General features: G+C 66.4%; 53 protein-coding genes and 3 tRNA genes (1 of these 56 only partly in view). 36 read left to right on the forward strand and 20 right to left on the reverse strand.

Annotated elements, in window-relative coordinates; genetic code table 11:
* Positions 1–18, forward strand: the final stretch of a protein-coding gene (locus IFT82_RS11870) for an NAD kinase (protein WP_192126947.1). Its footprint begins 774 nt before the window's first position; only the last 18 of its 792 coding nucleotides appear in the window; its start codon lies beyond the left edge, outside the window; it ends in the stop codon at positions 16–18.
* Positions 19–44: 26 nt separating this feature from the next.
* On the opposite strand, the gene IFT82_RS11875 is transcribed toward IFT82_RS11870, so the two are convergent.
* Entirely contained in the window at positions 45–206 is a 162-nt protein-coding gene (locus IFT82_RS11875) for a hypothetical protein (RefSeq protein ID WP_192126949.1), read from the reverse strand.
* Positions 207–408: 202 nt separating this feature from the next.
* Between IFT82_RS11875 and IFT82_RS11880 the strand changes: the two genes are divergently transcribed.
* Positions 409–648, forward strand: coding sequence for a hypothetical protein (locus IFT82_RS11880; protein WP_192126951.1), 240 nt, complete (start codon positions 409–411; stop codon positions 646–648).
* An 89-nt stretch (positions 649–737) separates the two neighbouring features.
* Here the strand turns inward: IFT82_RS11880 and IFT82_RS11885 are convergent.
* A tRNA-Asn gene (locus IFT82_RS11885) sits at positions 738–812 on the reverse strand.
* Between the two features lie 94 nt (positions 813–906).
* Between IFT82_RS11885 and IFT82_RS11890 the strand changes: the two genes are divergently transcribed.
* Complete coding sequence (locus tag IFT82_RS11890; protein ID WP_192126953.1) at positions 907–1323, forward strand: secondary thiamine-phosphate synthase enzyme YjbQ; 417 nt, start codon at positions 907–909, stop codon at positions 1321–1323.
* Between the two features lie 109 nt (positions 1324–1432).
* Positions 1433–2050, forward strand: coding sequence for a CC0125/CC1285 family lipoprotein (locus IFT82_RS11895; protein ID WP_192126955.1), 618 nt, complete (start codon positions 1433–1435; stop codon positions 2048–2050).
* A 59-nt stretch (positions 2051–2109) separates the two neighbouring features.
* On the opposite strand, the gene IFT82_RS11900 is transcribed toward IFT82_RS11895, so the two are convergent.
* From IFT82_RS11900 to IFT82_RS11910, 3 genes are all read right to left on the reverse strand, one after another.
* The gene (locus IFT82_RS11900) at positions 2110–3396 is read right to left on the reverse strand and encodes an MFS transporter (protein ID WP_192126958.1); all 1287 of its coding nucleotides are present in this window, start codon (positions 3394–3396) and stop codon (positions 2110–2112) included.
* Positions 3397–3454: 58 nt separating this feature from the next.
* Entirely contained in the window at positions 3455–3883 is a 429-nt protein-coding gene (locus IFT82_RS11905) for a GFA family protein (RefSeq protein WP_199860464.1), read from the reverse strand.
* A 72-nt stretch (positions 3884–3955) separates the two neighbouring features.
* Positions 3956–4282 carry a UrcA family protein gene (locus IFT82_RS11910; RefSeq protein WP_192126960.1) on the reverse strand — a complete coding sequence of 109 codons (327 nt, stop codon included), beginning with the start codon at positions 4280–4282 and terminating at the stop codon, positions 3956–3958.
* Between the two features lie 226 nt (positions 4283–4508).
* Here IFT82_RS11910 and IFT82_RS11915 point away from each other — a divergent pair, with 226 nt between their 5' ends.
* Positions 4509–6773, forward strand: coding sequence for an ATP-dependent helicase (locus tag IFT82_RS11915; RefSeq protein WP_192127063.1), 2265 nt, complete (start codon positions 4509–4511; stop codon positions 6771–6773).
* A gap of 66 nt (positions 6774–6839) precedes the next feature.
* Here the strand turns inward: IFT82_RS11915 and IFT82_RS20930 are convergent, their stop codons facing one another.
* A complete protein-coding gene (locus IFT82_RS20930) occupies positions 6840–7826 on the reverse strand; it encodes a PEPxxWA-CTERM sorting domain-containing protein (RefSeq protein ID WP_244646709.1) in 987 nt (328 codons plus the stop codon).
* A gap of 162 nt (positions 7827–7988) precedes the next feature.
* Between IFT82_RS20930 and IFT82_RS11925 the strand changes: the two genes are divergently transcribed.
* The 6 genes from IFT82_RS11925 to IFT82_RS11950 all read left to right on the forward strand — a co-directional run bounded on the left by IFT82_RS11925 (position 7989) and on the right by IFT82_RS11950 (position 15123).
* Positions 7989–9038 (forward strand): helix-turn-helix transcriptional regulator, encoded by a 1050-nt coding sequence (locus IFT82_RS11925; protein WP_192126962.1) that lies wholly within the window; start codon positions 7989–7991, stop codon positions 9036–9038.
* A gap of 92 nt (positions 9039–9130) precedes the next feature.
* On the forward strand, positions 9131–9667 hold the full coding sequence (locus tag IFT82_RS11930) for a glycine zipper 2TM domain-containing protein (RefSeq protein ID WP_192126964.1): 537 nt from the start codon (positions 9131–9133) through the stop codon (positions 9665–9667).
* Between the two features lie 152 nt (positions 9668–9819).
* Positions 9820–11853, forward strand: a complete 2034-nt coding sequence (locus IFT82_RS11935) for a 3-hydroxyacyl-CoA dehydrogenase NAD-binding domain-containing protein (protein ID WP_192126966.1) — start codon at positions 9820–9822, stop codon at positions 11851–11853.
* The gene (locus tag IFT82_RS11940) at positions 11850–13052 is read left to right on the forward strand and encodes an acyl-CoA dehydrogenase family protein (protein ID WP_192126968.1); all 1203 of its coding nucleotides are present in this window, start codon (positions 11850–11852) and stop codon (positions 13050–13052) included. The genes IFT82_RS11935 and IFT82_RS11940 overlap by 4 nt, the downstream gene beginning before the upstream one ends.
* Before the next feature lie 33 nt (positions 13053–13085).
* On the forward strand, positions 13086–14213 hold the full coding sequence (locus IFT82_RS11945) for an acyl-CoA dehydrogenase family protein (RefSeq protein ID WP_192126971.1): 1128 nt from the start codon (positions 13086–13088) through the stop codon (positions 14211–14213).
* A gap of 34 nt (positions 14214–14247) precedes the next feature.
* Positions 14248–15123, forward strand: coding sequence for an acyl-CoA thioesterase (locus IFT82_RS11950; RefSeq protein ID WP_192126973.1), 876 nt, complete (start codon positions 14248–14250; stop codon positions 15121–15123).
* Between the two features lie 24 nt (positions 15124–15147).
* On the opposite strand, the gene IFT82_RS11955 is transcribed toward IFT82_RS11950, so the two are convergent.
* From IFT82_RS11955 to IFT82_RS11965, 3 genes are read right to left on the reverse strand one after another with little or no spacing between them, the layout of a single operon-like run.
* On the reverse strand, positions 15148–15936 hold the full coding sequence (locus IFT82_RS11955; RefSeq protein ID WP_192126975.1) for an SDR family NAD(P)-dependent oxidoreductase: 789 nt from the start codon (positions 15934–15936) through the stop codon (positions 15148–15150).
* Positions 15933–16982, reverse strand: a complete 1050-nt coding sequence (locus tag IFT82_RS11960; protein ID WP_192126978.1) for a phosphotransferase family protein — start codon at positions 16980–16982, stop codon at positions 15933–15935. Before IFT82_RS11960 ends, IFT82_RS11955 begins: the two co-directional genes overlap by 4 nt.
* A complete protein-coding gene (locus IFT82_RS11965; RefSeq protein ID WP_192126980.1) occupies positions 16979–18229 on the reverse strand; it encodes an acyl-CoA dehydrogenase family protein in 1251 nt (416 codons plus the stop codon). Before IFT82_RS11965 ends, IFT82_RS11960 begins: the two co-directional genes overlap by 4 nt.
* A 145-nt stretch (positions 18230–18374) precedes the next feature.
* On the opposite strand from IFT82_RS11965, the gene IFT82_RS11970 reads away from it, so the two are divergent.
* The 6 genes from IFT82_RS11970 (at position 18375) to IFT82_RS11995 (ending at position 23501) form a co-directional block, all read left to right on the forward strand.
* Positions 18375–19607: a TetR/AcrR family transcriptional regulator gene (locus IFT82_RS11970; protein WP_192126982.1), complete on the forward strand. Its 1233-nt coding sequence runs from the start codon at positions 18375–18377 to the stop codon at positions 19605–19607.
* Between the two features lie 194 nt (positions 19608–19801).
* Positions 19802–20488, forward strand: coding sequence for a glutathione binding-like protein (locus tag IFT82_RS11975; RefSeq protein WP_192126984.1), 687 nt, complete (start codon positions 19802–19804; stop codon positions 20486–20488).
* Between the two features lie 148 nt (positions 20489–20636).
* On the forward strand, positions 20637–21071 hold the full coding sequence (locus IFT82_RS11980; protein ID WP_192126986.1) for an EF-hand domain-containing protein: 435 nt from the start codon (positions 20637–20639) through the stop codon (positions 21069–21071).
* Positions 21072–21136: 65 nt separating this feature from the next.
* Positions 21137–21856: a response regulator gene (locus tag IFT82_RS11985; protein ID WP_192127068.1), complete on the forward strand. Its 720-nt coding sequence runs from the start codon at positions 21137–21139 to the stop codon at positions 21854–21856.
* Between the two features lie 2 nt (positions 21857–21858).
* Positions 21859–23214, forward strand: coding sequence for a sensor histidine kinase (locus IFT82_RS11990; RefSeq protein WP_244646710.1), 1356 nt, complete (start codon positions 21859–21861; stop codon positions 23212–23214).
* A gap of 113 nt (positions 23215–23327) precedes the next feature.
* Positions 23328–23501 carry a hypothetical protein gene (locus IFT82_RS11995; RefSeq protein ID WP_192126988.1) on the forward strand — a complete coding sequence of 58 codons (174 nt, stop codon included), beginning with the start codon at positions 23328–23330 and terminating at the stop codon, positions 23499–23501.
* A gap of 107 nt (positions 23502–23608) precedes the next feature.
* Here the strand turns inward: IFT82_RS11995 and IFT82_RS12000 are convergent, their stop codons facing one another.
* The gene (locus tag IFT82_RS12000; protein WP_244646711.1) at positions 23609–23800 is read right to left on the reverse strand and encodes a hypothetical protein; all 192 of its coding nucleotides are present in this window, start codon (positions 23798–23800) and stop codon (positions 23609–23611) included.
* 43 nt (positions 23801–23843) lie between these two features.
* Entirely contained in the window at positions 23844–24575 is a 732-nt protein-coding gene (locus IFT82_RS12005; RefSeq protein WP_192126992.1) for a Crp/Fnr family transcriptional regulator, read from the reverse strand.
* An 87-nt stretch (positions 24576–24662) separates the two neighbouring features.
* Between IFT82_RS12005 and gntA the strand changes: the two genes are divergently transcribed.
* Positions 24663–25349, forward strand: a complete 687-nt coding sequence (gene gntA / locus IFT82_RS12010) for a guanitoxin biosynthesis heme-dependent pre-guanitoxin N-hydroxylase GntA (protein ID WP_192126994.1) — start codon at positions 24663–24665, stop codon at positions 25347–25349.
* Entirely contained in the window at positions 25342–25929 is a 588-nt protein-coding gene (locus tag IFT82_RS12015; RefSeq protein WP_192126996.1) for a DUF1989 domain-containing protein, read from the forward strand. The genes gntA and IFT82_RS12015 overlap by 8 nt, the downstream gene beginning before the upstream one ends.
* 30 nt (positions 25930–25959) lie before the next feature.
* Here IFT82_RS12015 and IFT82_RS12020 read toward each other — a convergent pair whose 3' ends face one another.
* Both IFT82_RS12020 and IFT82_RS12025 read right to left on the reverse strand, forming a co-directional pair.
* Entirely contained in the window at positions 25960–27507 is a 1548-nt protein-coding gene (locus IFT82_RS12020; RefSeq protein ID WP_192126998.1) for an alginate export family protein, read from the reverse strand.
* 162 nt (positions 27508–27669) lie between these two features.
* Positions 27670–29004, reverse strand: a complete 1335-nt coding sequence (locus tag IFT82_RS12025) for a dicarboxylate/amino acid:cation symporter (RefSeq protein ID WP_192127000.1) — start codon at positions 29002–29004, stop codon at positions 27670–27672.
* Positions 29005–29239: 235 nt separating this feature from the next.
* On the opposite strand from IFT82_RS12025, the gene IFT82_RS12030 reads away from it, so the two are divergent.
* Positions 29240–30988: a sensor histidine kinase gene (locus IFT82_RS12030; protein ID WP_192127002.1), complete on the forward strand. Its 1749-nt coding sequence runs from the start codon at positions 29240–29242 to the stop codon at positions 30986–30988.
* Positions 30985–32298 (forward strand): sigma-54-dependent transcriptional regulator, encoded by a 1314-nt coding sequence (locus IFT82_RS12035; RefSeq protein ID WP_244646712.1) that lies wholly within the window; start codon positions 30985–30987, stop codon positions 32296–32298. Before IFT82_RS12030 ends, IFT82_RS12035 begins: the two co-directional genes overlap by 4 nt.
* 28 nt (positions 32299–32326) lie before the next feature.
* On the opposite strand, the gene IFT82_RS12040 is transcribed toward IFT82_RS12035, so the two are convergent.
* The 3 genes from IFT82_RS12040 to IFT82_RS12050 are packed head-to-tail and all read right to left on the reverse strand — an operon-like array spanning position 32327 to position 35756.
* On the reverse strand, positions 32327–33586 hold the full coding sequence (locus tag IFT82_RS12040) for a DUF3526 domain-containing protein (protein WP_192127004.1): 1260 nt from the start codon (positions 33584–33586) through the stop codon (positions 32327–32329).
* A complete protein-coding gene (locus IFT82_RS12045; RefSeq protein WP_192127006.1) occupies positions 33583–35022 on the reverse strand; it encodes an ABC transporter permease in 1440 nt (479 codons plus the stop codon). The genes IFT82_RS12040 and IFT82_RS12045 overlap by 4 nt, the downstream gene beginning before the upstream one ends.
* Complete coding sequence (locus IFT82_RS12050) at positions 35019–35756, reverse strand: ABC transporter ATP-binding protein (protein WP_192127008.1); 738 nt, start codon at positions 35754–35756, stop codon at positions 35019–35021. The genes IFT82_RS12045 and IFT82_RS12050 overlap by 4 nt, the downstream gene beginning before the upstream one ends.
* A 155-nt stretch (positions 35757–35911) precedes the next feature.
* Here IFT82_RS12050 and IFT82_RS12055 point away from each other — a divergent pair, with 155 nt between their 5' ends.
* From IFT82_RS12055 to IFT82_RS12075, 5 genes are all read left to right on the forward strand, one after another.
* Positions 35912–38062, forward strand: a complete 2151-nt coding sequence (locus tag IFT82_RS12055; RefSeq protein WP_192127074.1) for a TonB-dependent siderophore receptor — start codon at positions 35912–35914, stop codon at positions 38060–38062.
* A gap of 18 nt (positions 38063–38080) precedes the next feature.
* Positions 38081–39886 carry a M14 family metallopeptidase gene (locus IFT82_RS12060; RefSeq protein WP_446740968.1) on the forward strand — a complete coding sequence of 602 codons (1806 nt, stop codon included), beginning with the start codon at positions 38081–38083 and terminating at the stop codon, positions 39884–39886.
* Positions 39887–39959: 73 nt separating this feature from the next.
* On the forward strand, positions 39960–40145 hold the full coding sequence (locus IFT82_RS12065) for a hypothetical protein (RefSeq protein WP_192127012.1): 186 nt from the start codon (positions 39960–39962) through the stop codon (positions 40143–40145).
* A gap of 51 nt (positions 40146–40196) precedes the next feature.
* Positions 40197–40841, forward strand: coding sequence for an SOS response-associated peptidase family protein (locus IFT82_RS12070; RefSeq protein WP_192127014.1), 645 nt, complete (start codon positions 40197–40199; stop codon positions 40839–40841).
* Positions 40842–40869: 28 nt separating this feature from the next.
* Positions 40870–41886 carry a phosphatase PAP2 family protein gene (locus tag IFT82_RS12075; protein WP_192127016.1) on the forward strand — a complete coding sequence of 339 codons (1017 nt, stop codon included), beginning with the start codon at positions 40870–40872 and terminating at the stop codon, positions 41884–41886.
* On the opposite strand, the gene IFT82_RS12080 is transcribed toward IFT82_RS12075, so the two are convergent.
* Together IFT82_RS12080 and IFT82_RS12085 are read right to left on the reverse strand one after the other, a co-directional pair.
* Positions 41793–43025, reverse strand: a complete 1233-nt coding sequence (locus IFT82_RS12080) for a glycosyltransferase (RefSeq protein WP_192127018.1) — start codon at positions 43023–43025, stop codon at positions 41793–41795. The two genes, IFT82_RS12075 and IFT82_RS12080, sit on opposite strands and share 94 nt — an antisense overlap.
* Positions 43026–43246: 221 nt before the next feature.
* Positions 43247–43408, reverse strand: a complete 162-nt coding sequence (locus IFT82_RS12085; protein ID WP_192127020.1) for a hypothetical protein — start codon at positions 43406–43408, stop codon at positions 43247–43249.
* A gap of 306 nt (positions 43409–43714) precedes the next feature.
* Here IFT82_RS12085 and IFT82_RS12090 point away from each other — a divergent pair.
* Positions 43715–43787, forward strand: a tRNA-Thr gene (locus IFT82_RS12090).
* Positions 43788–44235: 448 nt separating this feature from the next.
* A complete protein-coding gene (locus tag IFT82_RS12095; protein WP_244646713.1) occupies positions 44236–44895 on the forward strand; it encodes a PEPxxWA-CTERM sorting domain-containing protein in 660 nt (219 codons plus the stop codon).
* A 109-nt stretch (positions 44896–45004) separates the two neighbouring features.
* On the opposite strand, the gene mutL is transcribed toward IFT82_RS12095, so the two are convergent.
* Positions 45005–46762 carry a DNA mismatch repair endonuclease MutL gene (gene mutL, locus IFT82_RS12100; protein ID WP_192127077.1) on the reverse strand — a complete coding sequence of 586 codons (1758 nt, stop codon included), beginning with the start codon at positions 46760–46762 and terminating at the stop codon, positions 45005–45007.
* A gap of 146 nt (positions 46763–46908) precedes the next feature.
* Here mutL and IFT82_RS12105 point away from each other — a divergent pair, with 146 nt between their 5' ends.
* The 6 genes from IFT82_RS12105 (at position 46909) to IFT82_RS12130 (ending at position 52749) form a co-directional block, all read left to right on the forward strand.
* Positions 46909–47949: a rod shape-determining protein gene (locus IFT82_RS12105; protein ID WP_192127022.1), complete on the forward strand. Its 1041-nt coding sequence runs from the start codon at positions 46909–46911 to the stop codon at positions 47947–47949.
* 38 nt (positions 47950–47987) lie between these two features.
* Positions 47988–48869, forward strand: coding sequence for a rod shape-determining protein MreC (mreC, locus tag IFT82_RS12110; RefSeq protein WP_192127023.1), 882 nt, complete (start codon positions 47988–47990; stop codon positions 48867–48869).
* Positions 48870–48882: 13 nt separating this feature from the next.
* On the forward strand, positions 48883–49395 hold the full coding sequence (locus IFT82_RS12115) for a rod shape-determining protein MreD (protein ID WP_192127025.1): 513 nt from the start codon (positions 48883–48885) through the stop codon (positions 49393–49395).
* Positions 49392–51470, forward strand: coding sequence for a penicillin-binding protein 2 (gene mrdA / locus IFT82_RS12120; protein WP_192127027.1), 2079 nt, complete (start codon positions 49392–49394; stop codon positions 51468–51470). The genes IFT82_RS12115 and mrdA overlap by 4 nt, the downstream gene beginning before the upstream one ends.
* Positions 51467–52576, forward strand: a complete 1110-nt coding sequence (gene rodA, locus IFT82_RS12125; protein WP_192127029.1) for a rod shape-determining protein RodA — start codon at positions 51467–51469, stop codon at positions 52574–52576. The genes mrdA and rodA overlap by 4 nt, the downstream gene beginning before the upstream one ends.
* 97 nt (positions 52577–52673) lie before the next feature.
* Positions 52674–52749: transfer RNA gene (locus IFT82_RS12130), tRNA-Lys, on the forward strand.
* 285 nt (positions 52750–53034) lie between these two features.
* Here the strand turns inward: IFT82_RS12130 and IFT82_RS12135 are convergent.
* The gene (locus IFT82_RS12135) at positions 53035–53289 is read right to left on the reverse strand and encodes a hypothetical protein (protein WP_192127031.1); all 255 of its coding nucleotides are present in this window, start codon (positions 53287–53289) and stop codon (positions 53035–53037) included.
* 218 nt (positions 53290–53507) lie between these two features.
* Between IFT82_RS12135 and IFT82_RS12140 the strand changes: the two genes are divergently transcribed.
* The gene (locus IFT82_RS12140; RefSeq protein ID WP_192127033.1) at positions 53508–54341 is read left to right on the forward strand and encodes a tyrosine-type recombinase/integrase; all 834 of its coding nucleotides are present in this window, start codon (positions 53508–53510) and stop codon (positions 54339–54341) included.
* Between the two features lie 7 nt (positions 54342–54348).
* On the forward strand, positions 54349–55545 hold the full coding sequence (locus IFT82_RS12145) for an IS91 family transposase (RefSeq protein ID WP_192127035.1): 1197 nt from the start codon (positions 54349–54351) through the stop codon (positions 55543–55545).
* The last annotated feature ends 1412 nt before the right edge of the window (positions 55546–56957 follow it).

Raw genomic sequence — 56957 nt, forward strand, 5'->3', positions numbered from 1 at the left:
GAACAGTTCATCGCCTGACCGCGTCAGCGCCGGGGGGCGTCGGTTCAGCGCTGGGTCTCCCGTTGCGCCTGCACGGATTCGACCGGCTTGTCGGTGCCGGCGACGTTCGTCACGAACAGGATCGCCAGCAGGATCGCACCGGCGAGCGCGCACGCCATCCCGATCACCAGCCCCCGGGCCGGCTTGTTGCCATTGTCATCGGCCATCGATCATTCTCCTGTTCATGCGTGGCCAACGCACGGACCCTGGCGATGGGGGCGTCGGCCACCATCGATATGGCGTGACGACATGCCGCGAATACGCGGCATTCCACCGGTAACATCATCATTATCCGCTTAAAACCGTCATCGATCGTCCCTACAGGACAGAAGCCGCATGATTGGCGCGCGGTGGTTCGAGTAGGTCGAGATGCCCCATCCAGTCCCGGTTCATCCCCGCATCGATGCCCATGACCTGCCGCATTCTCCTTTCGAGGAGTTCCGGCTGTGCGAGCGGGATACCCGCAATGTCGCGCAGGACGCCGATGAGCGGCTGGCCACTGCCCGGTTGCTGCTGCGGGCGACCTGGCCGGTTTCGACCGATACGTTCGTGACGGAGGACATGCCGCTGCTGCTGACGCGCGCCGGCCAGATCGATCCATCGCGCTGAACGGCGCGGTGTTAACGTAGACCGGGATGATCGTGGAAAGCAGGTGACGGGTACCGGTCTGCCATCATCATCCGCGTCATATCGGATGGTGGCTCCCTGAGTAGGATTCGAACCTACGGCCGCTCGATTAACAGTCGAGAGCTCTACCGCTGAGCTATCAGGGATCGTTGCCGGTGGCGGCTCTATAACCGGCGGAAAAGAGGATGCAACCCCCTATCCGATCATGGAGCGATCATCGCGGCGATGCATTGGGGGTAAATGCGACAGACGACCACCATGCTGACGATCGCCACCCCCGGCGCGGGGCTGCACGAGATCACCGACCGGATCGTCCGCTGGATCGCCGGGGCGGGGATCGACGAGGGGCTGCTGACGGTGTTCTGCCGGCACACCTCCGCTTCGCTGCTGGTCCAGGAGAATGCCGCCCCGGCCGCCCGACGCGACCTGGAACGCTATTTCGCGCGCATCGCGCCGGAGAGCGACGGTTACGAGCATGACGACGAGGGACCGGACGACATGCCCGCGCACCTGCGCAGCGCCCTGACGACGGTACAGTTGTCGATTCCCGTCATCCGTGGTGAGATGGCGTTGGGGACGTGGCAGGGCATCTATCTGTTCGAGCATCGCCACGCCCCGCATCGCCGGACGATGGCGTTGCATCTGATCGGCGAATGACCCAACCCGTCATTTTGCTGAACGGGAGCCAAGTCGTTCATCGCTCGTTCCACCATTGACGGTTATTGCGGGGCGTTTCGCCGCATCTGCCGCGAACGGAGACGCTGAAATGTTTCTTTCCTTCGGCCGCAAGGCCATCGTGGCGGCGTTGACCGCCAGCACCCTTTTCGTCGCGGGTTGCGCGACGGAAACCCGCTACCGCCCCGCCACCGGGCAGGGCTTCTACCGGTCCGGCTACAGCGACCGGCAGATCGAGCCGAATCGCTTCCTCATCAGCTTTGCCGGCAACAGCGTGACATCGCGCGATACCGTCGAACGGTATCTGTTCTTCCGGGCCGCCGAGCTGACGTTGCAGCAGGGATATGATTATTTCGTGATGGCCGATCGCGACACCAACCTGCAGTCGCGCACCTATTCCACGCCGGGGTTCGGTGGCGGATTTGGCGGCGGCTTCGGTTATGGCGGCTTCGGCGGCTATTGGGGGCCATCGTGGCGGTATCGCGGGGCTGGTTTCGGCTGGCGCAGCTGGGACCCGTGGGGCGGTGGCTTCGGCCCCTGGGGCGGCGGCTTCGACGTCCGCACCATCGACCGGTACGAGGCCGCAGCGGAGATCGTGATGCGCAAGGGACCGATCCCGCGCGAGAACATCCGCGCCTTCGATGCCCGCAAGGTCGTCGAATCGGTCGGTCCGTCCGTGCAGCTGCCGGACCAGCCCAACCGCCGCTGATCCTTCGCCGGAACGACATGGCCGGAGTCACCCCCGTGGTGGCTCCGGCTTTTCCGTGCCTACAACGTCTGGTCGAGCGCGGTTCGCGCCGGCCGGGGGCGCAGGGCCAGCAACGCGACGAGACTGAGCGCCGCCGCACCGCTGAGGTACAGGCCGACCGCCGCGAGGCCGTGTTCCATCGCCAGTCCCTGCGCCACCAGCGGCGTCAGCCCGCCGCCGATCACCCCCGCGACGTTGAAGGCGATCGACGCCCCGGTATAGCGGACCCGCGGCGGAAACAGGCCGGGCAGCCAGGCGCCGAGCGGCCCGTAGACGAACCCCATCGCGAACAACGTCAGCGACAGGAAGGCGAACGCCCCCGCCGCCGACCCGTTCATCAGCGGGGCGATCGTAAAGCCCACGAGGATCGTCGCGACGCATCCCCCCGCCAGCACCCGACGCTCGTCCCAGCGCCGATCGGCGAGCCACGCGGCACCATAGATGCCGACGGCCATGAACAGGATCGCCCCCAGCTGCATCAGCAGGAACTGCTGCATGGTGAAGCCCAGCGTCTTGGTTCCGTAGCCGAGCAGGAAGGCAGTGCCGACATAATAGGCGGCGAAGCACGCGATCGCGCCGACGATGCCGGCCAGCGTCGCACCGCCATGATGCCGGAACAACTCGAACAGCGGGACCGATGGCGGCGGCGATTCGGTGAGCGAGGCGGCGAATTCCGGAGTCTCGGTCAGTTTCAGGCGGATCCACAGGCCAAGCGCGACCAGCACCGCGCTGATCGCGAACGGCACCCGCCAGCCCCAGTCACGGAACTCGGCCGGCGACAGCCACATGCCCAGCAGCAGGAACAGCCCGTTGGCCAGGATGAAGCCGGCCGGCGCCCCCAGTTGCGGCGCGCTGCCATAGCGCGCGCGCCAGCCCGGGAGAGCGTGTTCGACCGCCAGCAGCGCCGCCCCGCCCCACTCCCCGCCCAGGCCGAAGCCCTGCCCGAACCGCAGCACGCACAGCGCCACCGGCGCGATCCAGCCGGCGCTGGCATAGGTCGGCAGGAAGGCGACGAGCGTGGTCGACACCCCCATCGTCAGCAACGAGGCGACCAGCGTCGATTTGCGGCCGATCCGGTCGCCGAAATGGCCGAACACGATGCTGCCCACCGGCCGCGCGAAGAACGCCACCGCCAGCGTCGCGAACGCCGCCAGTTGCTGCGTACCGGGCGAACCGACGGAAAAAAACAATTCCCCGAACACCAGCGCGGCGGCGGTGGCATAGACGTAGAAATCGTAGAATTCGATCGTCGTGCCGACGAAACTGGCGGTCAGCACGCGGGCATGGGACGGCGGATGATGGGTCATGCGCCCGTTTCACGCCCCCGCCCTGCCCGGTCAACCCGACGGGCCTGCCGTCATCGGATCAATCGACGCCCGGATAGGTCACGAATCGGGGCAATGCGTCGATATCGTCGAGCCAGCCGACCCGGTCCTTCACCATGATGTGCGCGCCGGGCGGATCGCCGGCCTGGTCGTCGAGCGTGCCCGACTGGATATCGACGATGCCGGGCAGATAGGTGGGGTTGCGATAGAACAACCCGGTTCCGCACCGCCCGCAGAAGTCACGCGTCGCAAGGGCGGACGAGGCATAGGATCGCGTATCCCCCGTCACCGTCAGCTGTTCCTCGCGAAACGCGATCCAGCCGACCATCGGCGCCCCCGACCAGCGGCGGCAATCGCTGCAATGACACAGGGCATGATGCGCCGCTTGCCCGGTCGCGACATAGCGCACGGCACCACAATGGCAGCCGCCGGTACGGATGGCGGCGGGATCGGGAATCGGATCGGTCATCGCGGCAACGTCTCTGCCGGCGGGAGTGGAGTCAATCGGGGCGGGTCCTGCCCCGATTGACCCCTGCGGCGATCAGCGATGATCGACGCTGGCGAGCTGCACGGTGCGACCGCCGACGATCGCGGCGATCTTGCGGGTGCCGTCCGCCATCATTTCGCGGTAGCAGCGCTGCGCATCGGCCAGTTCGTGCCAGCGGGCCTTGTCCTGGCCGCAGGCATGACGGGCGGCGGCGGCCAAGCGACGTTCCAGACTGGCCCGCCCGGCGGGAGTGGACAGGTTAAGGTCGGCGGTGGCGATCCGCGCGGTGACGGGCACGCGAGGTTGCGCGGCGGCCGCCACGGGCGACAACGCGCACATGGCGAGGACCGCCGCGGTCGCGACGTTCTGGATGATCTTCATGACTGGGCTCCTGCGGGGGGCGCCCCGGTATCCGGGTGCGCATCATCGCCCACGGAGACATGCCCCGGTCGATCCCGACCGCGACCCCCCGTTGGCTGCACGCCCTCTGCGCCGCTGTCGTTACGCCCGCGCGACGATCGCGTGTCAGGGCGATGACGGCGGAGGATGCTTGCCCCCGGCATCGCCGTTCCCTACCTGTTCGTCGGTGAACGATGCCACCACCCCGATGCAAGAGCCGCCCTATCTGCGCGGCCTGAACGAACCCCAGCGCCAGGCCGTGCTGACGACCGACGGCCCGGTCCTGATGCTGGCCGGTGCCGGCACCGGCAAGACCGCGGCCTTGACCGCGCGACTGGCCCACCTGCTGTACACGCGCAAGGCGTGGCCATCGGAGATACTGGCCGTCACCTTCACCAACCGTGCCGCGCGCGAGATGCGCGAGCGGGTCGGCCGGCTGGTGGGCGATGCGGTGGAGGGGATGCCGTGGCTGGGCACCTTCCATGCGATCGGCGCGAAGATGCTGCGCCGCCATGCCGAACTGGTCGGGCTGCAATCCAATTTCACCATCCTCGACACTGACGACCAGCTGCGCCTGCTCAAGCAGCTGATCCTCGCCGCCGATATCGATGAAAAGCGGTTTCCCGCCCGCAGCCTGGCCGGGCTGATCGACGAATGGAAGAACAAGGGGCTGATCCCCGGCGATGTCGATGCGGGCGAGAGCGAGCGTTACGCCAACGGGCGCGGCGGCGAGCTTTATGCGCAGTATCAGGCGCGGCTCCGGTCGGTGAACGCCTGCGATTTCGGCGACCTGCTGCTGCACATGCTGGTGATCCTGAAGACGCAGCGCGACGTGCTGGAACTTTACCAGCAGCGGTTTCGCTACATCATGGTCGACGAGTATCAGGACACCAACAGCGTCCAGTATCTCTGGCTGCGGCTGCTGGCGCAGGAACGCAAGAACATCGCCTGCGTGGGCGACGACGACCAGTCGATCTATTCGTGGCGCGGCGCGCAGGTGGAAAACATCCTGCGCTTCGAGAAGGATTTCCCCGGCGCCACGGTGATCCGGCTGGAACAGAATTACCGCTCCACGCCGCATATCCTGGGCGCGGCGGGCGGGGTGATCGCCAACAACAGCGGCCGGCTGGGCAAGACGCTGTGGACCGAACTGGACGTGGGCGAGAAGGTGCGCGTGCTGGGGGTGTGGGACGGCCCCGAGGAGGCCCGCCGCGTCGGCGAGGAGATCGAGGCGGCGAAGCGGCGCGGCACCGGGCTGGACGATGTCGCGATCCTCGTCCGCGCCTCGCACCAGACGCGCGAGTTCGAGGACCGGTTCATCGCGATCGGCATGCCGTACCGGATCGTCGGCGGCTTCCGCTTCTACGAACGCGCCGAAATCCGCGATGCGCTGGCCTATCTGCGCATCGTCAACCAGCCATCGGACGATCTGGCGTTCGAGCGGATCGTCAACGTGCCCAAGCGGGGTCTGGGTGACAAGGCGCTGGCGAAGATCCACCAGCTCGCCCGCGCCACGGGCACGCCGCTGACCACGGCGGCGGCGCGCATCCTCGACACCGACGAGCTGACCCCGCAGGCGCGGCGGTCGCTGGGCAATCTGGTCGGCGACATCGCCCGCTGGCGCGACCGGGCGAGCCAGCTTCCCCATGCCGAACTGGCGCGGCAGTTGCTGGACGAGAGCGGCTATACCGCGATGCTGCAGGCGGAAAAGTCGGTCGAGGCGGCGGGGCGGCTGGAGAACCTGACCGAACTGACCCGCGCGATGGAGGAATACGACTCGCTCGGCGCGTTCCTCGAACATGTCAGTCTGGTGATGGACAAAGAGGGCGCGGTGCAGGAGCCGCAGGTCACGATCATGACCATCCACGCCGCCAAGGGGCTGGAGTTCGACACGGTGTTCCTTGCCGGCTGGGAGGAAGGGCTGTTCCCGTCGCAGCGCGCGATCGACGAGGGCGGGACCAAGAGCCTGGAGGAGGAACGCCGCCTCGCCTATGTCGCGATCACGCGGGCGCGGCGGCGGGCGGTGATCCTGCACGCCGCCAATCGCCGCATCTATGGCCAGTGGACCTCGTCCATCCCCAGCCGCTTCGTCGGCGAACTGCCGGGCGACCATGTCGACAGCGAGACGACGATGTCCGGCGGCGAAAGCCTGTGGCGGGCGAACTGGTCCGAACATGCCGATCCGTTCGCGGACGTGGCGCGCGGCACCGGACGCGGCCCCGGCTGGCAACGGGCGGCGGGACAAACCGGCGCGTCGAGCTTCACCACCGCGCCCAAGCGGATCGTCGAAAGCCGGGCGAGCGCGGTCAGCATCGGCAACAAGGGCCGCGACGACCTGTCGCTCGGTCAGCGCGTGTTCCACCAGAAATTCGGCTACGGCGCGATCGCCGAGATCGAGGGCAACAAGCTGGAGATCGATTTCGAGAATGCCGGCCGCAAGCGGGTGATGGACAGCTTCGTCACGGTGGGGTGACACACATTCCGGATGCAGCGCCGATCAGGACCGGCCGGTGAAGCCGATCCCGATCGAATACGCGTCCTACGCCGCCACGACCCGCCTTTCGCGCCGCCGCATGGCACCGGCTACCATGCCAAAGCCGCCGATCATCAGCGCCCAGGTCGCCGGTTCGGGCACGACCGCTGCCTGGCTTAGCAAGACACCCGATGCGGAGGTGTAACTGACCCCATCGGGAAGGATGATCCCCAAGGTCGACGTATGGCTGTAATCTATCGCCGCGCCATAAGCGCGTACCGAGAGTCCATTGCGCACGGTCACATCGAACGGCGATCCGGCCCTGACCATCATATCGAATCCGTATGTGCCGCGACCGTAATAGGTCAAACCACCCCCTACGGGATTATCGATGCCAAAATAATCTACTGTCGATCCGCCATAGGTAAAGTTGGTTTGACTGGACGTTGCAGTCAGCATCGACTCCATAGTCGCGGTACCGCCTGGGTATAATGGTGTAAAAACACCCTGCACCGTCGTGCGGAAGCCAATTTTGAGATATTGTTCATTGAGGCTGGGGTCGAAGGCAAAGGTCAGCGTGTCGATCAAGCTGGCATTCGATCCCGATTGGCTGGTCGTACAGCAATATCCGCCGGTCGGTATGGCATAGTTCTCGGCATAGGCCTTGAGCTGGCCGGTAGCGAGGTTGGCGCTGGCGCTGTATGGCGACGCCACCGCAACATCGCACGGTCGTGACCCGATCGCCGTGCCATCGCCGCAATCGACCCGGACATTGCCGGCAAAAGTCCCGCTTATCGCGCTCGACGCAGCGCCATTGCCGGTATTGATGAATTCCTGAAAATCATTGGTGTAGCCGCCAGCATACTGAAAGCCGCCGATGAGTGTATAGGCCCTGCTATCCGCCCCGAAACTCTGTGCTTCAACCGTGCTGATCCCGGCTATCGCGGCAAATAGGCAACCTCCCACCCTGGCCAAAGACATTGGCCAATATATTCTGCCAAATACATTCCGCATAATGATTACCCCCATTAATCGAATGGTAATCGTTGCCATTCGCTGCCATCCTCATTGCGATCCAATGATGGGCGCGCATCACTCAATCGAATGATGCGGTGCAGCATGAAATCGCCTATCATGGTTTGGGACAGGTATGCCGGGGGGCATCGACGACGTGTGATTAGAACGCCTGATGGAACATGGGGCTTAATACCGGCGGTGCATGAGCGCATCGGCGACGGGAGTGAGGCGTTACGTCTCGTCAATATTCAACTGGGCGGCATGGGACTGCTTGGTGGCACGATCGGGCTGAACTCTGCGGCAGAGACCGTGATGATGGGGCCGGTCACCCATCCACGCGACGAAGCAGTCGTGATGCGAATGTGGGAGACTTATGTAGGCGGTGCGTTTCTGACGGACCCGACCCCCGGCCTGCTGAACCGCGCAATGGCAAGCGCTAATCACGGAACGTTGGGTTGCGACGACTTCGCATTGCCTCAAGCAGTCGAGCATCTGCGCTGGCATCGTGACAGCATGCGCACCCACTGGATCGTCGACTGGCGTGTCGAGGATCAAGCTGTCCACGGCTTCGCTTTACATCGGCCGCTGACCGAACGGTTCACCCAGGCCGACGCCACGACATTACGCATTCTGTGCGGTCACGTACTATTGGCAAAACGGCTGGAGACCGATCGCCCGGTTCAAGAAGCGGACGCCGTACACTATCCGATATTCCTGATCGACAGCCGGATGCGTGTGCATCACGTTAACGCCGAAGCGGAACGATTGTTGTTGGCAGACGACGGATTCAGGACGGCAGGAAAAAAGCTGTTCTGTAAGGACGTCGATGCCAGCACGAAGTTAAAAATGGCGGTGGCCGCTGCTGCTGCGCTCCATGAATCTCCAGAGCCACGGTTCGTCCTGGTGCCACGTCGTCTCGCCCACCGGCCCTATATCGCCGCGATCACCACCGTCCGCCTCGCCAACGCGGCGGGACAGCGAAGCTATGGCGCCCGAGTGCAGATAATTGATACCACGGCGCCACCAAAGCCATCCCTGGGCGAATCCTATCGGCTTCTGTTCAACCTGACCGTGGCAGAACGCCGCGTAGCGGAAGCGCTGATGACGGAAGGCGATGCACTGTCGGTGGTCGCCCTGCGATGCGGCATCAGTTATCACACGGTGCGTACGCATGTTGCGCGGTTACTGGCAAAGACGGGAACGAAGGGCATACCGGCGCTGGTGCGGCTGCTATCCCGGCTAGATTGATTATCGGTTAGCCCAATCGGCGTTCAGCAATCGTCTCGCTTCATCCGCTTAATGCAATATTCTGCATGATTCGCAGGCCGGAGGATATTGCCATGCTTTCCCGCTTGATCCCGCTCGGTCTGCTTGCCGCGACGATGGTGGCGGCCCCTGCCCTCGCCCAGACCGGCGCGCAGGAGCAGCGGTTCCGGACGGCGCAGGACCGGTTCGATCGCGAATACCAGCTCTACCGGCAGGAGGTGGACCGGTATCAGGCCGCCCGCACCGGCCCTGCTCGTTACGACGAGCGCGACGAGGATACCGGACCCTATCGTCAGGCCCCCGACCGCTACCGTGACGGTTACGACGACGAGGCGGCCTATGACCCCGCCCGCGATTATCGCGGGGGCACGCAGTATCGCGAACGGGTGCTGGCATCCGAAGACCGCGTCTATGCCGGCTATGATGGCCGTTATTACTGCAAGCGATCGGACGGGACGACCGGCCTGATCGTCGGTGGCGCGGCGGGCGGGGTGCTGGGCAACGTGATCGACGGCGGTCGCAGCCGCACCGTCGGGACGCTGCTGGGCGCGGCGGCGGGTGCGCTGGCGGGACGGGCCGTGGATCAGAACCAGCAGGTCCGCTGCCGCTAGGGAAACCGCGACTTGAATATCGGGTCTGCCGCATTGCCCATGTGGCAGACCAAATCCTGTTGATTTAGGGCGAGTGTGCGGCAATAGGATGGGGCAATATTAGAAGCAGGGGTATGGGACACCGATCCCGCCCACCCGTTCAGGAGACGATCATGACCGCCTCGCCGATCCGCACCGAGCGCCACGACGATATCCTCGTCATCATTTCCGACAATCCACCCGTCAACGCGCTGGGCGCGGCGGTGCGGCAGGGGATCGAGGCGGCGATCAAGGACGGTGTCGCCGACGCCTCGGTCGCGGCGATGGTGATCCGCTGCGACGGACGCACCTTCTTCGCCGGCGCCGACATCACCGAGTTCACCAAGCCGCCGGTATCGCCGCTGTTGCCCGAACTGGTCGACATGATCGAGGCATCGACCAAGCCCGTCGTGGCCGCGATCCATGGTACCGCGCTGGGCGGGGGCTGCGAGGTCACGCTGGGATGCCACTACCGGATCGCCGTCCCCTCCGCGAAGATCGGCACGCCCGAGGTGAAGCTGGGGCTGCTCCCCGGTGCGGGCGGCACGCAGCGGCTGCCCCGTGTCGCGGGCGTCCGCGTCGCGCTGGAACTGACCGCGAAGGGTGATCCCATTCCGGCGAAGAAGGCGCATGAGGCGGGGCTGATCGACCGGATTGCCGGCGAGGATAGTCTGGTGGCCGATGCTCTGGCGTTTGCTAACGAGATCAAGGATATCCGGCCGATTCCTCGCGCGTCGGAAAAGACGGTGACCGCCGATCCCGAGGCCGTGGCGGCCTTCAGGAAGGAAAACGCCCGCCGCTTTCGCGGGTTCGAGGCGCCCGCCGCCAACATCGCGTGCATCGAGAAGGCCGCGTCCGGCGCGACCTTTGCGGACGGCATCGCGTTCGAGCGGCAGCAATTCATGCGGCTGATGATGGGTGTTCAGTCCGCCGCGCAGCGCCACATCTTCTTCGCCGAGCGGCAGGCATCGAAGATCGACGACGTGCCCGCCGATACCGCGTTGCGCCCGATCAGGCGCGTGGGCGTGATCGGTGCCGGCACGATGGGCGGCGGCATCGCGATGAATTTCCTGACGGCGGGGATCCCGGTCACGATCGTCGAGATGCAGGCCGAGGCACTGGAACGCGGCACCGGCACCATCCGCAAGAATTACGAGGCGACCGCCGCCAAGGGGCGGATGAAGCCCGAACAGGTCGACGCCGCGATGGCCGCGCTGACCCCGACGCTGACCTTCGACGATCTGGCCGAATGCGACCTGATCATCGAGGCGGTGTATGAGGAGATGTCGGTGAAGAAGGATATCTTCACCCGGCTCGACGCCATCGCCAAGCCCGGCGCGATCCTGGCGTCCAACACCTCCTATCTCGATATCGACGAGATCGCGGCGGTCACCTCGCGGCCGCAGGACGTGGTGGGGATGCACTTCTTCTCCCCCGCCAACGTCATGAAACTGCTGGAAGTGGTGCGCGGGGCCAAGACCGCGGGCGACGTGCTGGCGACGGTGATGGATGTCGCGAAGAAAATCCGCAAGGTCGCGGTGGTGGCGGGCGTCACCTATGGCTTCATCGGCAACCGGATGCTGATGCCCCGGCAGGTGGAGGCGACCAAGCTGCTGCTGGAGGGCGCGACGCCCGAACAGATCGACCGCGTCCATGTCGGGTTCGGGATGCCGATGGGGCCATTCCAGATGGCCGACCTGGCGGGCGTCGACATCGGCTGGCATCGCGACCCGAGCCGGATCGAGAATATCCGCGATGCGCTGGCGGCCGAAAACCGCTGGGGCCAGAAGACCAAGGCGGGCTTCTACGACTATGACGAGAAGCGGACGCCGTCGAACAGCGCGCGCGTCGCCGAGATCATCGACCAGTTCCGGGCCAAGGAAGGCGTGACCCCGCGCGAGATCGGCGATGATGAGATCGTCGCGCGCACGCTCTATACGATGGTCAACGAAGGCGCCCTGATCCTGGAGGAAGGGAAGGCGCAGCGTGCCTCCGATATCGATGTCGTGTGGATCTACGGCTATGGCTGGCCGGTCTATCGCGGCGGCCCGATGTTCTGGGCGCAGACCGAAGGACTGAAGAAGGTGGTCGCCGGGCTGGAGCAATATGGCTTCCCGGTTGCCAGGTCGTTGAAGGAAGCGGCCGCAACCGGCGGGCAGATCAAGTGACCGCTGCGGCGGCCGTCGACGATCCGGACCGTTTCCGACAGGATACGCGCGCCTGGCTGGCGGCGAACTGCCCGCCCGAGATGCGCTGCCCGGTCCGGACCGAGGACGATGTCTGCTGGGGCGGGCGGCGGTTCGTGCCGTCGTCTCCGGCACAGCGCGACTGGCTGGACCGGATGGGACAGCGCGGCTGGACCGTCCCGGACTGGCCGACCGCCTATGGCGGCGGCGGGCTGTCACCGGCCGAGACGAAGATCCTGCGCGAGGAGATGGCGGCGATCGGCGCGCGGTCGCCGCTCAACAGCTTCGGCATCTCGATGTTGGGGCCGGCGCTGCTGAAATACGGCACCGAGGCGCAGAAGCAGGAGCATCTGCCGAAGATCGCGCGCGGTGAAATCCGCTGGTGCCAGGGCTATTCGGAACCCAATGCCGGCTCCGATCTGGCCAGCCTGGCCACCAGCGCGCGGGACGGCGGCGATCATTACATCGTCGACGGGCAGAAGGTGTGGACCAGCTATGCCGACAAGGCGGACTGGATATTCTGCCTCGTCCGGACGTCGAAGGAGTCCAAGCAGGGCGGGATCAGCTTCGTGCTGTTCGACATGGCCTCCGAAGGCGTGTCGACGCGGCCGATCCTTCTCATCAGCGGTTACTCCCCGTTCTGCGAGACGTTCTTCGACGGGGTGAAGGTTCCCAAGGCGAACCGCATCCATGACGAGAACCGGGGCTGGGAGGTCGCCAAATATCTGCTGGGTCATGAGCGGGAGATGATTTCCGGCATGGGCCTGCGAGATACCGGGCGTAACCCATTGATAGATAGCGCAATCGCTACGATCGGCGTGGATGGTTCCGGACGGCTGGCCGACCCGTTGCTGCGCGCCGCGATCGCCCGGTTCGAGGTGCGGGCTCGCGCCTTTGCGGCGATGTCCGAACGCTTCATCGACGAACTGAAGGCGGGACAGGCGCACCCCGCCCAGCCATCGATGATGAAATATTACGGCACCGAGCTGAACAAGGAGCGTCAGGAACTGGCGATGGCGGCGGGCGGGTCGGATGCGCTGGAATGGGACAGCGCGGCGTCCGATACCGGTGCCGCGGCGCGGCGCTGGCTGCGCAGCAAGGCGAACTCGATCGAGGGCGGCACGTCGGAAATCCAGCTCAACATCATTGCCAAACATATCCTGCAACTGCCCGGCGCATAACGATAAACGTCCCAAGAGGACGGGGGAGAGACAATGCCGCTCTATCTGACCGACGAGCAGGTCATGCTGCGCGACGCCGCACGCGACTTCGTCACGGATACCGCCCCGGTTTCCCATCGGCGGGCGTTGCGCGATGCTGACGATACGACGGGGTTCAGCCGCGACCTGTGGCGCCGCTTCGCCGAGATGGGCTTCACCGGTATCCTGATCGGGGCGGACCATGGCGGGCTGGGGCTTGGCCATGTCGAGGCGGGGATCGTGCTGGAGGAGATCGGCCGCAACCTGTCCCCCTCCCCGTTCCTGACCACGGCGGTCGCGGCGGTGACCGCGCTGACGGACAGCGCGCAGGGAGACCGCTGGTTTCCCGGAATCGTCGCCGGCGAGACGGTGGCGGCGATCGCGATCGACGAGACGGCCAAGCATCGCGACCGGATCGCGATGGCGGCGGTGCGGTCGGGCAACGGCTTCCGGCTGTCGGGCGAAAAGTACTTCGTGGTGCATGGCCATGTCGCCGACCTGCTGATCGTGGCGGCGCGCACCGCCGGGGGGCCGGACGATCGCGACGGGGTGACGCTGTTCGCGGTGTCGGCGGACGCCGAGGGGCTGTCGGCGACGGCCGAGCGGCTGGCCGATGGCGGACTGGCGGCACGGCTGCGGTTCGACGGCGTGACGGTGGATGCCGATGCGGTGATCGGTTCGGTCGATGGCGGCCGCGACCTTCTGAACCGGATATTGCGGGCCGGCCGGACGGGATCGGCGGCCGAGCTGATCGGCGTCGGCGATGGCGCCGCGACGATGACGCTGGGTTATCTGAAGGACCGCAAGCAGTTCGGCGTACCGATCGGCAGCTATCAGGCGCTGCAACACCGCGCCGCGCACCTCTATGCCGAGATGGAGGTCGCGCGGGCGGCGGTACTGCATGCCCAGCATTCGCTCGACGCCGGATCGGCGGAGGCCGACGAGGCGGTGTCGGTGGCCAAGGCGATGGCGACGATGGCGACCACCCTGTCGGTGAACGAGGCGATCCAGATGCATGGCGGGATCGGCATGACCGACGATTACGACATCGGCTTCTTCATGAAGCGCGCGCGCGCGCTGGCGGAATGGTGGGGCGACGCCAATTTCCATGCCGATCGGCTGGCGGTGACGGCCGGCTATTGAGCGGGGGCCGACGGCCCTTTAGGCAGCGCCGGTGATGACCGATCCCAGCCCCGCCGCACTGGCCGCCAGCCTGACGACCCTGCTCGACGTGGAGGAGATCGACGTCGACCTGTTCCGGGGCGCCCGCCAGCCGGGGGGCGAGGGGCGCGTGTTCGGGGGGCAGGTGATCGCCCAGGCGTTGCAGGCGGCACAGCGATCGACCGGGGGCGACCGGGTGGCGCATTCGCTCCACGCCTATTTCATGCGGCCGGGCGACGAGCATCATCCGATCGTGTTCCGCGTGGTGCGCGATTTCGAGGGACGCAGCTTCGCGACGCGCCGGGTGATCGCGACGCAGCGTGGCCAGCCGATCCTCAACATGGCCTGTTCGTTCCAGCGCCCCGAAGAAGGTCTGGCGCATCAGGATGCGATGCCGGTCGTCCCCCCGCCCGAGGAACTGGCCGACGAACAGGTGATGAGGGAGGCGATGGCGGCGCAACTGCCGCCGGCCGCGCGGGCGGTGCTGGTCCGCCCCCGGCCGATCGAGGTGCGGCCCGTCAGCCCGCGCAGCTGGATCGATCCCGGTCGCGGCGACCCGGTGCAGCATCTGTGGTTCCGGCTGTGCGCCCCGATCGTCGACGATCCGGCGATGCACCGTGCCGTACTGGCCTATGCATCCGACCTTGGGCTGCTGGGCACCGGGATGATCCCGCACGGCGTCGGCTGGCTGCACCCCAAGATGCAGGTCGCCAGCCTCGATCACTCGCTGTGGCTGCACGAGCCGTTCCGGGCGGACGAGTGGTTGCTTTATGCGATGCACAGCCCCTGGGCCGGGCACGCACGGGACTTCAATCGCGGTTCGATCTTCACGCAGGACGGTCGACTGGTCGCCAGCGTCGCCCAGGAAGGGTTGATCCGGCTGCGGGACTGACCCGTCATGGCCGCCGGGCGCCCGTCAGGCCGCGGTCTGCCCATATTCCTGTCGGATGACGGGATGGCTGGACGACAGGCCACCATCGACCGCCAGCGCCTGACCATTGACGTAGCTCGCATCGTCGGAGGCGAGGAACAGCGCGACACGGGCCAGTTCCTCCGCCTGCCCGCCGCGGCGCAGGGGATTGAGGCGGCCGATCCGGTCACCCTTGCCGACGGCGCGGGCGTGATCGAACACGGGCTGCGTCATGCCCGTCTCGGTCAGCCCGGGCAGCAGCGCGTTGACGCGGACGTTCGACCCGGACAGTTGCTGCGCGGCGACCTGCGCCAGATTGATGACCCCCGCCTTCGATGCCGAATAGGCCGGCGATCCGGCACCGGAGCGCAGCCCCGCGACGCTGGCGGTCAGCACGATCGCGCCGCCGCCACGTTCGGCAATGCGCGGCGCGGCGTGCTGGATCGCGAGGAACGGACCGATCAGGTTGACGCGCAACACCTCCGTCATCAACGCAACGTCGGTATCGAAGATATTGGCCATCCCGCCGGAAATACCGGCATTGGCGAACATCACGTCCAGCCCGCCATGTCGGTCGCAGGCCAGTTCGATCGCGGCGATCACGTCGCTTTCCGATCCCGCGTCCATCCTGATCGGGTGGGCGGCGTCGCCGATCGCGGCGGCGGTGTCCGCCGCGCCCGCACCGATGTCGGCGACGATCACGCGGGCGCCCTCGGCGGCGAAGGCGATCGCGGCGGCGCGGCCGATCCCCGATCCGGCGCCGGTGACGATGACCGATCTGCCCTGAAACCTCATGCCCCTGCCCTTTCCGCGAAACCCCATGCCGCCGCCGCCAGATCGCCGACCCGTGCCGCCGTCTCGTGCGCCTTGGCGCTGGAGGCGTTGCCGTCGATGATCCGGCGCTTGATCCCCTGCACGATCCCGGTCAGCCGGAAGAGGTTGTAGGCGAAATACCAGTCGAGTTGCGGCACGCCGTCGCGCCCGGTGGCGGTGCAGTACCGGGCGACCACCTCCTCCAGCGTCGGGATGCCGGTGGCGGGGCCGGTCATGCCCAGCACCCCCGAACGCCCCTCCGGCGCAGTGACCCAGTTCATCAGCAGATAGGAGAAATCGGCGAGCGGATCGCCCAGCGTCGACAATTCCCAGTCGAGCACCGCGACTACGCGCGGGGCATCCGCGGCGAAGATCATGTTGTCGATACGATAATCGCCATGCACGATCGCCGTGCGGGTCTGCGGCGGCAAGGTGCGCGGCAACCAGTCGATCAACCGCTCCACCGGCTCCATCCGTTCGGTTTCGGCGGCGCGATACTGCTTGGTCCAGCGGGCGACCTGCCGCTCGAAATAATTGCCCGGCCGCCCGTAATCGCCGAGCCCCGCCGCCACCGGATCGATCCGATGAAGCGCCGCCAGCGTATCGATCAGCGCCTCGTAATGGCGATGCCGTTCGTCCGGGGTGGCGTCCGGCATCGTCCCGTCCCAGATCGTCCGCCCTTCCACCAGCTCCATGACGTAGAAGGGTGAACCGATGACGGTCGCATCCTCACACAGCGCATGAGGTAGCGGCACCGGAAAGCCGGTGGGATGCAATCCGGCGATCACGCGATACTCGCGCTCGACCGCATGGGCGGAAGGAAGGATCGGCCCGAACGGCTTGCGCCGGAGCACATAGGGGCGTCCGGGCGTATCGAGCCGATAGGTGGGGTTGGACTGGCCGCCGGGAAATTTCCGCGCCGTCACCGGCCCGGCGAACCCGGCGACATGCGCGGTCATCCAGTCCGCCAGCCGATCGACGTCGATCCGGTCGCGATCGACGACATCCCCCTCGCCCCCCGACGTCATTGCGGAACGTGGTTGGTGTGCCGGCCGAACTCGGCGCGCGCGATCGATCGGTTATGCACCTCGTCCGGCCCGTCGGCGAAGCGCAGCGTCCGCACCGAGGCCCAGTCGTGCGCGAGCGAGAAATCCTCGCTGACACCGCCGCCGCCATGCGCCTGGATCGCATCGTCCAGAATCTGCAACGCCATCGTCGGTGCGGCGACCTTGATCATCGCGATCTCCAGTTGCGCCGCCTTGTTGCCCGCCTTGTCCATCATGTCGGCGGCCTTCAGGCACAGCAGGCGCGTCATCTCGATATCGATCCGCGCCTTGGCGATCCGTTGTTCCCAGACGCTGTGGTCGGCGATCCGCTTGCCGAACGCGACCCGGCCGAGCAACCGCTTGGCCATCGCCTCGATCGCGCTTTCGGCCACCCCGATCGTCCGCATGCAGTGATGGATGCGCCCCGGCCCCAGCCGCCCCTGCGCGATCTCGAACCCGCGCCCCTCGCCCAGCAGCACGTTGGCGGCGGGGATGCGGACATTGTCCAGCACCACCTCGCCATGGCCATGCGGCGCATGGTCGTACCCATAGACCGACAGCATCCGCTCGATCGTCACGCCGGGCGTGTCCATGTCGAGGATCATCATCGACTGCTGCTGGTGGCGCGGGGCGTCGACATCGGTCTTGCCCATCAGGATCGCGACCTTGCACCGCGGATCGCCGACCCCGGAGGACCACCATTTGCGGCCGTTGACGACGTAATCGTCGCCGTCGCGCACCATCGCGGTCTGGATATTGGTCGCGTCGGACGAGGCGACCTGCGGTTCGGTCATCAGGAACGCCGACCTGATCTCGGCATTCATCAGCGGCCGCAGCCAGCGTTCCTTCTGCTCGCGCGTACCGTAGCGCAGGAACACCTCCATATTGCCGGTGTCGGGCGCCGAGCAATTGAAGCATTCCGACGCCCAGCCGATCCGCCCCATCTCCTCCGCACACAGCGCATATTCGAGGTTGGTGAGCTGCGTCCCCTCGAACGCGAAGCTGTCGTCCACCGGGGGGCGGCCCGAACGGGGCGGCATGAACAGGTTCCAGAGGCCCGCCGCGCGGGCGCGTTCCTTCACCTCCTCGATCACCGGCAGCACCTTCCACCGCTCGCCTTCATGGCTCTGCGCTAGATACTCGCCGTGACGGGGGCGGATGTCGGCGTCGATGAACGCCCTTACCCGGTCCCGGAAATGGGTTTCGCGTTCGGTCAGGGTGAAATCCACCGCGTTGCTCCGCTTGATCGTGACGGACGACCCCTAGACCGTACCCGATCTTCGGTAAAGGCCGACAAAGCGAGCCACAGCAAGCAGGTTCGACAATACCCGAAAAGGGACTGGTCCGATGACGCGAAGCTGATAGATAAGCAGGATGCAGGCAGGAGATACGGGCGAAACGGGTACGCGGCGGTTCCGCGCCAAGCGGGATGCGATCCTGGCGGCGGCGGCGGAGGCGATCAACGAGCAATCGGCGAAGGGCATGACCTTCGCCGACGTGGCGCGACGCGTCGGGCTGAACACCACCAGCGTCACCTATTACTTCAAGCGCAAGGAGGATCTGGCCGCCGCCGCGTTCGAGAACACGCTCGACCGGCTGATGGAGATGCTGGAGACGGCGCTGGCGGAGCCGACCCCCCGGGAACGCGTCGCCCGCTATCTGCGGCTGAACATCGATCGGCTGGAACGGATCGAGCGGGGCGACGAAACCGCGTTTGCCGTGCTGTCGGACCTGCGCGCCACCGAAGACCCGATCCGGACCCGGTTGATGGCCGGCTGGCAGCAGGTGTTCCGCACCACGCGGCGGCTGTGGGGCGATCCGGTCGCGAAGCCGCTGAAGGACCTGGCGAGCGCGCGGGCGCATGTGCTGCTGGAAAACACCTTCTGGTTGCCGATGTGGATCAGGCGTTACGACGCCGATCAATATGGCCGGATCGAGCAGCGGCTGATGGACGTCTTCGACCATGGCATCGCGCAGCCCGACGCCCGCTGGGCGCCGACCATGCTCGACCTGAGCCATGACGAAGCGGAGCCGGGGCGGGCGGCCTTCCTGCTGGCGGCGACTCGGCTCATCAACCAGCTGGGCTATCGCGGCGCCTCGGTCCAGCGGATCGCGTCGGAGCTGAACGTGACGAAGGGCAGCTTCTACCACCATCTCGATGCCAAGGACGAACTGGTCACCGCCTGCTATCGCCGCTCGTTCGATACGATCGCGGAGGCGCAGGCACTGGCCGACGCCGGGAACGTCACGCATTGGCAGCGTCTCGCCAGCACCGTCGCCACCTTGCTCGACGTGCAGTTCGCGGAGACGACACCGCTGTTGCGCACCACCGCGCTCAGCGGGCTGCCGATGGGCGTGCGCGATGCGATGGTCGATCGGTCGAACCGCATCGCCCGCCGCTATGCCGGCACGATCATGGACGGCGTGGCGGAGGGATCGTGCCGCCCGGTCGATGCGCTGGTCGCCGCGCAGGCGCTGATGGCGTTGCAGAACGCGGCGTTCGACATGCGCAAATGGGCCGCGACGATGCCCCGGGATCGCGCGGTGGCGATGTATGCCTCCACCCTGCTCTATGGCCTGTTCGACGACCGGATGGCGGCCGAGTAGCCGCCACCCCTGTCCTACAGCCTGACGATCCCGCTATGGTGCGGGACGATGCCTGCTTCCGGGACGGCATATCGCCGCCGCCATCGGGCGAAAGGTCGCGACGGACCCCTGTAGGATGCGACGTTCGTGACTTTCCGATGGCGCCCGGCCGGGGCCGCCACCATCTTGGCGGTCATCGCAACAGGAGCATGCTCGTGATCGACCTTCATTATTGGCCCACCCCGAACGGACACAAGATCACGCTGTTTCTGGAAGAGGCGGGCCTGCCCTATCGCCTCGTCCCGGTAAACATCGCCAAGGGCGCGCAGTTCGAGCCCGATTTCCTCGCGATCGCCCCCAACAACCGGATGCCGGCGATCGTCGATCACGATCCGGCCGATGGCGGCGCCCCGCAGTCTGTCTTCGAATCGGGGGCGATCCTGCTCTATCTCGCCGACAAGACGGGGCAGTTCATGCCCGCCGATCCGCGCGGTCGGGTGACGGTGACCGAATGGCTGATGTGGCAGATGGGCGGACTTGGCCCGATGCTCGGCCAGAACCATCATTTCAACCGCTACGCCCCGGAAAAGATTCCGTACGCGATCGACCGATATGTCCGCGAAACCAGCCGGTTGTACGGCGTGCTGAACAAACGGCTGGAGGGGCGGCCGTTCATCGCCGGGGATTATTCGATCGCCGACATGGCCTGTTATCCCTGGATCGTCCCGCATGAGGTGCAGGGCCAGACGCTGTCCGATTATCCGCACCTGCAGCGCTGGTTCGACGCGATCGCCGCCCGGCCCGCCACGATCGCCGCCTATGCCAGGGGCAAGGAGATCAGCGACAACGAGATCGCCGACGATGAGGCCCGCAAGATCCTGTTCGGGCAGGGTACGCGCTGACGGCAGGCGGGGCCGGCGGCGGTCGGTCCCGCTTCCCTTCGTACAAATTGCGACAGTTGAAGCATCGCGCTGACACACCGACGCGACAGCGGGCGCCGATATCGGCTGGCGGCGGGACGGTCCCGCCGATCCTTGCGGAGACCGACCGATGATCCTTTCGCTCATGCTCGCTGCCTTGGCGCAGGCCGCCCCTGCCACGCCTGCCGCCACGTCCCCTGCCCCGCCGCCCGCCGGACGGATGATGGACCTGCGCACGGCGGATACCAATGGCGACGGTATCGTCACTAGGCAGGAGTCGCTGGCCCGTGCCGATGCCCTGTTCGCCCGCATGGATACCGATCGCAACGGCACCGTCTCCGTCGACGAACGCAAGGCCGCGACGGCTGACGGCGGATCGCCGCAGGGCGGCCGACGGGGCGGGATGGACGATGGCGACCTGACGGCGGCCCGGATGCGCGAGATGGCCGGCCGGCGCTTCGACCGGGTCGATGCGAACGGCGACGGCAAGCTGGATGCCGCCGAACTCGCCGCCGCGCCCACCGGCCCGCGCGGCGACCGACGCCGCGATGACGGGAACCGGTAACGATCGCCGCCGTCCGGCACGGGCGGCTGTTGGCAGGAGACATCGCGATGCTAGAACCCGTGGCCATGGGAGATCAGCCGCACCTGTTGCTCGTCGATGACGAGCGTTCGATCCGTGAACCCCTGGCGGTCTATCTGACCAAGCAGGGGTTCCGGGTGACCCAGGCGGGAGATGCCGAAAGCGCACGCGCGCGGCTCGCCGCCTATGCCATCGATCTGGCGATCATCGACATCATGATGCCGGGCGAAGACGGGTTGAGCCTGTGTCGCCACATCGCCGCGACCAGCGAGGTGCCGGTGATCCTGCTGACCGCGAAGGCGGAGGAAACCGATCGCATCGTCGGGCTGGAGATGGGCGCGGACGATTATGTCGTGAAGCCCTTCTCCCCCCGCGAACTGGCGACGCGGGTGAAGGTGGTGCTGCGCCGGACACAGGCGGGCGGCGCCCGGCAACGGGCACCGGACAGCGGCGCTCATGCCTTTGCCGGCTGGGTGCTGAAATCGGGTGAGCGGGCGCTGATCGATCGCGAAGGCGTGTCGGTGCCGCTGTCGACGGGCGAATTCAACCTGTTGCTTGCGCTGGTCGCCCGGCCCCGACAGGTGCTGACCCGCGATCAGTTGCTCGACCTGACGCAGGGGCGCGAGGCGGCGGCATTCGACCGGGCGATCGACAATCAGGTCAGCCGCCTCCGCCGCAAGATCGAGACGGACCCGCGCAATCCGGAGATCATCAAGACGGTCTGGGGCGGCGGCTACACGCTGGCGGCGGAAGTGACGCGGTTGTGAGCATGGCCCGAACGGCCGCCGCCCGGATGTGGCCGCGCAAGCTGGCCGGGCAGATGACGCTGCTGATCGCGCTGGCCTTGTTCGTGGCGCAGGCAATCAACTTCACGATGCTGCTGCGCGAACGGCGCTATTTCGCTCTCACCCAGATCACCGGCCCGGCCGCGACCCGCTTCGCCGATGCCATTGAGCGCGGGTCGCAGGGGCGTCCGCCGGTGGCGGATCGTGGCCGGGTACGCTTGGTGCCACGCAACCCGGTGCCCGTGGGGCGCGAGCGGGAACCAGAGGTGGAATCGAACCTGCGAGCCGCCTTCGCCGAATCGGGGGTTAAGGTGGGCAGGATCGTCACCGGGCTGGCGCCGTTGCGCGCGGACAACCCGCTGTTGCGGCGAATGCCCGCCGACCGCCAACGCTATATGATGCGGGTCGCCGACGAACTGACGATCGCGGTGGAGCGGCCGGGGCTCGGCTGGCTGGTGCAGCGGATGCCGTGGGGGCACCGCGACATGGGGCTGATCTGGCGGCTGGCGGGGCAGACGCTGATCCTGTTCGTGATCGTGCTGCTACCCGTGCTGTGGGCGGCCCGGCGCATATCGCGTCCGTTGCGCGATCTGACCACCGCGGCGGAGCGTTTCGGGTCGGGCACGCCGGTGGTGCCGGTCGCCGTGACCGGGCCGGACGACGTCGCGGCGCTGATCGCCGCGTTCAACGCCCTGCGGCTGCGCGTTACCGCGATGCTGGACGAGAAGGACCGGATGCTGGGTGCGATCGGCCACGACCTACGCACCCCGCTGGCGGCGCTGCGGGTGCGGATCGAATCGGTCGAGGACGAGGCGGACCGGACACGAATGGCGGAAACGATCGCCGACATGAACCGGACGCTCGACGACATCCTGTCGCTGGCGCGGCTGGGCAGGCCCAGCGAACCGATGACCGATGTCGATCTCGCCGCGCTGGTCGATGCCGTCGTGGAGGATTTCCACGATCTGGGTGCGCCCGTCGCGTTCGAGGAAGCGGCGCGGTTGCGGATGCGGCTGCGGCCCACGCTGATGCGGCGCGCGGTACGCAATCTGATCGAGAATGCGGTGAAATACGGCGGATCGGCCGCGGTGTCGGTGGAGGACGGCGCGGAACGGGTGGCGATTATGGTGGCCGATGACGGTCCCGGCATTCCCGATGACCGGCTGAACGACGTATTCGATCCCTTCACCCGGCTGGAAACGTCGCGGAACCGCGATACCGGCGGGATCGGCCTGGGCCTTGCCCTGGCCCGTGCTATCGTGCGGGACGCGGGGGGAGAAGTCGTTCTGGCCAACCGGGCCGGGGGTGGATTGACCGCCACCATCATCCTGCCGCGATAGCACCGTTTCGGCGGCGACGCCGTTAATTGTTTATTGCATTTCCTTTACCATACCGCATATTCAGTATATCGGTTTAAGCGTCAGCACGAAGAGGCTGGCCCTGAGAGGATTCGATGATGGTTCGTGCTGCCCGCGTTACAAACCCGCTTTCCCGTGCACTGGGTGCCGGTATAGCGATTGGCGGGGTGTCGGCCGCTTTGTTCCTGATGACGGATATCGGTGTCGCGAAAGAGGGTTATGCCCATGCGACGTTGCGGCAGGCGGTAAGCTCGACCGCCGGACGCTGACGGAAATCGGCGCGACATGGCATCCTGGTCGCCATGTCGTCCTTACGAGTGACGCAACATCCATCCGCAAGGCAGGTAAGGCGGCACGGCGCGATGGCTATGCCGCCTCAGGTCGTTTCCTGCACGATATCATGAGGCTGAAAATCGGCCTGATCCGCCGCCGCGATCAAGCTGTGTCCGGTTTCGCGCGCCGCCTCCGGCGTCATCGCGACGGCAACGCCGCCGGGGCCATCCAGCAGGACCACACCGCTTTCGGCGGTCGCCTTTCCAGCGACGGTTTCCGGTTCGAGCCTGGCCATCTCCCCGTCCTCCGAAATCATCGCTGCCACCATTGCGTATGTGTCATAACCCGCCGCGCAGATAGGCGGGGTCGAATTGTCCCAACGCGGTCAATTGCTTCCAGTTCACGATGGTGACCTGCCCGGCGCGGAATATCATCAACTCGCGTTCACGCAGGGAACGCAGGACACGGTTGACGTGTACCCCGGTCAGGCCGCACGCCTCCGCCACGTCGGCCTGTTTCAACGGCAGCAGGAAGCGATCGTTTTCGACCATGCCCACCATGTCGAGCCGCACCTTCAGCTCACACATGAAATGGGCGATCCGCGCCTCGGCATCCAGCCGCCCCATCCGGAATATCCATTCGCGATGAACCGACGCGTCGAGCAACGTCGAGAACCACAGCATCCGGGTAAGATGCGGGCGCGTCTCGACGATCTCTTCCAGCGTGTCGTGCGTCCATGACGCGATCCTCGCCGGGCTTAACGTGGCGACGTCGTGGTCGAGCCGTTCCATCGGAAAGGCGTGGAGGTCGACGAAATCTCCCGGCACATGGATCGCCACCAGCTGCCGATAGCCGGAATGATCGTCCATGTACCGGCACATGAATCCGTCAAGCAGCAGGGTGCTGGTCCTGACCCGGTCACCGGCCCGGACCAGGGTATGACGGTTCGGCAAATCCCGTACCCGGTCCATGGTTTGATCGAGCAGGGTCAGTTCCTCCTCGCTCAACCGGTGCCGGCCACGTCCGCGCAAGAATTTGTCGGTGACGCGTTCGGTCGTATCAGCCCTCATCGATCCTCCATGCCTTCCGACCGACAAACGGATTGATCCGTGTCTATTCGTGCAACCGCCATGTTTCCCAATGGTTGCGTTGCCATCATGTACCCGATTTCGTTCCAGAACAATCATCCGCTCGCGCGATCCTTCATCGCATCGGTCGAGCGTCCCGACTTCCCGTGCGTCGGCGCCAAATCGGCGCTGGGCAAGGGCCAGATGGATATCCTCGTCGCCCGCGATATCACCTCCGCCTGGGACGACATGCGGATCATGCCGGCGCTGGCGGCCACGGTCGCCCGCTACCGGGCCGACCGCGCGCTGTTCCGGACGATGATCGTGCTGTTCGAGGGGCCGTCGGAGTTGAGCGAGACCGAGTTCGAACGTCACCTGTGGGCGCGGGCGCAGTCGCTGTCCGACAAGGACGAATGGCTGGGCTATCTGCCCGATCCCACCGTTTCCTCCGACCCCGACGATCCGCATTTCTCTCTCAGTTTCGCGGGCGAGGCGTTTTTCGTCGTCGGCCTTCATCCTCAGGCGAGCCGGCCGGCCCGGCGGTTCGAAACCCCGGCGATGGTGTTCAACCTGCACGACCAGTTTCAGGTGCTGCGGGAACAACAGCGATACGAGAAGCTGCGGTCGGCGATCCTGACGCGAGACGAACGGCTGGCCGGTTCGGCGAACCCGATGCTGGCCCGCCACGGCGAACTGAGCGAAGCGCGCCAGTATAGCGGCCGCGCGGTCGATGCGTCGTGGAAATGCCCGTTCCAGCGGGGTGCGTCGCATGGGTGATCCCGTCGTCATCCCGCCACGATCGGGTGCCGCCTTTACGCTCGACCGGGGCCAGACGCTGACCGTCATCGATCCGGAAGGGCGGCAGGTGTCCGATCTGCTCGCTTTCGCCCGTGACGACCTGCGCGAGGTGATATCGTCGGGACGGACGCTGGATTATGCCAACCGCATCTATCTGACGACCGGCGACCGGCTCTATTCCAACCGCAGTAACGTAATGCTCGACATCATCGAGGATCGGGTCGGGCGCCACGATTTCCTGCTGACACCGTGTTCGAAGGACACGTTCCGGATCATCTATGGCGATACCGACCCGCATCGCGGCTGCTTCGGCAACCTCGCGGCGGCGCTCGAACCTTACGGCGTTGCACCGGATGCCATCCCGGTGGCGTTCAACTGTTTCATGAACGTGCCCGTCGACGGAGCAACGGGCAGCTTCACGGTCGAGCCGCCATTGAGCAAGGCGGGCGACTTCATCACCTTCCGTGCCGAGATGGATCTGGTGATGGCGCTGACGGCGTGTTCGGCGCTTCAGTCGAACGGGGGGTCGTTCAAGCCCATCCAGTATCGGATCGACTGAACGCCCTCCCCCGCGTCGTTCCGGATTTGGTCAGAACCGGAACGACAGCCAGCCGGCAAAGAAGTCCGAATTGGCGTAGCCCGCCCGGGTCAGGGCCGGTCCGGCGATCAGATGCTCGTAGCGGCCGGTGAAGCTGATCCGGGAGGTGATCGGATAGACCGCCTGGAAGCGCAGCGTGTCGGCGATCTTGCGACCACTGACGTTCTGCGTGCCGGCAAACGCAGTGCCGTTCGCACGGTAGACCGCGTCGGTCGTCGTATCCCGCCACGACAACTGGTATTCCGCAGTCATACGGATTTTGCCGAGTGCGGTGAAGGTGAAGTTGGGGGCGACCGCGATCAGGTTGGTCGGGGTCGCGAACAACTGATAGCTGTAATAGATGTTGTTGCCGAAGGGCGCGAGCGAGTTGCGCAGCTTGCCGGTGCCATAGGCACCGCCGCCGCTGGCATAATCGGCATGGATGCCGACCCGCGGCGCGGTGCGATCCTTGCCCAGCTTGTAGGTCTGCGCCAGCAGGACGAGCCACGCATCGATCGGTCGGCCATCGTAATTGCCGCTCTGATGGTTGATGGTCCAGTCGAGGTTGACCGGCCCGACATCGCCCCAGAAATGCAAGCCATAGAAATTGCGTTCCTCGCGCCGGGTGGTGGTGCCCCACACTGCCGCGCTGTTGCGCAGCCGCCAGAAGAACGGATCGAGATACAGCTTCGATTTGCCGAACAATGTGGTGGGCAGCACTACGCCGCTGGAGATGCCGGAAAAGCGACGGCCATCGTCGGTGATATCGTCGCCGGTGCCGCCCACGCCCAGCCGGGTGGTCTTGAAGTCGAACACGTCCGCGCGCAGCGTCTTACCCCGCGCCCAGCCACGGAAGCCGTTGAACACGAAAAAGATGGTATTGTTGTCGCGCGGGACCACCATCAGATTGGGTCCGTCGGCAAAGGTCTGGCGGCCGTAACGGACGCCGAGATTGGCGCCGGCGACATCGCCGGTCACATCGACGAAGGATTGCTGCACGACCAGATCGTTGCGCAGCGTCGCGGCGACCGTGCCGAGGTTACGCCCGGCCAGACCGCCATGCGCCAGTTCGCCGAACAGCCGAACATGCTTGCCCAGATGAAGATCGGCACCCCCGACGATCCGGTTGATGTCCTGTCGCTGCGCATCGCTTTCACGCAGATTGGGATTGGTCGTCTCGTTGACGCGAAGGCGCAGTTCGCCCGACAGGGTCAGGTAGATGTCGCCCTTGTCGCTGAAAGGGATGAACTTCAGCCGATCGAGGAAATCGTCGCGTTTCTTGGGATCGCGATAGCGGGTCCAGTCCTCTGCCCAGCGCGACTGGTTATAGCCGCCCGTCGTCACGCCGTCCCCCGCCGCTTCGGCCGGGTACGATTCCGCGATGGGCGAGGCGGCGGTCGGGTTGGCCAGTTCCTTGGGATTCTGGGTCTGTGCCGGCGTGGAGGGTAGATCCGTGGCGGTTGCAGGCTGATCGGCGGTGGCGGCGGTGGCGGCGGCTGCCGGTGTAGCAAGGCACAGCAACAGGGCGACCGCGCCGAGCGGCCGGGTGATGGTCTTCATGGCGATGGGATCCTTGGGATCGAAGGCGGAGGAAATGACCGGTCGGTGCGCTGTCGGGATGCGATGCCCGTACCAAATGCTCTTCATAGAGCGCGCTCTCTAATCGACCGGTCTTTCCGTTCCACTAATGCGGTGATCAACGACGTCGGACGTATCCGTCGGTCATTCGGCCGGGATCGCGCCCGCCGGCAGTTGATCGACCCGCGGCATCTCGCCGCGCATCGCCGCATCGAACCGGTCGCGATCGAGCGCGCCTTCCCAGCGCGATACGACGACGGTGGCGACCGCGTTGCCGATGAAGTTGGTCAGGCTGCGGCACTCGCTCATGAAGCGATCGACACCCAGGATCAGCGCCATGCCCGCGACCGGCACCGTCGGCACGATCGACAGCGTGGCCGCCAGCGTGATGAAGCCCGCGCCGGTCACGCCCGCCGCACCCTTCGAACTGAGCATCGCGACACCGAGCAGCAGCAGCTGCTGGCCGATCGTCAGGTCGACGTTGCAGGCCTGCGCGATGAAAAGCGCCGCCAGCGTCATGTAGATGTTGGTGCCGTCGAGGTTGAACGAATAGCCGGTCGGCACGACCAGCCCGACGATGGACTTCGGGCAACCCGCCCGCTCCATCTTCTCGATCAGCGAGGGCAGTGCGCTTTCCGACGACGAGGTGCCGAGCACCAGCAGCAATTCGGCCTTCAGATAGCTGATGAGCTTGAAGATGGAGAACCCGGCGAGCCGAGCGACCACGCCCAGCACGACGATGACGAACAGCAGCGCCGTGAGATAGAAGGTGCCGACCAGCATCGCCAGATTGGCCAGCGTGCCGACGCCATATTTGCCGATGGTGAACGCCATCGCGCCGAACGCACCGATCGGTGCCGCCTTCATGACGATCGACACCAGCTTGAAGAACGCGATCGACACGTCTTCGAAGAAGTTCAGGACGCCCTCGCCCCGCTCACCGATCATCGCCAGGCTGATGCCGAACAGGATCGCGACCAGCAGCACCTGCAGGATGTTGCCTTCGGTGAAGGCGGACAGCAGCGTGTCGGGGATAATGCCGGTCAGGAAACCGGTGATCGTCGTGTCATGCGCCTTGGCGGTATAATCGGCGATCTTGGTGGTATCGAGCGTCGCGGGATCGATGTTGAGGCCCGCGCCCGGCTGGACGACGTTGGCGACGATCATGCCGACGATCAGCGCCAACGTGGAGAAGAAGAAGAAATAGATGAAGGCCTTGCCTGCGACGCGGCCAACCGACGCCAGATCGCGCATTCCGGCGATGCCGGTGACGATCGTCAGGAAGATGACGGGGGCGATGACCATCTTCACCAGCTTGATGAAGGCGTCGCCCACCGGCTTCAGCGCTTCACCGGTCGATGGATAGAAATGGCCCAGCAACACGCCGGCGATGATCGCGACCAGCACCTGCGCGTAGAGATGGCGATACCATGGCCGGGCGACCGGTGGCGTGGCGGTGGACGGTATATCGAGAGTCATCGTCGGGCCTTTCATCCTCGTGGTGGGCAGTGCCATCTCTGCGGATGGTTGCGTGATGCCTGATTGTGGATCGAATCGCCGTGATGGAGCAAGCGACATGCCAAGCCGCGCTATAATGTTGAATATAGACAATATTATCTGTGGAAATGGAATGGACACAGCGGTCATGCGGCATACCCGAACGCTGAAAGTGCCGAAATTTGCACATGCCGGCGGGGCGCGTTAGGCAGGCACGATGCTGATCGATCCACTTCGTCGCTGGTGGCGCTGGACGTTGGTCGCGCTGCTGCTTCCCGTGGCGGCGGCCTGGATCGTCGGGTCGATCGCCGAACGACGCGCGCTGAACGCGCTGGAGATGCAGGCGGGCACCGATGCGCGGCTGCGCCAGGCTTTGTTCCAGAGCGAGGTCGCCCGGTTTCGCCTGCTGCCGCTGGCACTGGCGGGGGATCGCGATCTGCCCGCCGCGCTGGTCGCGGCGGGGGAGGCGCGACTGGCGTTGAACCGCAAGCTCGAAGGGCTGGCCACCACGACCGGGGCGGCGGCGATCTACGTCCTCGACCGTCAGGGGCGGGCGATCGCGGCCAGCAACTGGCGTACGTCGCGCAGTTTCGTCGGGCAGGATTACGCCTTTCGTCCCTATTACCGGCTGGCCGAGCGTGACGGCGCCGCCAGCCAGTTCGGGCTGGGCACAGTCAGCCGCAAGCCCGGCCTGTATCTCAGCCGCCGGGTCGATCATGACGGGGTGATCGTCGTGAAGCTGGAATTCGACCGGATCGAACGCCAGTGGCGGCAGGCGGAGGGCATCACCTTCGTGACCGATGACATGGGCGTGATCCTGGTCACCAGCAGGCCGGACTGGCGGTTCCGGACGACCAGGCCGATGTCCCCGGCGGTGACGAAGCGGTTGCAGGCGGAACTCAAGTCCGGGCCGGGATCGCTGCGTCCCCTGCCCTTCGGTCTGGCCAACGAACGGCGTCGCGTCCGCCTGTCGCCGTCGTCTGAACAGATGGTGCATGCCGCCTTGTCGCCGGCGGACGGATGGCGGCTGCACCTGCTGGCGCCCGCGGCCAGGCAGGTCCGCGGTGCGGTTCGCAGTGCCCAGTTCGCCGCCGCCTTCGCGGTGCTCGCGCTGATCGGCGTCGCCTGGGGTATCGCCGAGCGCTGGCGCAGACGCGCGGTGCAGGTTGCCGCCGCCGCCGCGCGGACGATCGAACTGGAAGCCGCCGTCGCCGCGCGGACCGGCGAACTGCGCCGCGAGATGGACGAACGGGTCGCCAGCGAGGCACGTGCCGAGACGCTGCGCGAAGGCTTGCGGCAGGCGAACCGCCTGGCGACGCTGGGCCAGATCACCGCCAGTGTCGCGCACGAAACCGCGCAACCGGTTGCGGCGATCCGGACCTATGCCGTCAACAGCGAACGGCTGCTCGACCGGGGCGACGAAAATCAGGTAAGGGCGAATCTTCAGGCGATCGGACGGCTGGCGGACCGGATCGGCACCGTGACCGCCGAATTGCGCGGGTTCGCCCGCAAGGGAACCGGCGACATACAGCCGATCGCACTCGCCGAGGCGATGGACGGCGCGCTGCTGATCCTGAAGGGGCGGCTGGCCGGGATCAACCTGTCCATTCCCCCGATCCCGCCGGAGTTGCGGGTGATGGCGGGCAAGGTGCGGCTGGAACAGGTGCTGGTCAATCTACTCCAGAACGCGGCGGAGGCGCTGGCGGGTCAGCGTTATGCGACGATCACGGTATCTATCCGTCAGGCGGGCGCGTATCTGCTGGTCGATATCGCCGACAACGGCCCCGGCATCGCACCGACGGTGGCGGACCGGATATTTACCCCGTTCGTTACCAGCCGGGCGTCCGGACTGGGGCTGGGGCTGGTGATCGCCCTGGACATCATGACCGACATGGACGGCAATCTGGAACTGATCCCGTCCGACCATGGCGCCTGTTTCCGGTTGAAGTTGAGGCGCCCGGCATGACCGCAACCGACGCGGACGACATGCCGGTGGTCGCACTGGTCGACGACGACGACGATCTGCGCACCGCACTGGCGCAGACGCTGGATCTGGCGGGATACCGCGTCGTACCGTTCACGGGAGCGGAAGCGGCACTGGCGGCGATCGATCCGGCATTTCCGGGGGTGGTCGTCACCGATGTGCGGATGCCGCAGATCGGGGGAATCGAGCTGTTCCGTCGGCTGCGCGAATGCGATCCCGACCTGCCGGTGCTGCTGATGACCGGTCATGCCGACGTGCCGATGGCGGTCGACGCGTTGAGGGCGGGGGCGTGGGATTTCCTGACCAAGCCGTTCGATCCGGAAGCGCTGCTCGCGGCACTGGCGCGTGCCGTCGCGCAGCGATCACTGGTGCTCGACAACCGCCGGCTGCGCGCGCTGGCGCTGGTGACGGATGCCTCGCCGCTGGTCGGGCGCTCCGTCGCGATCGAACGGCTGCGCGATACCATCGCGGTGGTCGCACAGACCGATATTGATATCCTGATCGAGGGGGAAACCGGGACCGGCAAGGAACTGGTCGCCCGGCTGATCCATCGTGGCGGGCGGCGGGCGCGGGCGCCGTTCGTCGGGGTCGCCTGTGCCGCGCTGCCCGATACCCTGCTGGACGAGGAGATGTTCGCCGCGCGCGGTACCGTCGCCGCGGCGCGCGGGGGCACCTTGTTCCTCGACGATATCGACCGTGCCTCCCCCGCCCTCCAGGAACGGCTCGTCCCGCTGGCGGAGGATCGGACGTTGCGGGTCGCCGGCGGGCATGATGCGATGCCCGTCGATCTGCGGCTGATCGCGACGGCGGACGATCAGGCGGAGGACCGGGTGCTGCCGGCGCTGTTCTACCGGCTGGCGGCGGTACGCCTGCGCATCCCGCCGCTGCGCGAGCGGCTGGACGACGTGCCGCTGCTGTTCGCGCATCTGGTCGACACCGCTGCCGCACGGCTGCGGCGACCGATCCCGCCCCTGACCCATGCCGTGCGACAGCATCTGGCGACGCATCGCTGGCCGGGCAATGTGCGCGAACTGGCGCATTTCGCCGACCGGGTGGTGATCGGGCTCGAAGGGGTGGAGGCGGACCACCTGGCCGCCGCCGCGACGCTGCCCGAACGCGTCGACGGCTTCGAACGACAGGCGATCATCGATGCCGTGACGGCGGCCGGGGGCGAGATCGGGGTCGCGATCCAGCAACTCGGCCTGCCCCGCAAGACCTTCTATTACAAGGTGCAGCGGCTGGGGATCGACCTGACCACGCTGCGCCGGTCGATCGCGCCGCCCCGTCCATAGCGTTCGCCGCCGGACGGGATCGACCGCATCAGCGGCACGGTGGCGCGAAACAGGGCGCCCGATCGAAATCGGTGCGCGTGAAGGGGCGATCGCGGAAGAGATAGCCGTAGTAGAACTGGCGCAAGCGGCGGTGAAATACTCGCACCCGGTCCTGATAGGCGAGTTGTGCGGTCAGATCGGTATCGGCGAGCCGCATCAGCAATGCCTGGACGCCGACCGACGGCAGCAGCCAGCCGAGTGCGCGACCGGCGGCATCGCGCGCCTCCAGACCCTGTCGATAGGCCCGCACCCGTGACGCGACGCTGTCATCGCCGTTCTGATGGAAGGCGAGATACCATTTGTAATGGAATGCCGTTCCGAGCGGCGCAGTATCGGACCATTCGGGATAATTCGCATAGAAGCGCCGCATCGTATCCTCGCGCGGGATATCCCATGCGTGGTTCACCGCCTCCCGCTGCGCCAGCGCGATCTCCGATCCCTGATCGACCGGGATGGCGGTGTTGATCGCGACGTTCGCCAAAGTCGGGACGATCAGGACCAGCACCAGCCACGCTGCCGCCAGCGTCGCGGCGTTGGTGACTGAGCTCCAGCGCCACCGCCCGATCAGCGCGGACAGCCCCACCCAGAACAGCAGATAGCCGAGAGCGACCACGGATACCGTCAGGATCGCGACCGCCGACACGCCCTCGATCACCGATGCGATCACGAACGGAGCGCATAACGCGATCCACAACAATCCCAGTCGCAGGGCGGTGCGCCGCCGCCACAATCGCCGTCCGCCGTGCGCCAACGCATCGAGCATCCGCTGCCGACCCGCCTCCCGCTCGCCGGAAACCAGATCGTGGAACAGGGCGATCACGAACAGTGGTGCCAGGAACACCAGCACGAAGGCGAAATCGAACCGGCCCGGCAGCGCCGCCTCCGGATTGAAGATATCGCCGTCGTATATCTGTGCTTCCAGACCCAGCGCCCGGACGCGAAGGATGTAGGGCGAGACGTCACGCATCCCCAGGGCCGCGAAGGCCAGCGGAGCGGGCGCGTCCCAGGTCGGATGGAAGCTGTAATAGGCGGCGCTGCCGGCATCCCCGGTGCGGTCGACATCATCGGCGACCGCACCGATATCCTCCGCCTGTGCCGCCGGGATCGCCGCGATGGCGGCGCGCTGGCGTGCCACCTCCGCCATCCCGGCGGCCAGTGCGGCCGCGGTCAGCGACGCGAGCAGGATCAGCGCGATCACGATCAGACGCTGTCGCAGCAACAGCCGGAGTTCGAGGCGCAGCAGGTTCATCGCCCTGCCCCCAGCCGACGGGTGGCGAGCATCAACAGCGTGGAGGCAACCGCCAGCCAGCCGATCACGACGACCAGCCCCGGCAGCGCCGCCGCGGCGAGCGTGCCGCCGCCGGGGGCAACGAAGCGGAAATCGGGGATCGCCTGCCAGTGATCGGCGCCGATCCGCTTACGACGATCCGCATCGGCGTCGGTGGCGCTGTCGTCGGCATAACTGACGCCGGCGGCTTGCAGGTGATTGAGCCGCTGGACGAGCGCATAGCGATACGCCTCCGCCTGCTCCATGAAACGGCGATGCCCGGCGACGTCTGTACCCGCCGCGGCCATCGACAGCGAGCGCAGCGCGATCGTGGGACTGACCAACCCGACCGCCGCCACCAGCCGGTTCTGACCGGCCTGCGCGGCAAAGCTGGCGGCGGCATAGCGATCGAACAACGACGAGGTCATCCGCTCGCCCTCGACCGCGACCACGCCCTTGTAGTTGACCGGCAGATCCTCGACCTTCGCCACACCGTAATGGTTCAGCACCGATCGCTTGAACGCCGCGAAATGGGGATCGTCCGGATCGTGGCTGTCCCCCATCCGCCGCAGGTCGCGGGCGATGGCGACGTCGGTCTGGAACCGGTTCGTCAGCGGGATCGCGGCACTGGCGATATCGGGAGCGACACGGGGCAGCAGCACGACCGCGACCGCCCAGATCGCCAGCAGCGCCAGCAACGCATCGCGGCCGCGACGGACCAGCGTGGAGACGAGCAGGATCACCACCGTCCACAGCAGGAGATAGGCGGCATAACCCAGCACAATCGCCAGTATCGGCCAGGCCAGCGCGCCCGGCTGGCCGGCGACCGCGACGAGGCCGATCGCGGCAGGCGTGGCGGCAAGCAGCGCCACGGTGCCCAGCGCCAGCAGCTTGCCGCGCACCACCTGCCCCCGGCTGGTGCCCTGCAACATCAGCAGCCGCAGCGTACCGCGCTCCGTCTCCCGCGCCAGTGCGCCGTAGCCCAGAAAGATCAGCAGCAATGGCGCCACGACCTGAAGCATGAAGGCGGGCGTCAACTGGCCGAACCGGATCAGCAGCGAACTCTGCCGGACGTCGCCGAAATTGGCGGTGTTCTGTCGATGCCCCTCTAGGAACATGCTGCTGCCCGTAAAGGCGTCCACCCCCGGATCGAAGGCGGCGAGCGGCCCGAGCGGCCGGAAGATGAAGGTGCCGTAATGCACCATGCGATGCGGGTGCCGGTCGGGCTGGGCATCGAATGCGGTGTCGGCGGCATGGGCGTGGCGATCGCGCAGGGCGGCGATGCTGCGCTGGTGCGCGAACGAGCTGGCGGTGGCGACCAGCGTCAACAGCACGAGCAGCACGATCGCGATGAACGCGACACGGTTGCGGGCCATCATCCGCCACTCGTCGCGGGCGATCAGTCGAACGACGCTCATGCCGCCGCCCACCCGTCGCCGATTTGGAACCGGGCATGGAGGGCACGCACGTCGAACCGCTCCGGCCCGTCCGCCGTCACCGCATGGGCGACGCCCCCGTGTTCGAGGAAGGCGATGTGATCGGCGATATCGGCGGCGGACAGCAGATCATGGGTCACCATCAGGACGGCGGTACCGCGTTCCCGCACCGCGATCAGCAACGCGTTGAAATCGGCGGTGGCGCGGGGGTCCAGTCCGGAGGTCGGCTCGTCGAGCAGCAGCACCGGCACCTGCCGCAACAGCGCGACCGCGATCGCGACCTTTTGCCGCATCCCTTTGGAAAAGCCGCCGAGCCGCTGGTCCCAGGCACGTTCCTGCAACCCCGCAGCCGCCAGCGCATCGACGATGGCGGTCCGCCCCTGCCGTTCGCCTGACAGGGCCAGCAGGTAATCGGCGTTCTCGACCGCCGAGAGATGATCATAGAGCGCGACGTTTTCCGGCAGATAGGCGATGCGCCGCCGGGCGGCATCGGGCTGCGCGACGGGATCGATCCCGCATATCGTCACCGTCCCCGATTGCGCGCGGGCGAAGCCGAGCAGGACGGACAGGGTGGTGGACTTGCCCGCGCCGTTGCCACCCAGCAAGGCGGTGATGCTGCCGGCGGGAACGGCAAGCGACAGGCCATCCAGCACGGTGTGGCGATCATAGATCAGGGTCAAGTCGTTGATAAGGATCGGATCGATCGTCGTCGGCATGCGTACCTCAAGCGTCGCGGGCGGACCCCATGCGACATCCGGAGCGATGTAACAAGATATCATTGACGATGATACATCATTACCGTCATAAGCCGCCGGGTTCTGGCCACGCCCCGGGCGTCGCCGTGTCGTGCGAAGGGGAAATCGACTTGCGTATGTCCATGGGCGCCGCCTCGGCGGCGGGTGCCTTTCCGTTTGCCGTCGCCCTGTCATGCTCGGCGGCCTGGGCGCAGCCCGATGGCGACGTGCCCGCCGAACCCGATCGCGACGAGATCACCATCACCGGTGTCCGCCAGTCGTATCGCGGCAACATCGCGGTGCGCGAGACGCCCCAGGCGATCACGACGATCGACGAGGCGGTGTTGCGGGACAACAACATCGTCCGTCTGACCGACGCGCTGGACCTGAACGCCTCGGTGGTGCGGCAGAACACGCTGGGGGGGCTGTGGGACAGCTTCGCCGTGCGCGGGTTCGCGGGCGACGAGAACCTGCCCAGCGGCTATCTGGTCAACGGGTTCAACGCCGGGCGCGGGTTCAGCGGTCAGCGCGACGTGGCGGGGATCGAGCGGGTCGAGGTGCTGAAAGGGCCCGCGGCGGCGGTGCTGGGTCGAGGCGAGCCGGGCGGATCGATCAACCTGGTCACCAAGCAGGCGCAACTGGGGCGCAGCTTCGGCAGCGCCGCCGTCCAGTATCGCAGTTTCGACACCGTTCGGGCGGAGGCGGATGCGAACCTGGCGTTGACCGGCAACCTGACCGCGCGTCTGATCGGCTATGCCGAGGCGGGGGATACGTTCCGCGATACGGTGGCCCAGAAACGCTGGGGATTCCTGCCGTCGATCGGCCTTGGCCTCGGTGATGCGACGCGGCTGACCTATGATTTCGAATGGACACGGGTGGAGGTGCCGTTCGATCGCGGCATCGTCGTCCTGAACGGCGAGTTCGACACGGTGCCGCGTACCCGCTTCCTCGGGGAGCCGAGCGACGGCGATACCGTCGCACGGGCCACCGGGCATCAACTGCGGCTGCAACATGATTTCAGCGATGGCTGGAGCGTGTCGATCGGGGCCAGCCATCGCGACACCCGCCTGACCGGGGCATCGTCGGATGCGGAGACGGTGCGTAACCGGCAGAAGCTGTATCTCGATGGTCGATCATTGTCGCGGCAACGGCGGACGCGGCGCTATACCTCCGAACACAGCGTGCTGCGTGCCGAGATCGCCGGCGAGTTCGAGACGGGGGCGTTGCGCCACCGGGTCCTGATCGGCGGGGATTACGACCATTTCGACACGGACCAGTTCTTCACCCGTTTTCGCGGACCGGTGGTGACATCGGCGACGACCGATCTGGCGGGTTACGTGATCGACCTGCTGGACCCGGTATATGGTCGTTATCCCGTCCCCGTCACCGCGCCGATCACCAACCGGCTGGACGTGCAGCGGACCATGGGCGGCTATGTCCAGGATCAGATCAGCCTGACCGACCGGCTGCAGGTGCGGATCGGCGGACGATACGACGACTTCCTGCTGCGCGTCGACAATCGCCTGACCGGCGTGACGGGCAAGCGCCAGCGCAGCCGGTTCAGCCCGCAGGCGGGGATCGTGTACGAACTCGTCGATCCGGTGTCGGTCTATGCGGCATATGGCGAGGGATATCGCGCCAATATCGGCGCCGATGCCGCCGGCAACGTGTTCGAACCGGAGACAAGCCGGTCGATGGAAATCGGCCTGAAGCTGGCGTCGGCGGACGGCCGGCTGACCGGCACGCTGTCGGTATACCAGCTCCGGAAATCGAACGTCCTGGCCACCGATACGCTCAACCCCGGCTTTTCGGTGGCGATCGGCAAGGCGCGCAGCCGCGGGATCGAATTCGACCTCAACGGCCGCCTTCCCGGCGGTGTCGATATGCTGCTGAGCTATGCCTATACCGACGCCGAAGCCCGGTCGAGCGTGCTGGACCCCAATTTCTCCTTTCAGATCAGGCCGGGCGATCCGCTCATCAACATTCCCCGTCACAATCTGAATGCCCAGGCGGCAAAGCGGTTCGCGGTCGGCACGCGCAAGGCGTCGCTGGGGGCCGGCGTGCAATATGTTGGAAAGCGCAACGGCGAGACGGGTACCGGCTTCACCTTGCCGTCGCACGTGCTGGCCCGCGTCTTCGGGCAGGTGGAGGTGACCGAGGGCGTCGAACTGTTCGGCACCGTCGCCAACCTGTTCAACGACCATTGGTACGCCAACAGCTACTCGCCCGTCTGGGTGCAGCCCGGCGCACCGCGCACCGCCACCATCGGGCTGCGTGCCGGCTTCTGACCCGGAGATCCTGTGCATATCCGTCATCGACCGATCCTCGCCGCTGCCCTGTTCGCCTGCGCGGCGGCGTCGGGGCAGACACCTGCCCCGCTTCCCGGCCTGCCCGCCGCGATCCTGCCGCCGGTGCTACCCTGGTCCGGTGCGAGCGAGCGGCTGATCGTGGCGCGAGACGATCCGTGGATCACGCCGGCGGAGCGCAGCGGTTTCGTCACGACACCGCGCCAGGCCGAAACGCGGGCATGGCTCGAACGGCTGGATGCCGCCTCGCCGCTCATCTCGATCGAGACGTTCGGACGCACGGGCGAAGGCCGCGATCTGCTGCTGGTCCGTGCGAGCAAGGGGGCCGGCAAGGACGGCAGGCCCAAACCCGTCGTGCTGGTGCAGGCCGGCATCCATGCCGGCGAGATCGACGGCAAGGATGCCGGCCTGATGCTGCTGCGCGATATCGCGTCGCGCGGCAAGGACGCGCTGCTCGACCGCGTCGATCTGGTGTTCGTGCCGATCTACAATATCGACGGGCATGAGCGGATGAGCCGATGGAATTTCCCGGCGCTGCGGGGCCCGCTGGAAAAGGGATATGTCGGCAACGCCCGCAACATCAACCTGAACCGCGATTACGCCAAGGCCGACGCGCCCGAAACGCGCGCGATGATCGCCCTGCTCCGCCGGCTCGACCCGATCCTCTATATCGACTGCCATGTCAGCGACGGCTTCGACATGCAGTACGACATCACCTTCACCTATGCCGGCTGGGGCCGTTATGCCTATCACCGCGCGACCGCCGACTGGCTGACGGAACGGTTCGGCCCAAAGGTGATGCAGGTGCTGGACCGCGCCGGGCATATCCCCACGATCTACCCCAGCCCGGTCGACACGCGGAGACCGGCCAGCGGCGTCCGCCAGGCCCCCGAAGGCCCCCGCTATTCGACCGGCTACGGCGACTTCATCGGTGTGCCGACCGTGCTGGTCGAGAACCATATGCTGAAACCCTATCGGCAGCGCGTGCTGGGCACTTATGTGCTGCTGGAGGCGGCGCTGGCGCTGGCGGCACGCGATGGCGATCGCATCGCCGCCGCCAAGGCAAGCGACCGTTCCAGCCGGCCGGCGACGATGCTGGCCCGCTGGCGACCGGCCGCGCAGCCGGTCGGCTGGGTCGAACGGTTCCGGGGTATCGCGTTCGATACCTATCGCTCACCCGCGACGGGCCGGATGGAACAGCGATGGACGGGCCGGCCGGTGACTTTCCGAATGCCTATCATCGGACAGGAACCGGTCCAGACGGTAACGTTACCCAGGGCATGGTGGGTGCCGGGCGAACAGGCCGAGGTGATCGATCGGCTGCGCCTGCACGGTATCCGTTTCGAGACGACGGCAGGTCCGCGACGCCTGCCCCTCGACCGGGTTCGGTTGCGCGACGTGGTGGTGCAACCGGCGCAGGACGGCCGGCTGCCGATCAAGGCGTCGTTCGTCCATGAGCCCGTGGTCGAGACCCTGCCCGCCGGCACGATCCGCGTTCCCGCCGACCAGCCGCTCGGTCTGCTGGCGGCAGCGTTGCTGGAACCGGAGGCGCCGGATTCGCTGCTCGCCTGGGGGTTTTTTCCCGAAATATTGTGGGCACCATCCCGCGCCGAGGATTTCGTCGAGGCACCGCTGGCGGAAGCATTGCTCGAACGGGATGCGACCATCCGGGCCGCGTTCGCCGCCAAGGTGGCGGCGGAGCCGGCGTTCGCGGCCGATGGCGCGCGACGCCTGGCCTGGTTGCGCGAACGCCTGCCCGGTCGCGACCGGTTCCATCATGTCTATCCGATCTGGCGCGAACCGTGACCCCGATCGGTCACCGGTCGGTCACTGGCTGGCCGGCTGGACTAAGGGCGGCTGCATGGCCTAGATGCAGGACATGGATATCGACCCGCTCGCCACCGCCATCGACCGCGCCCGTGCCTTTGCCGCCACGGTCGATGCCGGCCATGTGATCGATGAGGCCACCGGCTTCACCGCCGACAATCTTCTGGCCCTGATCGCCGCGGCCGCGCCGCCGACCCGGGAGGACGCGATCGTCGACCAGCTGGGCGATCTCGCCTGACGACCGCCGGACGAGGTGGACCACGTCCGCCTGCAGTGAAAGACTGACCAGATGTGCAATCGCGCCCGCAATCTCGGCGAGCCGGAGGAGTTGTTCGAGCGATTCCGGATCGACTGGCTGACGCCCAAGCCGATGGACAACCGGTTCGATCCGCGGGAACTGCGCCCGTTCGGCCGGGCCTATGCCATCCGTCGCGAGGACGATCGTACCGGGCTCGACGTGATGGAATGGGATGTGCTGGCGGGCGAGGCGAAGCAGGCCGGTCGCAAGGTGGCGCAGACCAATGTCCGCAGCCTGCACCTGCCGCAATGGCGCTCGCTGGTGGCCGACCCCGCCAACCGCTGCCTGATCCCGCTGACCGAATTCTGCGAATGGGCGCGCAAGCCCACCGACCTCGGTGACGGCAAGAAGCCGATCAAGGGCGAAATGTGGTTCTCCGTCACCGACCAGCCGATGTTCGCGGTCGCCGGTTTCTGGCGGCAGGTCGGGGATCAACGGTATTTCGCGATGGTGACATGCGATGCGAACGATCTCGTCGCCCCCATCCATCCCAAGGCGATGATCACGATCCTGGCGCCCGAAGATCACGACCGCTGGCTGACCGGCGATTACGACGATGCGCGGGCGTTGCAGCGCCCCTACCCCGCGGCGCGGATGACGGTACGGGGGCCGGTGTTCCCCACGCGCGAGGGATGATCGCGATCGATCGGGCGCTGGGTGGTCGATGGCGAACGGAACCCTGATCCCCGTTGCCGACCGGATATCATGGGGGCTGATCGTCGCGATGGTGGTCGCCTGCCTTCTCGCGATCGATGGACTGGGCTTTCAGGTCGATCCCGGACGCGCGATGCTTCCCGCCGGTGGACTGGCGATCCTCGCTGCCGCGGTTGCGATCGGCAGGGTCGGTGGCCGCCCCCGTCTGGAGGCAGGGGCGACCGCCTTCCTTCAGATGACGCTGTTCACCATCATCGGCGTGGTCCTTTCCTACGCGCTGGCGGCGCGCGCAGGGCCGCTGTGGGACGATCGGCTTGCCGCGGCGGACCGGGCGCTGGGGTTCGACTGGCCGGCGGTCTTCCACACGGCCGACGGATCGGTCGCGGCGCTGTGGATCGGCGGCATCGCCTATCACAGCCTGACCGTGCAGATGATCGTCGCCATCGTGGTGTTGAGCGCCACCGGCCGGAACGACCGGTTGCGCATCGCCATCGCCGCGGCGATCCTGAGCGGGTTCGTCACCATCCTGATCTCCGGCGTGACGCCGGCGATGGGCAATGTGTTCGACCCTGCCCGCTATCGCCATCTCTGGCCCTCGGTCGCGTGGATCGAGCAGGACATGCTGCGGGGCCTGCGCGTCGGCACTTGGCGGACGCTTGACCTCACCCAACTGATGGGGATCGTGAGCTTCCCCAGCTATCACGCCACCTTGCCGGTGATCCTGACCTGGGCCCAGCGCGACATACGGGGATGGCGGCTGGTCGCGCCGGTCTGGGCGGGGCTGACCATCGTGGCGACGCCGCTGTTCGGCGGGCATTACGGGGTCGACGTGGTGGCCGGCATCGCGCTTGCCGTGATGGCGCTCAAGATCGTGCCGACCCTCGTGCGCAACGGCACGGCATCCGGTACCAGCGGACCGGCCGGGTCGTCCCGTCAGTTCAGCGCCGCATCGATCGCCCCGGCGGCCGAGGAGGCACCACCGGCGGCGTTCATGGCGGCGGCAAGCCGGGACGCCGCCTCCCGGTAGCGCGGCTGGTCGATCACCCGTTCCAGCGCCAGCGCCAGCCGGCGGACCGACGCGGTCCGGGGGGACAGCACCTCTCCCGCGCCGGTCCATGCGACCCGTGCCGCCGTACCGGGTTGTTCGAACGCGATCGGCAGCGTGACGATCGGGACACCGGCGGCCAGCGCATCGAGGACGGTATTGAAGCCGCCGTGCAGGATCGCCGCCGCCGCATGACGCAACACCGCCTGTTGCGGCCACATCGCCCGGACGAGCGGATCGCCGGGCAACCCTGCCGCCTCCGCCGCGCTCAGGCCACCGCCATGCCCGATCACCGCCCGCGCCCCGATCGCGGCGCAGGCTTGCGCCATCAGCACGAACAGCGATCGCCTCGCGCCCTGCAGGCTGCCGAGCGAACAGAACACCAGCGGCCGGCCATCGTCGGGCAGTTCGACGGGTTCGTCCGCGAGGTTGCGCCACGGTGCCCCGTAGCGGAACTGCGGCGGCAGGCTGCGGCGGGGATAATCCAGCGCCTGCGGGCATTGCGCCACATAAAGGCGGGGGACAGGCGCGGCCTCCGGCAGGTTCCAGACCGCACGATGCCTGCTCAGGACATCGGCGACCGGCCGCATCAGCCGTTCGGATACCCGGTAGCCGCCCCGGTTGCGCAACCGGCCGATCGCATCGTCACGGTACCGCCATCCGAGGAAAGGCGGTGGAACATCCTCCTCACCCAGCAGGGGCAGCCCGGTCACGCTGACGATCATCGGCAAGCCCAATGTCTGGGCGATCAGTGCCCCCGCCGGCTCTGCCGAATCCGCGATCACCGTATCGGCACCGATATGGCGCAGGACGGACGGCGCGTGGTTCAGCAGCCGTTCGCTGATCGCCGCCGTCGCCCGGATCATCCGGGTCAACCCGACCGGCCCGGTCGGGGCGGCGAGCGTGGCGTTGAAGCGCCGCAGCGATCGCTCGACCTCGATAACATCAGAAATCGCGGCAAAACCGATCCGGGGATCGGTGACCAGCGGCGCGACGTCCGACTGGTGGACGATCGTGACGCGGTGCCCCAGATCCATCAACGCCGATCCCAGCACCTGCAAGGGATTGACATGACCCGGCGTCGGCGGGGCGATGATGGCGAAGTGCCGACGCCCCGTCATGCCGCCGACACCTTCTTAACGCGATCCATGGGCATGACGGGTTCCGGACGGACAGGGGATGGATACGCAGACGGCGCTGCGCCCTATCGCCGAATTTCGCCACGAACATTAGCGTCGATCAAACCCGGAAAACAATAGATTTTCAGCCGGCTACCCGCCTCACGACGGGCGCCCACGTCGTCTCAACGCCGGCCGGGCGCCGATCGGGCGCCGGTCGCGATCTATATCAGAGAGGATTTCCGCTTGGGCGCCTCCTCGCCTTCGGTGCTGGTCTGTCCCTTGTCCAGCGTATCGCTCGGCCGGCGCGCATCACCGTCGTTCTGATGTTCGGTGGACAGGTTGGGACGATCCGTCTCGGTAGTGGGCTTGATCGGGTCGGTCATGATCGCTCTCCTTGATACCTGAGCCAACGACGCGGAGAATGACGTGTTCCCCGCCTGTCCGTTGATCCGGATCGCCTTACCCGTTCGTCCACCGGCGTGGTGACCGTTCGACGTCCATGACGTTGCCGGACCTGACTTGTTTCAGAACCGGGGGCTATCACACCGGCGCCGATCGATACGCCGTCAACCCTGACGACCGGACAAACGGGAACGGCGAAGCCGGCATGACGATGGCGAATGGAAAAGCGGATGATCGGCGGTCGTGGTGTTGCAATCGTCGGGCGCAAACGGTTAAACGGCCGCCCTGCCCGGTTAGCACAGCTGGTAGTGCGTCCGATTTGTAATCGGGAGGTCATCCGTTCGAGCCGGATACCGGGCAGGGGTATCCCGCAGGTGATTGCCCCCTCCCCCCAGGCGGCTGGCGACGTTCGATCACGTTAACCACTTTTCCGGTTTCGGGGTTGGATTGGACAGTTTCGTAAATAACTTTCCGGTCCGGCCGCCTCGTCGAATGGTAAACCTATCGGCATCCATACGCATCACCATGAAATATACGTGAAATTCCCGAAATCTGCTTTGTCTGACATCTTATTTGCATCGTACCGATTTGATACGAACACAGATTCAACTTACCGTCAGGCTTTACACATCAGCACAACCGAATAAATGGCCTGCCCATAGACCTGTCCAATTCGGCAGGCGTGTCAGGGGGCATGATGAATTTTCTATACAGTGCGGCATTCGGCTTGGTCCTAAGCGCAGCGATGCCCGCGCAGGCGGCAATAGTGTTGGATGGCAACAAGCCCAACGGTGTCATCGGCGACCGGATGGACCAGTGGTATATCACCGCCGATGATTTCACGGTCGGCAGCGCTCAGACGCTGCGCTCGATCAGTTTTTCAGCGTATCAATACAAGCCATCGATCGATACGCTCGGACCGGCCATGGATCAGCGGTCGCTGACCTACTGGATCATTGCGGACAATGCCGGCAAGCCTGGACAGGTGTTGGCACAGGCAGCGGCGCAAGATTTACGCTTCACCGCCACCGGACAGCAGGGCTATCAGGTCGAAAAGGCCAATAATTATCCCCGCAGCATCGTCGAGTTCAATCTCGCCGCCGATTTCGCCGTGGCGGCCGGCCAGAAATACTGGCTTGCGCTGCAGTTCGATGGTCCGGGCACGATCTATTGGGAAACCGCAGATCGACGCGACGCCAGTGACGATGCCTATTTCATCGCCACGTCGTTTAATACCGTGACGGACGTCAATCTGTTCGCGCCGGAAAAGAAGACCCCAGGCTGGGTCAGGACCACGGGCATCTACGGCAATCATGCCTTCTCGCTCGACACCGCACGCCTGTCGGGAACCGATGCGGTGAGCGCGGTGCCGGAACCCGCCACCTGGGCGATGATGCTGGTCGGTTTCGGCATGGTCGGCGCGGTGGCTCGCTATCGGCGGCGTCGGACCGTGGTGCGTTTCGCCTGATATCCGATCGTCCCGATCGATCCTCGAATAGCCACAGGGCGTCTTCCTTATGGATGACGCCCTGTTTCCGTATTGACGCCCACCGTCCCGCAGATCGGTCCTGCTGCGGTCACCGTCGCCCGAACAGCTTCTCCACATCGGCCATTTGCAGCTTCACCCAGGTCGGCCGGCCGTGATTGCACTGGCCCGAATGGGGCGTCGCCTCCATTTCGCGCAGGAGCGCGTTCATCTCCGCGACCGACAGGGTGCGGCCCGCCCTGACCGAGCCGTGGCAGGCCATCGTCGCCGCGACGTGATCGAGCCGTTCACGCAGCGACAGCGCTTCGTCGAACGCGGCGAGTTCGTCGGCGAGATCGGTGACGAGGCCCTTGGGATCGGCTTGCCCCAACAATGCCGGCGTGGTGCGGACCAGCATCGCGTGAACGCCGAACCGCTCCAGTTCCAGCCCGAATTCCGCAAGTTCCGGCGCGCGCGCCTCCAGCCGGTCGCACGCGGCCTCGTCGAGTTCGACCACTTCCGGCAGCAGCAGCGCTTGGGCGGCGATGCGACCGCCGGCCAGCGCGGCGCGCATCCGTTCCAGCACGAGGCGTTCATGCGCGGCATGCTGGTCGACCAGCACCAGCCCATCCTCCGCCTCGGCCACGACATAGGTCTTGGCCACCTGCCCGCGCGCGACGCCAAGCGGATGGGTGGCGGTTTCGGGCGGCGGCGCCCAGGCCGGCTCGGCGCGCGCCTGCGGCGGGGCGGTGAAGAAGTCCGTGCGGCGTTCGAACACGCTGCCCTGCGCCGGCGCGGGCCACGACGCCGGACTGGGGCTGTTGGGCATTGCGGGTTCGGGTTGCCACATGCCCAGCGCCGCACCGGCCGGTCGCTGCGCCACCCGGTGCCCCGCCTCGTCCAGTGCACGCCGAAGGCCGGAGACGATCAGGCCACGGACCAGCGCGGGATCGCGGAACCGCACCTCCGTTTTGGCGGGATGGACGTTCACGTCGACCTCGGTCGGCGGCAGGTCGAGGAACAACGCCACCACCGCGTGGCGATCACGTGGCATCATCTCGGCATAGGCGCCACGGATCGCGCCGATCAGCAACCGGTCCTTCACCGGCCGCCCGTTGACGAACAGATATTGATGGTCGGCCACGCCGCGGTGGAAGGTCGGCAAACCGGCAACCCCGCCCAGCACCAGATCGTCACGTACCCAGTCGATCGTCACGGCATTGTCGGCAAGCGCCCGGTCGGTCAGCGCGGCGACGCGCTGCGGCCGACTGTCCGCCGCCGCGACGGTCAGGACCCGGCGGCCGTCATGCTCGACCAAGAAGGCGACATCGGGGCGTGCCATCGCCAGCCGGCGGACCGCATCCAGGCACGCGGCATATTCGGAGCGGGCGGAACGCAGGAACTTCCGCCGCGCCGGCACCCGCGCGAACAGCTCCTCCATGACGATTCGCGTGCCGGGCGGTAGCGCCGCCGGCCCCTCCGCCACCACGGTGCCATTGTCGACAACCCGGCGCCAGCCATCGGCCCCGGCCGGGCGACTCTCGATCGTCAACCGTGCGACACTGGCGATCGAGGGTAGCGCCTCACCCCGGAACCCCAGCGTCTCGACCGCCTCGATCCGCTCGTCGGGCAGTTTGGATGTGCAGTGCCGCTGCAGGGCCATCGCCAGTTCGGGCGGGGTCATGCCGCAACCGTCATCCGCCACCTCGACGCGGTTGAGACCCCCTTCCGCCAATGTCACCGCGATACGGCTCGCCCCCGCATCGAGGGCGTTCTCGACCAGTTCCTTCAACGCGCTGGCGGGCCTTTCCACCACCTCACCGGCGGCGATGCGATTGACGAGATGCTCGGGGAGGCGGCGTATTGACACGGGCAAGGCTGTAGCCCAAGCGACGGCATCCCGCGACCCCGCTAACCATGACGATCCATCCGGCAGCTCATGTGCAGGCGGTGTTCCGTGGGATGCCCTGCGACCGGTCGCCGGTACTCCGGCGGCATGTGATGGACCTGCGCTCAATGAAGTTGCCCCGTTTCTTCAAATTCATGTCGCACGACATGGCGATCGACCTCGGTACCGCCAATACGGTGGTGTATGTTCGCGGTCGCGGTATCGTGCTGAACGAACCGTCGGTGGTCGCGGTCGAGACGATCAACGGACAGAAGCGCGTGAAGGCGGTGGGCGACGACGCCAAGCTGATGATGGGCAAGACCCCCGGCAATATCGAGGCGATCCGCCCCCTGCGCGACGGCGTGATCGCCGATATCGACGTCGCCGAGCAGATGATAAAATATTTCATCCAGAAGGTGCATGGCCCCCGCAAGTTCGCGCGCTGGCCGGAAATCGTGATCTGCGTGCCGTCGGGATCGACCAAGGTGGAACGTCGCGCGATCCGTGATGCCGCCTCCAACGCCGGTGCCAGTCAGGTGTGGCTGATCGAGGAGCCGATGGCCGCCGCGATCGGCGCAGACATGCCCGTGACCGAACCGATCGGCAGCATGGTCGTCGACATCGGTGGCGGCACCACCGAAGTGGCGGTGCTGAGCCTGCGAGGCCTTGCCTATACCACGTCCGTCCGGGTGGGTGGCGACAAGATGGACGAGGCGATCGTCAGCTATGTCCGCCGCAACCACAATCTGCTGATCGGCGAGGCGACGGCGGAGCGGATCAAGCATCAGGTGGGCTGCGCGAAGCCGCCGGCGGACGGGATCGGCCAGATCATCTACATCAAGGGCCGCGATCTGGTGAACGGCGTGCCCAAGGAAATCCAGATCAGTCAGGGCCAGATCGCCGAAGCGCTGTCCGAGCCAGTCGCGACGATCGTGGAAGGCGTGCGGGTCGCGCTGGAGAACACGGCGCCCGAACTGGCCGCGGACATCGTCGATCAGGGCATCGTGCTGACCGGCGGCGGCGCATTGCTTCAGGGGCTGGACGAGGTGCTGCGCGACGAGACGGGCCTGCCCGTCACCGTGGCGGAGAACCCGCTGACCTGCGTCGCGCTCGGTACCGGGCGCGCGCTGGAAGATCCGATGTTCCGCGGCGTGTTGCAGAACGGCTGACGCCACCAGGCCCCAACCAGACTAGGGGGGAATGGCGCATGGCGCCTGCCCACGACCGGCGCACAGGCTTTTCGCGGCGACGGCAATACGGGATGTTCCTGGGCTATGTGCTCGCCATCGCCGGTGCGGTGGTGGGTGCGGTGCTGCTCGTCGCCAGTACATTCAACCCGCCGCTGTTCGCGGGCCTGCGGATGACGGCGGCGGCGGTGACGGCGCCGGTATCGTCCGGCCTCGCCGCGCTGGGATCGGCGGGGGCGACGGTGAGCGGCGCGATCAACGGCTGGGTGTTCGCCCATGCCGAGAATGCCGCCATGAAGCGCGAACTGGCGATCACCCGGCCGTTGCTGATGCAGGCGCGGACGATCGCCTATGACAATCGCCGGTTGCGGACCTTGCTGGCGGTACGCGACCGCACGGCGCAACCCGTGGTGGCGGCACGGCTGGTCAGTTCCACCGCGTCGAGCGGCCGGCGTTTCGCCCTGCTCGACGCCGGGCGCCTCCACGGCATCGAGATCGGCATGCCCGTGCGTGGCCCGGACGGCCTGATCGGTCGCGTGACGGAGACGGGGCCGAACGCCGCGCGTGTGCTGCTGTTGAGCGACACCGACAGCATCGTACCGGTGCGGCGTACCCGTGACGGCCTGCCCGCGATCGCCGCCGGACGCGGCGACGGGCTGGTCGATATCCGGTCGGTCAACACCACCAATGTTCGGTTCGATGCGGGCGACGTGTTCGTCACCTCGGGGACCGGCGGGCTGTACACCCCCGGCGCCCCGGTGGCACGCGTGATCGCGAGCGGGGCGGACACGGTATCGGCCCGGACCTTCGCGCATCCCGATACGCTGGACTTCGCATTAGTCGAGCGGCCCTTCATCCCGGTGCCACCGCCCGCCGGCCTGCCTACCGCCACTGCCCGATGACGGGGGTGGCCCGATGACCGAAGCGGACAGCAACCCCTTCGCCCCCACCCTGCCGCCCGGCCGCGCCCGCGCCCTGCCCTGGGCGACGGTGATGGCGGGATCACTGGTCACGATCCTGCCCATCGTCGCGACCGTGCCGATCATACCACCCTTCGGCCTGCTGATGTTGCTCACGTGGCGGCTGCTGGCCCGGTTCGCCCTCCGGCCTTGGGCCGCGGCGCCGCTCGGCTTCTTCGACGATCTGGTCAGCGGCCAGCCGCTGGGTTCGGCGGTGTTGCTGTGGTCGCTGTGCTTCATCGGTATCGATCTGATGGAGCGTCGGCTGGTGTTTCGCGACTTTCGACAGGACTGGCTGATCGCGAGCGGGGCGATCTTGTTCTGCCTCGCGCTGGGGCGGATACTGGCGGTGCCGGTTCGGGCGCAGGTCGATGCCGCGCTGCTGATGCAGGCCGCCGCGACGATCTGCCTTTTCCCCGCCGCGGCACGTTTGGTCGCCTGGATCGATCGCAAGCGGGGCATGGCATGAGGCGTTCGCCGACGATCGTGACCGAGGCGATGCAGGCGTACAGTTTCTCGCGACGGGCGTGGCTGCTGGGTGCCGTGCAGGCGGGGTTCGGCACCATGCTGGTCGGTCGCATGGGGTGGCTGGCGATCGCCGAAAACGACCGCTATACCGCGATGGCGGAGAGCAACCGTGTCAACGCCACGTTGGTGCCGCCGCGGCGGGGCTGGCTGATTGACCGGCACGGGGTGCCGATCGCCAACAACCGCACAGACTTCCGCGTCGACATCATCCCTGACCGTCTGCGTGACGAGGAGGCCGAACGGGTGCTGCAGGCGCTGGCGCGCATCTTGCGGCTGCCCCCCGAAGAGGTCGAGCGGGTGCGGATCGATCTGCGCCACGCCGCCGGGTTCCAGCCGGTGCAGGTCGCCGAAAAGCTGGACTGGGAACGGTTCGCCGCGGTCAGCGTCCACCTGCCCGAATTGCCGGGCGTACAGCCGACACGCGGCTTCGCCCGGCATTATCCCGGTGGCGCCGCGGTCGCGCATCTGACCGGTTATGTCGGCGCGCCCACCGCGGAGCAATTCAAGGAGACGCGAGATCCCCTGCTGGTCACCCCCGGTTTCAAGCTGGGCAAGGACGGGCTGGAAAAGTCGCTGGAGGCACGGTTGCGCGGTCAGGCCGGCGCCAAGCGGGTCGAGGTGACCGCGCGGGGCAAGCTGGTCGCCGAACTCGCCACCCGGCCCGACGTGCCGGGCAAGAACACCCGGTTGACGATCGATGCCGGGCTTCAGGAATATGCCGCGCGCCGACTGGGCACCAACTCCGGCTCCACGGTGGTGATCGATTGCCGCACCGGCGAGATGCTGTGCATGGTGTCGATGCCGGCCTATGATCCCAACAGCTTCTCGGACGGGATCAGCCATCTCGAATGGCAGATGCTGTCCGACAACGATCACGTTCCCCTGATGAACAAGGTGACGCAGGGGCTGTATCCGCCCGGTTCCACCGTCAAGCCGATGAACGCGTTGGCATTGCTGGAAGCCGGGGTCGCGTCGACCGACCGGATCAACTGCACCGGGGCGATGCGGGTCGGCACCGGCGTGTTCCATTGTCACAAGCGACATGGACATGGCCCGCTGGACATGAAGGGCGCGGTCGCCCAGTCCTGCGACATCTATTTCTACGAGATGATCCGCCGCATGGGGTATGACCGGATCGCGCCGGTCGCGCGGGCGGTGGGGCTGGGCCAGAAATTCGACCTGCCCTTCGGCAGCCAGCGTTACGGCACCGTACCCGACAGCGCGTGGAAGCTGGCGAAGTACAAGGATCGCTGGACCGTCGCCGACGGCCTCAACGCCTCGATCGGGCAGGGTTACGTCCTTGCCAATCCGCTGCAGCTGGCGGTGCTGGCCGCGCGTCTTGCCTCCGGGCGGGCGCTGCAACCCAGTCTGCTGGCGTCGCAGGTACATCACGATGTCCCTGCCCTGCCCTTCCAGTCCGAACATCTGCAACTGGTGCGGGAGGCGATGTGGGGCGTGGTCAACGGCGGTGGTACCGGCGGTGCGGCGAGGATGAACGTTCCCGGCGTCAGCCTGGCGGGCAAGACCGGCACCGCGCAGGTCCGCCGCATCACCATGGCCGAACGGCGCAGCGGCGTGCTCACCAACGGGCAATTGCCGTTCAAGATGCGCGACCACGCCTTGTTCGTCGGCTTCGCGCCGGCGGATAATCCGCGCTATGCGATCTCCGTCGTGCTGGAGCATAATGGCCATACCGTCCGCAATCTCGACACGCCGATGATCGGACGCGACATCATGACTTGGCTGTTCGATCGCGACCGCGCGATCGCCAGCCTGGCTACGATCGAACCGAGCTGGGGCGGCGACATCGCCACCCGCATGGCGGCGGACGAAGCCGCCTATCGGGCCGCGCACCGCCCTGCCCCGGCAGCGGCGGCGACCAAGACCGATGCCGTCGTGCCCAGCGATGCCCCCGCCGTCGAGGCGGCGACCGATCTCGCCAACCAGACCCAGGCCGCCATGGCGAACGGCATCGATACGCCGGCCGACGAAGGCACGACGGAGCCAAATCCATGAGCCGCAGCCTTGTCCCCGAACCGCTGGCGAAGCTGCCCTGGATGATCCTGCTGCTGGTCGCGGCGATCCAGGGGTTCGGTCTGGTGATGCTGTATTCCGCTGCGGGCGGCAGTCTGCGTCCGTGGGTGATCCCCCAGGGCGTACGGTTCTGCGCCTTTTTGGCGGGCGCTATCGTGGTGTCGCGCATACCCGTGGAATGGTTCAGGCGGTTCGCTTTTCCGGCCTATGTCGCGTTGGCGCTGGCGCTGATCGCCGTCGATGCGATCGGCGAAGTCGGGGGGGGCAGCAGACGCTGGCTCGACTTGGGTGTCATCCGCCTTCAACCATCCGAATTCATGAAGCTGTCGGTCGTGCTGGCGTGCGCCCGCTTCTACGAGATGCTGCCACCGGGGGAGACACGCCGGTTTGCGGCCGTGTGGCCGCCGATCGTGTTGATCGCGATCCCCGCCGCGTTCGTAATGCTTCAGCCCGATCTCGGCACTGCGTTGATGATCTGCGCGGGCGGTGCCACGGTGATGTTCCTTGCCGGCATCCCGCTGCGCCTGTTCGTTGGCGGGGCGCTGGCGGTGGCGGTGGCCGCACCGCTCGCGGTCAGTTTCCTGCTCCACGATTATCAGCGCAACCGGGTATTCATCTTCCTCGACCCCGAAAGCGATCCGCTCGGCACCGGCTATCACATCAGCCAGTCCAAGATCGCGATCGGATCGGGCGGTGTCTGGGGCAAGGGATTCCTCAACGGCACACAAAGCCATCTCGACTATCTGCCCGAAGGCCATACCGATTTCGCCTTTGCCACCATGGCGGAGGAATGGGGGCTGGTTGGCGGCATTGCCCTGATCGCCGCGTTCCTGATCGTGGTGCGCTGGGGGATCGAGGTCGGCCAGCAGGCGAAGACGCGCTTCGCCCGGCTGACCGCGGCGGGGCTGTCGATGACGATTTTTTTCTACGTCGCGATCAACCTATCGATGGTGATGGGGCTGGCGCCCGTCGTCGGTATCCCGCTGCCGCTGTTCAGCAACGGCGGATCGGCGCAAATGACGGTACTCTTGTGCCTGGGCGTTCTGATGGCGATCGACCGACAAAATCGTCGTTCCACGGCATGGTGAGGCAAAAAAGGGTTTGCATCACCCCGAACCATCGCTAAAGACGCGCTTCCCCGATGCGGCGGCCGCCCACCAAGCGCCACTTGAACCGCCCGGATATGGACGCATAGCTCAGTTGGTAGAGCAGCTGACTCTTAATCAGCGGGTCCTTGGTTCGAGCCCAAGTGCGTCCACCAGAGTTTTCAACGGCTTCGCAGTGATGCGAAGCCGTTTTGCTTTGGGCCGCCCCTGACTTTCCCCTTTCCTGCGTGGGCGACCTAACTCAAAGTTCGACGTTCACACGTCCTTCCCAACTTTTCCCACTCCTTCAGAAGCAGCCAGCGCGTTTGCACCGTGCGTGCTGCCAGCTGGTGAAGACGTTGTTCGACTACCTGCGCTTAGACTGGAACTCCGAGGCATGACGGGCTGACCGGGCCCTCATTCGCTGGTATCGGGCGCAGCGCCTTCCCGCAATCTTCGGATCAGCGCGACCTGCTGATCCCACTCGTACAGCACCCGGTTGAACGGATGGGCGAACACGCCGCGTGCCCGCGCCACTTCCTGATGTCCCACCCCGCCTCCACCAGGTCGGCGGCGGCAAAAATAAACTCGAGAGCACCGGTCAGGAACGTGAAAACGCCGCCATGCTCGGCGTAGCTGAAGCTGCCCGGCGTGCCGTGGACGTAGAAGTTGCGGCAGCGCACCGCCTCGTCGGTGACTATGTCCAGGTCGGTCAACCTCGTCACGTTCAAGAACTCATCAGCGGTCACTCCCGCCATTGCGCATTAGACCTCGTGTGAAGGTAACGCCCCGACTCCGGCGCCGGCGTCGACCCACAGCACGAAGCCGCTGCGCGGCAGTGGTGTTGGCGGTGAAGTAGCGCGTCGGCGCTGAGGTTTGGCCCCGCGGCGGCAAGGGCAGACGATGGGGTTCCTTCAGCAAGAGGAACCCTGTCATGGCGACGTTACCGACCGAACTGCCCACCACCCCGCTGCGCCAGCGGATGCTCGACGATATGGCGATGCGCGCGATGAAAGCGCGAACGCAGCACGACTATGTCCGCCACGTCCGCGCCTTCGCGGCCTTCCTGAGGCGCTCTCCCGACACGGCGACCGCCGAGGACGGGCGGCGCTTTCAGGTCCACCAGCGCGAGCACGGCATCAGCGAGTCCGTCATCGGCGCCACGGTGTCGGCACTGCGCTTCCTGTTCGGGGTGACGCTCGACCGGCCCGACCTGTCGCGCAAGCTGGTGCTGGCGCCGCGCGCCCGGAAGCTGCCCGACGTGTTGAGCGTCGATGAGGTCGCACGGCTGCTGGAAGCGGCGCCGGGCATCAAGTACCGCGCGGCGCTCGGCGTGGCATACGGTGCCGGCCTGCGTGTGTCGGAGGTCGCGCACCTCAAGGCCGACGATATCGACAGCAAGCGCATGCTGATCCGCATCGAGGAGGGGAAAGGCCGCAAGGACCGCAACGCGATGCTGTCGCCGCAGCTGCTCGAACTGCTCAGGCTCTGGTGGCGCGAGGGCAAACGGCGCAGCGTCCTGCTGCCGCATGGCTGGCTGTTCCCGGGACGCAGCTACACCGACCCGATCTCGACGCGGCAGCTGCACCGTGCGGTCTGCGAGGCCGCCGAGGCGGCGGGCATCCGCAAGCGGGTCAGCCCGCACACGTTGCGCCACAGTTTCGCCACCGCGCTGTACACAAAGGTCGCCACCCGGACGATCCGGGCGGTCACCGGCCCGCTCGACTGGTTGATGGCGCTGATGGAGGGCAGGACGCCGGCCGGGTGACGCCCAAGTGCGCGCCTCGCTCGAGGTCGCCGACATCTTCCGCACCGCCGGTCCTGCGTATCGCGCTGCCCATGCTGGGCATCTGAGCCTCGACCAACTCAAGGTCATGTCGGCGATAGAGACCTGCCGGACCGCCGTCATGGGTGGGCATGTCGAGGCCTGCACCGACTGCGGGCACTGGCGGGTCGCGTATAACTCCTGCCGCAACCGGCACTGCCCGCGGTGCCAGGACGCGGCCGCGCGCACATGGCTTGCCGAGCGCGAGGCCGACCTGCTGCCGGTCGCTTATTTCCATGTCGTCTTCACGCTGCCCGCCGAGGTTGCCGATGTAGCGTGGCAGAACAAGGCGGCGGTGTATGGGCTGCTGTTCCAGGCAGCGTCCGAGACGATGACGACCATCGCCGCCGACCCGAAGCATCTCGGCGCGCGCATCGGCATCACCGCAGTGCTTCACACCTGGGGCTCGGCGATGACCCACCATCCGCACATCCATATGATTGTCCCGGGCGGCGGGTTGTCGCGGGACGGCAGTCGCTGGATCTCGTCACGCCCGGCGTTCCTGCTGCCGGTCCGTGTTCTCGGCAAGCTGTTCCGCCGCCTGTTCCTGACCCGAATGATGGCGCTGCACGATGCCGGGCGGCTCGCCTTCCACGGCAGCCTCGCGCACCTTGCCGACCGGCGCGCGTTCCTGCGGCACCTGGCGCCGGTCCTGAAGAAGCGCTGGGTGGTTTATGCCAAACCGCCGTTTGCCGGGCCGGAAACAGTGCTCGCCTATCTGTCGCGCTACACCCACCGTGTGGCGATTTCGAACAGCCGGATCCTGCGCTTCGACCAGACCGGCGTTACCTTCCGCTATAAAGATTATCGCCGGGGTGGCGCCGACCGCCAGCAGGTTATGACGCTGACCGCCGACGAGTTCATCCGCCGCTTCCTGCTCCACGTCCTGCCGAAGGGCTTCCACCGCATCCGCCACTACGGCCTGCTCGCCGGTGCCACCCGCAAGGCGCATCTCGAACGTGCCCGCGAACTGCTCGGCGTTGCGCCATTGCCAGTCGATGCCCCGCCGACCATCGAACTCGATGACGCCCGCCCGCCATGCCCATGCTGCGGCGGACGCATGCTCGTCATCGAGACCTTCGAACGCTGGCGACAACCCCGCGCACCGCCGCGTGGCACCAGCGCGACCGGGGCCACGACGCCATGACCCGGCATGGCCCGATCCAGTCCCGCCACGCGATTACCGCGCTTTCGGCGTTCCGGCCGCTCGCGCCGGCCACATCGTCAGCCACATCGACGCTCGCCCAGACCGCAGGTCTTGCCCGACATCCATGGCCAAGGTTCTTCCCGAGTGCCGCATCACGGCCCGCTACGGCGCATCCCGCCCAACAGCGCGCCGACCGCCCAACCACCCGAAAACCGCTTTCCCCATAGGCCATCGCCCGTGGCCCGCGGCCTCCTGCCTTGGAGGAAATCATACACCTGCCGGTGCCTGATTTCCTTCACACAAGCAGACGTTCGCACGCCATTCCTCGCTACCCAACTTCGGCCGTTCATTCATCTCCGCGTTATGGCCGCTTTTGGCACCTGACCCTGCGATCTCGAATGTCGTGATGTGGTGGCAAGCGGAATGTCTGATTTCGGCGGGCGCCACAGGCTATTCCGCCAAGCGGCTCACAATCGTAGACTTGGCGTCACCGTCGCCGTAGGCTTCACCCGGTCGCCTGACCACCTCTGGACGAGTAGGAACAAGCATGTCGTTCGTGAGCAACCGAAGCGCACTAGCTGCCGCATTGCTAGTGGCCACGGCCTCGCCGACAATCGTGCAAGCTCAATCGACCGGGCTGGAAGACATGGTTGGTGCCCGCGCTGGTCAGGCAGAAGCAGAGTTGCAGCGTCGAGGGTATGTCAACACTGGCTCCCAGAGGGGTGACGACCGTAGCTATTCCAACTGGTGGAATGCCAATCGACGTCAGTGCGTGACTATCGCTACGATGAACGGACGATACAACTCGATTACTGCGACCACTGCTCCAGACTGCGGCAAGTCAGCCAATGATCGCGGTCGACCGGCTGCTGATCGGGACGGCAGGAACTATGACAGGTATCGACCGGAACGCTTCTCGGGCGATGCACATCGGTCTCGTCAGCACATGCCCGTGCGAGGCGTGAGCGACACTTCTGAGCTGCAATCGATCTGCCGCATCGAAGCATCGGGTCGGTATGATCGACGGCCCAGTGAACTGACTTTGGCAGGAGTCGTTCGCCAGCGCGATGGTGCAGTCGTTCGTGGCTGGTTCGACGTGGGGAAGAGGACGACGTTCTTCACATGCCAATTCGACCAGAGTGGTAGGTTCGTTGGACTAGATTGATGCGGCAGATACTCGTGTAACTGCGAGAAGAAGAGCTAACGTCGGCTAAGGCTATAACCGCCGGCAAGCGCGTTGACGGCTTCCAATCCTGATTTGCTGCAAGTGGTTTCAATTTCGGAACGTCCGCTTGGCCTAGTAGCAGCCGGCATATCCGCTATGCTGGATATATGGATAATGGTTCGGCTATCGCTGCCCTAGAGGCTGTTATGAACCTACAGCGAGCGTGGTAGCCTGCTTCATCATGAGG

The sequence above is a fragment of the Sphingomonas sp. CFBP 8760 genome (assembly GCF_014841615.1).
Classification (GTDB): Bacteria; Pseudomonadota; Alphaproteobacteria; order Sphingomonadales; family Sphingomonadaceae; genus Sphingomonas.

Excerpts from the sequence above, each read along its gene's own strand:
- IFT82_RS11900 (WP_192126958.1), bottom strand. The coding sequence starts at position 3,396 with ATGACCCATCATCCGCCGTCCCATGCCCGCGTGCTGACCGCCAGTTTC.
- IFT82_RS12080 (WP_192127018.1), bottom strand. The coding sequence starts at position 43,025 with ATGACGGGGCGTCGGCACTTCGCCATCATCGCCCCGCCGACGCCGGGT.
- gntA (WP_192126994.1), top strand. The coding sequence starts at position 24,663 with ATGTACCCGATTTCGTTCCAGAACAATCATCCGCTCGCGCGATCCTTC.
- IFT82_RS12095 (WP_244646713.1), top strand. The coding sequence starts at position 44,236 with ATGGACCAGTGGTATATCACCGCCGATGATTTCACGGTCGGCAGCGCT.
- IFT82_RS11950 (WP_192126973.1), top strand. The coding sequence starts at position 14,248 with ATGACCGATCCCAGCCCCGCCGCACTGGCCGCCAGCCTGACGACCCTG.
- mrdA (WP_192127027.1), top strand. The coding sequence starts at position 49,392 with ATGAGGCGTTCGCCGACGATCGTGACCGAGGCGATGCAGGCGTACAGT.
- IFT82_RS12040 (WP_192127004.1), bottom strand. The coding sequence starts at position 33,586 with ATGAACCTGCTGCGCCTCGAACTCCGGCTGTTGCTGCGACAGCGTCTG.
- IFT82_RS12035 (WP_244646712.1), top strand. The coding sequence starts at position 30,985 with ATGACCGCAACCGACGCGGACGACATGCCGGTGGTCGCACTGGTCGAC.
- IFT82_RS12045 (WP_192127006.1), bottom strand. The coding sequence starts at position 35,022 with ATGAGCGTCGTTCGACTGATCGCCCGCGACGAGTGGCGGATGATGGCC.
- IFT82_RS11935 (WP_192126966.1), top strand. The coding sequence starts at position 9,820 with ATGACCGCCTCGCCGATCCGCACCGAGCGCCACGACGATATCCTCGTC.
- IFT82_RS11985 (WP_192127068.1), top strand. The coding sequence starts at position 21,137 with ATGGGAGATCAGCCGCACCTGTTGCTCGTCGATGACGAGCGTTCGATC.
- IFT82_RS12070 (WP_192127014.1), top strand. The coding sequence starts at position 40,197 with ATGTGCAATCGCGCCCGCAATCTCGGCGAGCCGGAGGAGTTGTTCGAG.
- IFT82_RS12105 (WP_192127022.1), top strand. The coding sequence starts at position 46,909 with ATGAAGTTGCCCCGTTTCTTCAAATTCATGTCGCACGACATGGCGATC.
- IFT82_RS12015 (WP_192126996.1), top strand. The coding sequence starts at position 25,342 with ATGGGTGATCCCGTCGTCATCCCGCCACGATCGGGTGCCGCCTTTACG.
- IFT82_RS11915 (WP_192127063.1), top strand. The coding sequence starts at position 4,509 with ATGCAAGAGCCGCCCTATCTGCGCGGCCTGAACGAACCCCAGCGCCAG.
- IFT82_RS11930 (WP_192126964.1), top strand. The coding sequence starts at position 9,131 with ATGCTTTCCCGCTTGATCCCGCTCGGTCTGCTTGCCGCGACGATGGTG.
- rodA (WP_192127029.1), top strand. The coding sequence starts at position 51,467 with ATGAGCCGCAGCCTTGTCCCCGAACCGCTGGCGAAGCTGCCCTGGATG.
- IFT82_RS11880 (WP_192126951.1), top strand. The coding sequence starts at position 409 with ATGCCCCATCCAGTCCCGGTTCATCCCCGCATCGATGCCCATGACCTG.
- IFT82_RS12140 (WP_192127033.1), top strand. The coding sequence starts at position 53,508 with ATGGCGACGTTACCGACCGAACTGCCCACCACCCCGCTGCGCCAGCGG.
- IFT82_RS12055 (WP_192127074.1), top strand. The coding sequence starts at position 35,912 with ATGTCCATGGGCGCCGCCTCGGCGGCGGGTGCCTTTCCGTTTGCCGTC.
- IFT82_RS12085 (WP_192127020.1), bottom strand. The coding sequence starts at position 43,408 with ATGACCGACCCGATCAAGCCCACTACCGAGACGGATCGTCCCAACCTG.
- IFT82_RS12005 (WP_192126992.1), bottom strand. The coding sequence starts at position 24,575 with ATGAGGGCTGATACGACCGAACGCGTCACCGACAAATTCTTGCGCGGA.
- IFT82_RS11970 (WP_192126982.1), top strand. The coding sequence starts at position 18,375 with ATGCAGGCAGGAGATACGGGCGAAACGGGTACGCGGCGGTTCCGCGCC.
- IFT82_RS20930 (WP_244646709.1), bottom strand. The coding sequence starts at position 7,826 with ATGGCAACGATTACCATTCGATTAATGGGGGTAATCATTATGCGGAAT.
- IFT82_RS12020 (WP_192126998.1), bottom strand. The coding sequence starts at position 27,507 with ATGAAGACCATCACCCGGCCGCTCGGCGCGGTCGCCCTGTTGCTGTGC.
- IFT82_RS11990 (WP_244646710.1), top strand. The coding sequence starts at position 21,859 with ATGGCCCGAACGGCCGCCGCCCGGATGTGGCCGCGCAAGCTGGCCGGG.
- IFT82_RS11895 (WP_192126955.1), top strand. The coding sequence starts at position 1,433 with ATGTTTCTTTCCTTCGGCCGCAAGGCCATCGTGGCGGCGTTGACCGCC.
- IFT82_RS11875 (WP_192126949.1), bottom strand. The coding sequence starts at position 206 with ATGGCCGATGACAATGGCAACAAGCCGGCCCGGGGGCTGGTGATCGGG.
- IFT82_RS12025 (WP_192127000.1), bottom strand. The coding sequence starts at position 29,004 with ATGACTCTCGATATACCGTCCACCGCCACGCCACCGGTCGCCCGGCCA.
- IFT82_RS12050 (WP_192127008.1), bottom strand. The coding sequence starts at position 35,756 with ATGCCGACGACGATCGATCCGATCCTTATCAACGACTTGACCCTGATC.
- IFT82_RS11945 (WP_192126971.1), top strand. The coding sequence starts at position 13,086 with ATGCCGCTCTATCTGACCGACGAGCAGGTCATGCTGCGCGACGCCGCA.
- IFT82_RS11955 (WP_192126975.1), bottom strand. The coding sequence starts at position 15,936 with ATGAGGTTTCAGGGCAGATCGGTCATCGTCACCGGCGCCGGATCGGGG.
- IFT82_RS11980 (WP_192126986.1), top strand. The coding sequence starts at position 20,637 with ATGATCCTTTCGCTCATGCTCGCTGCCTTGGCGCAGGCCGCCCCTGCC.
- IFT82_RS12065 (WP_192127012.1), top strand. The coding sequence starts at position 39,960 with ATGGATATCGACCCGCTCGCCACCGCCATCGACCGCGCCCGTGCCTTT.
- IFT82_RS11960 (WP_192126978.1), bottom strand. The coding sequence starts at position 16,982 with ATGACGTCGGGGGGCGAGGGGGATGTCGTCGATCGCGACCGGATCGAC.
- IFT82_RS11905 (WP_199860464.1), bottom strand. The coding sequence starts at position 3,883 with ATGACCGATCCGATTCCCGATCCCGCCGCCATCCGTACCGGCGGCTGC.
- IFT82_RS12075 (WP_192127016.1), top strand. The coding sequence starts at position 40,870 with ATGGCGAACGGAACCCTGATCCCCGTTGCCGACCGGATATCATGGGGG.
- IFT82_RS12000 (WP_244646711.1), bottom strand. The coding sequence starts at position 23,800 with ATGGCCAGGCTCGAACCGGAAACCGTCGCTGGAAAGGCGACCGCCGAA.
- IFT82_RS12030 (WP_192127002.1), top strand. The coding sequence starts at position 29,240 with ATGCTGATCGATCCACTTCGTCGCTGGTGGCGCTGGACGTTGGTCGCG.
- IFT82_RS11995 (WP_192126988.1), top strand. The coding sequence starts at position 23,328 with ATGATGGTTCGTGCTGCCCGCGTTACAAACCCGCTTTCCCGTGCACTG.
- IFT82_RS11910 (WP_192126960.1), bottom strand. The coding sequence starts at position 4,282 with ATGAAGATCATCCAGAACGTCGCGACCGCGGCGGTCCTCGCCATGTGC.
- mreC (WP_192127023.1), top strand. The coding sequence starts at position 47,988 with ATGGCGCCTGCCCACGACCGGCGCACAGGCTTTTCGCGGCGACGGCAA.
- IFT82_RS12115 (WP_192127025.1), top strand. The coding sequence starts at position 48,883 with ATGACCGAAGCGGACAGCAACCCCTTCGCCCCCACCCTGCCGCCCGGC.
- IFT82_RS11890 (WP_192126953.1), top strand. The coding sequence starts at position 907 with ATGCGACAGACGACCACCATGCTGACGATCGCCACCCCCGGCGCGGGG.